We start from the raw sequence: 54,886 nt of genomic DNA on the forward strand, positions 1-54,886 counted from the left end.
CGTCCTACTGCGGTCGATCCGCACTCCCGACACAGCCCCGCAAACCACGCAAAGTGACCTCATTGAAGCCGCTTGACTTCCATAGGAGCATCCGGTGACCCGGATCGACCCCTACGGCGGCATCCGCTGGCACTGGACCACCCCCAGGGCCCAGGACATCCTGCGTCGCCGCGCCCTGCCCGAGATCCTCCAGCTCTACCGCGAACTCCACGGCCTGCCGCAACAAGAACTCGCCGACCTCCTCGGCTACTCCACCAGCTACGTCTCCCGCATCGAAACCGGCTCGCGCACCATCACCGACCTCGGCGCCCTGCGCCACATCGCCGAACGCCTCGGCCTCCCGCCGCACAGTCTCGGCATCACCGACGACACCGACGCAGACCACCAACTCGTGATCCAGCTCGCCGAATCCGTGCTGCGCCTGGCCGAGATCGCCCGCCAGGCCGGCCAGGCCACCGCCGCCGTCGCCGAGCTGTGGCCGCTGGTCGCCCGCCTGGAGGCCCGCACCGCCGACGGCCACGCCGACCTCGACACCCTGCGCCTGCTCGCCCGGGCCCGGGTCGGCCTCGGCGTCGCCCTCGGCCACGTCCTGCCGGAAGAGCGCCTGGCCACCGCCGCCCGCTGGACCGGCAAGGGTCTGAGCGTCGCCCGGCGCCTGGGGGACCCCGGCCTGCACGCCAACGCCCTGCGCCACCACGGCAACGAGCTGCGCAAGGCAGGGCTGCACCTGCGCGCGCTGGACCGGCTCGGGCAGGCCCGTGACACCGCCCGCACCGCCACCGAACGCGCCGAGGCGGTCGTCCTGCTGGCCCGCGCGGCCGGAGTCGCCGGGAACGCCGCCGTCTTCGACGCCGCGATCACGGAGGGCCGTCGGCTCCTCGACGAAGCGGCGCCCACTGCCCTCTTCTCCGAGTTCACCCTTCACGAGGTCCGTCTTCGGGGTCTCATGAGTACGGGCCGTGTTGCGGAGGCCGTCCGGCAGCTCGACCACGCGCCTGGTGCCGGTCTGGCGGCGACCTCCCAGTGGCGGATCATCGCGGCGATCACCGCCGGCGAGGTGCTGCTGAGGAAGGGGGATCCGACCGGAGCGGCGCAGCAACTCGGCATGGCGGTCGACGGGGCGACCCTCCACCATCTGCCGCACCAACTCCAGCGCGTCGTGCGGGCCGGTCGGCACCTGTCCGAGGTCCGGGAGCGCGCGGGCGACGCCCTGGCACGGCTGCGGGCCGAAATAGCGGCCTGATCTCCGGCCTGAGGGTGAGGCGGTGATGAACACGGCGGATTCACATTCCCTGAGATCTGGACTGAACCATCTGGGACGGTGGGCCGGGCGCCGCTCAGCGTGCGAAGCGGCGCCCGGCGCGGTGACCGGAGGTCACTCGGGGAGCAGCGCGAGCAGTCGGCTCTGCAGGCGTTCCACGTCGCGGCTGCTGCCCAGGTTCCGGTACTGGTCCTGGCTGGCGGCGTACCAGCTGGCGGCGAGCGCAGGCAGGCTTCCTCGTTCGGCAGCCTCTCCGAGGAACTCGATGCCGTAGGCCGCCCAGTGGCGGTGACCGAGGCGCACGAATTCCTGCACGGCGATGTTGATGGTGCCAGCCGCGACGTCGTGCTCGCCGGCCAGGGATTGGGCCTCGCCCAGGTAGACCTTCGCTCGGGCCACGTTCAGGGGGTCGGGCGGGGTGAGAGATTCGAGGTCGGCGATGGCCTGCTGGAGCAGGGGGATGCCGAGGTCGGTGTTGCCCTGGCGGGTAGCGGCGGAGCCGAGGAGGATCTCGGCGAGGCCGGCGCCGCGCCGGTCGTCGAGGTCGGCGTACAGCTCGATCGCGCGTGCGAGTTCGGGTTCGGCGGTGGCGTACTGTTCGGCCTCATACAGGGTGGCGCCGATGCCGGCCGTGCACTGGGCGATGCGGGTGGGGTCCTGATCTTTGGTGGCGAGGGTGCGGCCCTCCTCGTAGAGCCGGAGAGCGTCCTCGTGTTCTCCGGTGCGTTTGTGCGAGATCGCCAGGGTGGTGGTCATCTCGTACGTGGCCATGGGATGGCCCCAAATCCGGGCGGAGTCGAGGCCCAACTTGTGGCAGGTGAGGCTCAGGTCGGTACGCCGTAGGCGGTGGAACAGGGGCCACATGTCGTGGACCAGGACCGTGGCGGCCTGGTGCTCGCCCAGGGTGCGGGCGGTGGCGAGGGCGGGTAGGACCGCGGGGGCGATGGCCTCCAGCCAGTCCAGGGCGGTGCGGTCGTCGGTGATGTGCACCGGCTCGGCGGGATGGTGGCGCTGCTGGCGCGGCAGGACGCGGTGGTGCGGCGTGAGGCGCTGGACGATGTCCTGGGCGGTGGCGATCAGGTGGTCGAGGTAGCGCTGCACCACGAGCCGCTGGTTGTCGGCCTGGTCGCGGATCATCTCCCGGACGTTGGGGCGGATGCGGTAGACGTCGCCGCGCACGGGCTGGCGGCCGGTGTGGTCGATCAGATGTCGGGCCGAGAGTTCGTGCAGCAGTTGCAGGGTGCGGGCGGTAGGGGTGGCGGTGGCGGCGGCCATGGTGAGGTGGTCGAGATCGGGGGCGGGAATCAGCGCGGCGAGCCTGAGAAGGCGCGCTTCGGGTTCGGGCAGCGACGCGAGGGCGACGGCGGTGGTCATGGGGAGACTCTCCAAGTCTGCTGCAGCGAGCGCGGGGTGCGAGGCGAGTGAGCGTGCGGGGGTGAGGACGACCGCGCCGGCGGCCAGCCCCAGGGCCAACGGGCTGCCCTGGCAGGTGCGAGCGAGGGCCTCGGCGGCGGCCGGTTCGGCGCGCACCCGGTCCTCGCCGAGGATTCGGCTGAGCAACTGGACAGCGTGGGCGGGCGCGAGCGGGCCCAGATGGTGGTGGTGAGCACCGAGAGCGGCGAGCACGGGAAACGGTGAGCGGCTGGTGACGACGACCAGGCACTCACTGGTGGCGGGGATCAGGGGTACCACCTGGTCGGCGGTGGCGGCGTCTTCCAGCACCACCAGCAGCCGTCGAGTGGCGGCACTGGAGCGCCAAAGAGCTTGCAAGTCTGCTTCTTTCCAGGGGAGTTGCTCTGCAGTGCCGTCTCCGATCCCGCGCAGCAGGGAACGGGCGGTCTCGGTAGCGGGCGCCGGGCCGCCGACGCCTCCCGCGCCCAGCTGTACGAGTAGTTGTCCGTCCGGATACCGCTTGGCATGGCGGCGGCCCCAGTGTGAGACCAGGGCGCTCTTGCCGATCCCGCCCGACCCGGTGATCACGATCACCGGAGCGGTGCCCTCCGGCAGGGAGGCGAGCAGCCCGTCCAGCGCGGCGAAGTCGTGTTTGCGGTCGGTGAAAACCCTGGTGACCGCCGCGAGTTGTCGCGGAACTTGTCGCGGCGGCGCGGCGGTATGGAAGTGGATATCACGGACCTGACCGGCCTGGACGGCTTGGTGAACGTGGGCACCGTCGATGCTGTTGGAGACGGTCGGCATGGGTCGGTCGTCAGAACGAGGCAACGGCGCCGGCCCGGGGACTTGGAAGGGTAGGAGCGGACGGCATGCCGAGGGCGACGGCGGCGTTGACCAACGCCAGGTGACTCAGCCCCTGCGGCGTGTTGCCGAGCTGGCGGCCGGCAGCGGGGTCGTACTCCTCCGCGAGGATGCCGACGTCGTTGCGCAGGGCGAGCAGCGCATCCATGCGGTCCCGGGCCTCGCCGGTGCGACCGATCAGGGCGAGCGCGGAGACCAGCCAGAACGAGCACGCGAAGAACGCGCCCTCTTCGCCGGCGAGGCCGTCCACGTTGGCGTCGGCGTTCTGCTGGGTGCGGTAGCGCAGCACGAGGCCGTCGTAGGTGGCGAGTTCGCGTTGGACGGCCTCGATGGTGCCGACCACCCGCTTGTCATCGGGCGGCAGGAAGCCGGTCTGCGGCAGGAGCAACAGGGAGGTATCCAGCTCGCGGCCGCCATAGGACTGGGTGAAGGTGTTGTGCTCCTCGTCGTAGCCCTGGGCGAGGACGGTGCTGTGGAAGTGCGCTGCGACCGCGCGCAGGCGGGCCAGGGTGGCCCGGTCGTGGTCGGGGCGGCGCTCAAGGAGCCGGACGGTCCGGTCGATCGTGACCCAGGCCATGATCTTGGAATGGGTGAAGTGGCGTTCGGGCCCGCGGATCTCCCAGATTCCCCGGTCCGGTTTGTGTGCGGTGGTGATGACGAGTTCGGCGAGCCCGAATAGCAGCGCGTCGGCGGCGGGGTCGGGTTGGAGACCGGCGTCCTCGGCGGCCAGGAGGGCGTCCGCGACGTACCCGAAGACGTCGAGCTGGAGCTGGTCGGCCGCGCCGTTGCCGATCCGTACCGGGCGGGAGCCCTCGTAGCCGGGCAGGTGGTCCAGAACGGTCTCGGTGAGACCGCCGCTGCCGTCGAGCCGGTACATGATCCGGGCGGTGGTGGGGCCGCCGATCGTGTCGACCAGCCATGTCCGCCAGGCACGCGCCTGCTCCACGAAGCGGCCGGCACGCAGCAGCTCTCGGATGGTGAGCGCGGAGTCGCGCAGCCACGCGTAGCGGTAGTCCCAGTTACGTTCGCCGCCGATCCGTTCGGGCAGCGAGGTGGTGGGGGCGGCGATGACTGCGCCGGTCGGTCGGTGGATGAGGGAACCGAGAACGGCCGCCGAGCCAAGGACGGCGTCTCGGTAGGACCCGGTGTAGGTGACACGGGCGCTCCAGTCGGCCCACTCCCGCAGCGTGTCGGCGAGGGCCTGGCCGGTGTCGGGTACGGGCGGGACCGGATCGCCGACCTTCTGCCAGGTCAAGGCGTACGCGGCCTGCTGTCCCTCGGCCAGGACGACCTCGGAAGCGGCGGCTCCACGCCGTCGGGACCGGTGGGCGGGGCCGTCCAGCCACAGGACCGCGCCCTGGTGCTCGGCGGCGAAGCGTCGGACGCCGTCGGGGCCGGTGAGCTCGCGCAGGGCGGAGTGGGTGCGGCCGTAGTCGGGGGCGATGAGGACGCGGGAGGTGACGCTCACCCGACCGCGCAGACACCTGGCGATCCGGATCACCTGGGCGGGTCGTTCGGCGCCGGATGCGGGCATGAACTCGGTGACCTGCAAGGTCCCCTCGGGCAGCTCCCAGACCTCGTCCAGGACCAGGCCGCCGCTGCGGTAGGCGCGGTGGGTGACGGGGAGGGGCTGGACGGAGGTGGGGGAGAGCGACCAGTAGCCGTGGCGCCGGTCGCCGAGGAGACCGGCGAACACCGCCGGCGAGTCGAACTCCGGCAGGCACAGCCACGGGATCGCGCCGTGGGGGTCGATGAGGGCCGCCGAGCGGCCGTTGCCGATCGGGGCGTAGTCCTCGATCGGGAGGGGAACGGGCATGAGAAGTCCTGGTGTTGGTGGCGAGGTAGGTGGTTGAGGTGGCGAGCAGGTGCGTGCGACAGGTTGCTTCAGTAGCCGTGGGTCGGGCTCACGCCACCGGGCGCATCGGGTCCAAGTACTGGGTGGAGTCCGACGGGGGCAGGGCGACGATCCCGGTGAGCACGGCGACGGCCGCGGCGTGGGTGCGGCTGCCGCGCCGTGAGAGCGCACGGACGACTCGTCCCTCGACCGCGCGGGCCGTGCGCAGGCTCAGCCCCATGCCGTTCGCTCCGGCTTCGCTCAGGGTCCCGGTACAGATCAGGGCGGCCACGGCTCGGCCCGCCTGATCCAGCTCGGGCGCGTGCTCGGGCAACTCGGCGAGCAACTGCTCGGTGCCGATCGCCTCCGCCGTGATCAGGCGGGCGATCAGGTGTGCGTCGTCCACGGCGCCGGCACGTCGGCGCAAGTCGGTCAGGCGGGTCTGGACGAGGTACTCCCCGGCATGGACCCGCCGGCCGATCTCGGCGACGCTCAGCCCTTGGGCGGCCAGTTCGGTGATCTGGCGTTCCAGCGCGTTCAACTCCGGCCGTGGGGTACGCCGAGGACCGGTGCCCGGCACGATGCTCGTGGTCGTCAGGATCCGGTGGAACCCGGCGTCTCCCGCCACGGGTGCCTGGTCGGCGGTGCACACGATCACTAGCTCGTCAGCCGGTGTCCCGAGCAGGTGGGCCGCCTTCAGATAGGCGGCGGGGCCGTCGTACGCTCCTTGGCGAACGGCGCACGACCAAGCCGCTCCCAGGCCGACCGCCTCGACGGCACGATCGGAGTCGACCGCCGTCGCGGGGAGCACCAGGGCGCAGGGGACACCATGGGCCAGCGCCTGGTGCACCAGCCGGACGACGGTCGGCATCGCCCCACGAGGCGCGGACCCGGCCAGAACCGCCGCGAGCGACGGCACCTCCGGGAGGCCGGCCAGCGTGCCGAGGTGCACGACCAGACCGCGCGCGGACCGCAGCATCGCGATGGCACGGTCCAACGGATCGCAGTCTGCGGCGGCTACGGATTCGGATGCATCGGCCCTTTCCTTCATCTGGTGTTGTTGGGTGCGGCCCTGGCCCGATTCGGCCGCCATGGGTGTGGTGAGCTCGGCCAGGGTGTCCCCGGCCGGAGCAATCAGTTGGTGTTCCAGCGCCCGGCGGACGGCGACAACGCGCTTGCGCGTGTTGAAGACGTCGAGTACGGCGTCCTCGTAGAGCTCTGCCGCGCGTTCTCGGACCTCCAGCGCGCGGGCGATGTCAGCGCGGGTCCCGCCCGCGGCCCAGATTCGCAGGATCAACGTCTGCTCGTCCGTGACGGCCGGGGGAGAGCCCACCGGGACGGAGCGGGCGAGCAGACCGGATTGCCACGCCCGAGCGAAGGCCTGGACCCGGTTCGCCGTTCCCAGCCGGTCGTAGACCTGGCGCAGGTGGCTCTTGACGGTGTCGACACTCAGATGCATCGCCGCGCCGATCGCCGCGTTCGTCATTCCGAGGCCGACCCTGTCCAACACAGCGACGAGTTGCGCGGTCAGCGCCGTGGGCGGAACCTTCATCTGCATCAGTTGATCGCTCCGACCGTGGGATTCAGCAGCGTGCCGGGACCTCCGGGAAGCCGGATCCGGCGCGGCATCAGCGCGCTTCCAGTGGCTGCCGGAGCTCGCTGAGCTTCACGTCCGGCCAGCCGGTGCCGAGAGCCCGCAGCGACACCAGGTCGGCCAGTACGGCCGCCGCGCTCGCCTGCTCCCGCGAGCGAACCCCGAGCGTCCGCAGGATTGTCTGGATGTAGGTCTTCACCGTGTTCACGGTCAGCCCCAGCTGCTGGGCGATGGCGGCCGCGTCCTCGCCGCTCACCAGGCCGGTGAGGACCTCGATGTGCCGCGCCGACAGCGATTTGCCGGTGGGGTTCACCACGTGCACGTCCGTCACCAGGCCCCAGCCCGCGCCCAAGGCGGAGGCGTGGAAGCGCGACTTGACGCCGACCTTCGTCAGCAGAGCGAGGACTGCCGCGCCGACCTTGGCCTCCTCGATTCCGGTGGCGCGGCTGATCGCGCCGTACAGGGCACCGCAGGCCACCTGTTGCAGGAGAAGGACGTCGGCGTCGGACAGATACGACTTGGCGGGAATGGGCGGCGCGGGCATGGCAGACCTCCAACAGGAACTGGGTGGGGACGGGGGGTGGGGGCTATTGAACGGGCTTCGGCTGGTCGAGAGCGGCCAGCAACGAGGGGCCGATCTGCCGAGCGGCCTGGGAGCCGATGGTCAGGACCAGGTCGCCCTGCTGCACGAGGGAGGCAACCAGGCGCGCGGGGCCTTGTTCGTGCAGGTTGGGCTCGAAGCGGATCAGCGTGCCGCTGGAACTGGCGTTGAGGATGGATTCGCTGCCGTCGGCGTTGTTCTGACCGCGGGGAAAGGTCGAGTGGACGGGAAGCAGCACGGTCTGGTCGGCGGCTCCCAGAGCCTCGGCGATCAGGCCGGCGAAGGCGTTCGACCGAAGGTGCCCGGACGGCTCGTACACCGCCACGACCGCGCCCTCGGTGAGCATCCGGGCGCCCTGGAGGTCGGCGGCGATCTCCCTCGGGTGCACGGCCCGGGACTCGACGACGGCGATGCCGCTGTTCGAGCCGAGCTGGGTCAGCGAGTGTTCGACGCCCGCGAACGCGCTCAGCCCGTCGACCAGGTCCTGGTCGGGAACGCCGAGTGCCCAGCCTGCTGCCCATGCGGCCGCCACGGCCATGGCGTCGTTCGTTCCGGTGACCGGTACGGTGAACGTGTGCCGCTCGCCGTCGGCCTGGACGGTGATGCGGTGGTGGTCCCCGGTCCAGAACTTCCCGAGGACCTGCACGTCCATGTCGGTGCTGCGGCCCACGGTCACCACCCTCGGCCCGGGGCGTCGGTGCAGCCGGTCCGCAAGCTCCTGGCAGCCGGGCTGGGCGGCCCACACCACCACGGTGTCGCTCCGCCTGGCGAGGCCCTCCACCTGGTCCAGGGCTTCCTCCTGGTTCCAGAAGGCCGGCGGCGCCGCATCCACGGCGGTGACCAGCGTCACCGTCGGGCTCAGCCCGTCGCCGAGGGTTCGGAAGCGCCAGCCGGGCGGTGAGGTCTCGTGGCTGGAGCTGTCCGGGCAGAGGTCCACCACCAGGACCTCTCCGCCGCCGTCGTAGCCGATGGAATCCCCCCTCGGGGCCTCGGCGAGGATCCACCCGGGGTCGCGGCTGACGAGCGCGCAGGTGAGCGCGGCGGCCGCCATGGTGGTCGAGTGGCTACCGGCGACGGCGATCGAGATCGGTGCCGTACCCGCCAGCAGCTCGACGGCCCGTGCGTAGCCCATCATGGGCAGACCGTGGCCGGCGATGTGGCTGGTGATGTCGTGGGTCACGGTGTTGTCGCCGCCCCAGATCAGCGAGGCCGTACCGGGGGCGGTCGTGCGGAGAACGGTCCCGTCGCGCACAAGCTGCTCGACCAGCTCGGGACGAAGGTAGGCCTGCACGGGGGAGACCGTGACCCGGGCGTGGCGCCGGGCGAGGTAGCAGGCGAGTCCGGCCATGCCGGGGCTGAGCGGGTCGGGGATGTGTACGGTGCCGAGGACATCGGGCAGTGGCAACGGGCGCCGGGGGCGGGCGAGGCTCTTGACGGAGATCGGGTTCACGCTGCAGCCCCCACGGCGACGGTGCTGTCCGCCAGTTCGACGAGGCGGGCAGCGGCGTCGCCCAGCTGGGCGTTCTTCCCGCACACCACGGCGAGCATCGAGCCGTCGTTGGCGCCGACGAGAATCAGCGTGCAGCCGGACCGGTCCTCGATCACGCTGTGACCCCAGGGGCCGGTCTCGGCGGTGCGACGGCAGATGATCTCGGCGCTGCGGTTGCTCACGGCGTGAAGCGCCGCCATGACGGCAGCCCAGTGGTCGGCTTCGTCTTCGTCGACCCCGGGTGAACTGCCGAGAAGCAGCCCCTCGGGGCTGACGTGGATGGCGGCGATGGTGCCGGCGGTGCCGGTGACCAAGTCCTTCAGGAACTGCGGATGGCGCAACACGTGAGCCTCCTTGGCCAGAGCGAATGTGGGGGGTGGGGTCGAAGCGCGAAGATCGGCTGGGACCCGATGGGATCGCCGAGGTGGCGTCTCCCACACGTTCAGAGTGGCCAAGGGGATGGTGCGAGGGGGAGGGGGTGGATGGGGACAACCAGCTTGTCTCCATCGACGGGGCGACCGTCGTGTTGGCGGAGCCTGTGCTGCCCGAGCCGCTGGATGTTTACGTCACTGAGCCGCTCATGTCCGGCCTGAGCACGTCACTGTCGGGCTGGGGCGCCCCGAGATCACCGTCCAGGTCGGCACTCGGCTGCGTTGCAACACCGAGTGCTTCGTCAGCGTCGTGCAGCTGCGGTAGCTGGAGGCCGGATAGTTCAACGTGAGCTGCTGCGTCCGCGCACCGCTCGTCTCACAGGTGGCAGAGGGACCGGACCGGTAGGGGCGGTCGTCGGGTCGGTCCACGGTACGGGGCGCGTTTCTCCGGCCCACCCGCCGAGTTTCAGCTGCATCTGGTACGAGCCCTGGTAACCGATGGAGTGGAGCACTGCCAGGGTCACGTAGTGTAGTGAGAGTCTCCAGACATCAACCGAGAGACCGTCGCGTGCATAGAGGTCATCTGCGAGTATTTCGGGGTGAACGAGGCGGTTTCGGATCCGTGTGACTGCCGTGGGGCCATCGATCCGATGGTCTGCAGCGTACTTGGCCAGCACGGGGAGTTCGGTTGCGTCAACTGAAGTTGGTACGCCGGCGGACTTCAGCAGATAGCGCAGCTTGTCCTCAGCAGCACATTTCTTGAAGTCACCGCGCGGCATTAGGTTGCCCAGCACTAGCGTCGTCCATGCAAGGCTCTCCAGCGCTGGTGCGGCGGTGAGGATTCGCTGTTCGACAAAGCCGGTTGCGACGGCCTCGGTTGCCATCAGCATTTGGAAACGGGTCGTTCCCCTGCGTGAGGTGTCGGCGAAGGCGCGCACCGCGCACGAGATGAGCTCGGCGCAGTCATCGGAGCTGCCGTCGTAGAGCCATCCCGACCCGATTGTCTGCGCCCGGTCGACGAGGGGTGAGAACCATTGCTCCCAGACGACTTCCCCGTTGGGGTCGTACCCCGTGGGAAGCACAGGCACCACCTTGCGGCCGAAGCCGAAGGAAAAGCTGACCCGGAGGCATTCCAAGAGTTCTCGCCCCTCAGCCACTGAAAAATCTTCGCCGCCTGTGCGCTTGAGTTCCATGACATGGGTCAGGACGGACGAGATCTGTTCGGTGGCCGTTCTGAGAACGGCTGAGAGGTCCGGGCGCTGGTCGATGGTCACTGTCCATCCGTCGACCTCAATGGACCACCGCCCCCGTCGACGGTGAACTCCGTTGGCCGTCTTCTCTCCCAAGATTGCATTACCGGCGGACAGGGGGAGGTTCAACCACTGGGTCACCAGTCTTTGGAGGGGCGTTTTCTGATCTCCGTTATTGGTGCCGTTGATCCATCCAGCATTGTTACGCCGGGTGTTGGCTGTGAACTCCATGGGGGGTGTCCGGTCGACCGTCGTTATGACGGCGCCGTCATTCCCCAGTTCCCAGAAGTCGTCCGGGTGCGGCTCTACCGACCACTCCAGACTCGGCTTGGCTCCGAAGGTGAGTTCGATCTTCCCTTGCCGTGCCCCTTGCCGGAACCCGGTGAGCGTGCCCTCGTACAGGGTTACCGCTTCTCCGGGAGCGTTCCAGCCGCGAGGTGGAATCAATGGGGTGTTGAACGTGATCTGGTTCGTAGGTTCCATCAAGGGGACAGCCTCCGCCCGGTGAGTGAGCCGCCGCCAGGGCAGCCGGACAGGCTATCAGGTCATGCCGTGGGAGCCGGAGTCTTTTTCACAGGCCGGAGTCTCTCTACAGAACGGTCCAGCCCCATGGCCGTGCGCCCTCCCGGCCTTGGATACAGGCGAGGCGGTAGTGGGCCTGGTCGCGATGCCGTGCGGGGTCGGCAGCGGCGAGCTGGAGAGCGAAGCAGGTGACGCGCAGCTCGCGGATGTTGCGCAGGACCGGATAGCTCGGCCACTCCGTGACATCGTCGCCGTAGGCGGTACAGATCGCCTCGTACTGCTTCGCCGTCACGCTGCCGAAGCTCGTGAAGCCGGCCGCCATCGTCGCGAGGTCGTACTCGCGCCGGCCTAGGGAGGAGCGCTCGAAGTCGAGCAGGTAGGTGGTGGTCGGGGTGACCGCGGTGTTGCCGCCCCAGGCGTCCCCGTGGACCACACAGAGCGGCCGTCCCGCGGGCAGCTCGGCCCACGCGGCCTGCAGGTCGGTGAGGTACGCCCGCAGCCAGCGTCGTTGGTGCTCGTCGAGGGTGACTGCTTCGTCGATCCGTTCGGCGAGCCGGACGAGTGGATCGAGGCGGCCGAGATCGATGTGCTCGGGCACCGGGAGCTCGTGCAGCCTGCGGAGTAGGGGCGCCATGTCGGCGCCGGTGCCCGGGCGGTGGGGTGGCAGCTCGTGCCAGAAGGTGACGGGCCGGTCGCCGACGAGGACGGGGGCGGAGAGCGCTTCCAGCGGACGGACGACCGGAAGGCCGCACTCGTGGAGCCACCGGGCTATCGCGATCTCCTGCACCGCCGCGGGCCGCTGGCCGGTCCGGGCGACGCGGGCCACCACACCGTCAGGCAGACGCCACAGCGCGTTCTCACCCAGTCTGATCAGCTCGGCGCCGTCGGCGGACAAGCCGGCGTCGGCACACGCACTGAGCAGGACGGCGTGGGAGTCGCTCGCAGTGGTCACTCACCTACCGTAGCGGCGATCTGGCGGCGCAAGCTCTGGAGCCTGGTGTGCTGTTCGTACCGAAGCGCGAGCTTCGCCAGATCCTGGAGGTCCCGCGCGGCGCGGTGCGAACGGAGCTGGGCGACCTCGGCCACCGCCCGCTCGGCCTCCGGGAGCGCGGCGTCGGGGTACCCCATGATCAGCAGCAGGCCTGCGAGCTTGGTGCGGCTGAACGTCCTGGACCGGGCGAACGGTTGGGAGTGCCCGTCGACGGCGGTCCTGAGCCGGTCGAGCGCATTGTCGACCGCGTGCCCCGCGAGTGCGAGGTCGTAGACCGCATGGCCGGTGTCGCCGTGGTGCTGGGCGTCGTCGTAGTAGGTCATCCAGCGTGACTCATCGGCGGTCCGGACCTGGGCGTACGCTTCGTCGGACCGTCCGATGGCTGTGAGAGCCGCCTGGTGGTTGCCCAACCTGGCGTGCCCTCGCGCCGCGGCGTTGTGCAGCATGGCGCGCTCGGCCGCCGAGAGCCGGTCGGAGCGAACGAGGCCCAACTCGGCGAGGGTGACGCCGTCGTCGTAGTGTTCGCACCAAGTGGCGAGCCGGGAGCGCAGGTTGTACGAGACCGCACGTGCGGACCAGTCGCCCGCCTCCTCCGCGAGGTCGGTCGCCCACCGAAGTCGCCGGCCGGCCTCGGCGAACTCACCCGAGTCGAGCAGAACGGCACCGGCGGCAGAGGCCAGACGGCTCGCCGCGGTCAGCAACTCCGAGCGCAAGGCGCTGTTGCACGGGGCAGAGGTGAGAGCCTCGGCCCACCGGAGTTGCGCGACGGCCGTCTCCCGCACGAGTCCGCCTCCGCCGTGCAGGTTGTCCCAGCTACGCAGGACCGCGGCTGCGGATCGTACGTGGGCCACGTCCCCCGGGCGCACCGTCGCCCCTGATTCCGGGCCGATGGGCGTTGGGGCGATGAGGGGGACGGAGACGTTCGAAGGCATGGCTGACGGGGCCTGCGGAGTGGTGACGGCAGGGTCGTTCCCGCCACGGGCGTCCATCCGCATGGACACCAGCACGAGGCTGCGGGTGAGCGCTCCGCCAGTGTCCAGAGCGATGTCGAGTGCCTCGGTGTGATGCCGCAGGCACCTGCGTTCACCGCGTTCCATCTTGCCGATCAGATCGCCGCTGAGGTGTGCCCGTTCGCCGAGTTCGTCCTGCCCGAGGCCCCTCAGCGTGCGCCACTGCCGGATCTCGTTGCCCAGCCACTCCTCGGGCGAACGCTCCGGGTGCAGCGTGCTGGGTCGTGCCGCCATATCAGCCCCCTCGACCCGGGATGGGGACAACCGCGTTGTCCCCATCCCGGGGAAGATCTCTTACCTGGACTGGGAACCAGCGGTTCCATACGTCTGCCGCAATGGATCCGGCGCCTTCGTCAACGACGGACAGCTTGGTGCTCGGCTTTGTCGAGGTCCGGCTCGAACTCGCCGTCCTGGCATCCTCGAACGAAGGCGATCCACTCCGCCGAGGTGAAGAAGAGCACCTTCCCCGTGGCCGAGTGCCGAAGCGCGGTGGCGCCGCCCGGAAGGTACGCGACCTCCAGGCGGTCCGCGGGATCGCTGCCCGGGGCCGCCATCCACCGGGCCGCGCGGAGGTCGAGCGTGTAGAGGTCTGCCTTGGCGACCGGCGCGTACGTCGTCACGCTTCTTCCAGGGTGCCGGCCGCGAGGGCGTGGACGAACGAGCGCACCTGATCGGCATCGGATCGGAGCGCCGGGATCTCCGGGTTCTTCGAGTCACGGATGGCGATGGCCGGAAACCCCGGCACGGCCGCGATCTCGACGCAGTTGCCGTTGTTCGCGGTGTAACTGCTCTTGTGCCACCGCACGTCGTCGAGCGGGACGGCGTAGAGGCGGTTCGTTTCGATCATGATGCGGTCAGTCTTCTCTCGGTCTGTTCGATGAGCGCCAGCGACTCCTGAGGGCCGAGGGCAGCACGCAGGAGGTAGGAGTGGAGACGGGCAAGGCGCCGAAGTCCAAGCGCGTCGTCGACCACGATCGTCCCCGTGACGGCCTCGGCGAAGGCGGTGTCCGGAGCATCCTGGCCGTTGCCCTGAAACAGCGTGAAGGCGCCGGTCAACGCGCCTTCGGCTCCTCGGTCGAACGGGACAACTCGAAGGTCCACGGTCTCCAGGCGGCAGACGTCCTGGAGATGACGGAGTTGCGCCGCCTGGACCGCCGGCCCTCCCACTTCGAACTCCAAGGCCGCCTGGGTGATGACAGCCGTCAGGCGAAGGGGGACTTCGTCGCGCAGGCGACGTTGCCTCATGTTCTTGACCTCGACCAGGCTGTCGACCTGGTCCGGGCCGAGCGCCGCGAAGCCGACCTCGGTGACGGCCCGGGCGTAGGCCTCGGTCTGTAGCAGGGCAGGTATGTACGCGATCTGGTACTCGGCCGCGGATGCGGCCTCGTGCTCGTAGGAGATGAACTCCGTGTACCTGCTGCTGAGGACGTCCGCGTAGGCGTCCCACCACATGGCCGTGCGCGTCCGCCCTCGGCGGAAGAGCGCCTCCAGGTGGTCCCGGTCCGGCTCGGAGACATCGAAAAGGTCCATGAGGGCCTCGAAGTCGGCTGGGGTGGCGCTGCGCTTGCCGGTCTCGACCCGCGTGATCTTGGAGGTGCTGCACCCGATCCGACTGCCGACCTCTTCGGCCGTCCAGCCGGCGGCTTCGCGTCGGCGCCGCAGGTCGGCACCGAACTTGCTGCGTGCAGCGAGGGGTTGCTGTGGGACGGCTGGAGCCATCGATCCCTCCATGAAGCCGTGATCCAAGTGGCCCTGTCGATTCGTCAGCTTAGCGGCTGCGTGTGCACGGCACATGTGTGGCAAGAGAATTGGCATTTTGCCAGTCACGTGCTTGACGGCGCGAGGGGAAGGCGGGAACCTGATGGTGGTGACGCACCGCACTGGTTCAGATGCGGATTGCCACCTTTCATGCGCTTGCGCCCTGCGGCCTCGTGACGTCTTGCCGAGGTCTGCATCAGGGGGTTTCACCTTCTCCGCATTTCAGAGCGGCCAGCCGGTGGAACGACCCGCTCTCAGCCTTTGTGTGTCCCGCCGCGTTCGTCCCGGTGGGGCGCACCGAAGTTTTGTTTTTGCGGGGGCAGGTGCAGGCCATGGCCGCTGCGGCGACGCCGAGTTACCCAATCGGAAGGGGAGAAGTGTGGACCAGGAGACGCGGACGGATTCGTCCTGCGGGGGCGGCGTGGCGGAGGAGATGGTGATGGAGCAGATCGTGAAGGCTGCCGGCCGTACGGGCCGCGCGCCGCTGCTGATCCTCGGCGCCTTCGAACGTGTGGGCTCCAACTGGGTCAGCGACCAGCTTCGAGCCTCGATGCAGCAGCACAACGAGCCCTTCCGGCAGCAACTCGGAGCGGCGCACCCGCTGTCGGCCCTGAACCCGCGGCCGGAGTCCGAGCTGACCGCCCTCAACCGGCACCACCTGGCCTGCGCACTCCACGACCTCCACGGGTCGAAGCGGCACGCGGTCAAGGAGACCAACCTGTTCTTCGCGAACAGGTCGGTCACCGGCCTGCTGCCGGACTCCCCGGTCCTGGTCCTCACCCGTGCACCGCTCGGCATCGCGTCCTCGTTCGAGCGTGGTGGCCTGTGGCAGCGCTGGGCCTACGCGGAGCGCTACCTCGGACTGGCTCGCACCGCCAGGACGCCGCGATGGCGGGACTGGTCGCCGCTGCTGCCCCTGGACGATCCGCAGCCGCCGGTGGCGCTCGCCCGGATGATCGCCGTCAACGCCCTGCTGCTCGCCGAGGCACTGCGAGCGGACCTCGCCGGATGCGGACGTCCTCTGGCTCACCTGCCGTACGAACGGCACGTCACCGCGCCTGCGGAAGTCCGATCAGGGCTCGCCGGATTTCTGGGCGTCCCCCTGACCGTGCCCGCCGGTGCGCTGATCCCGGGCGGCGGCGGGGACTTCGACACCAGTCGGCCGAAGAGCGAGCTGGTCGCCGAACTTCCGGCGAGCAATGCCGCGTTGGTCCGCCATCACGTCGCTACCACTCTGGCCCGTGCCACCGCGATCGTGGACGCGGCGACCGTGAAGACCGCGAGCCACTGGCTGGCCGGGGACGACGAGTACGAACTGCGTGAGCCCCGCGAGCGCACTCGGCGGCGTGCGGCGGTGCCGGCGCAGGCGGATCCCCGGCCACTGAGCGTGGGCTACCGCCGCAGCGGGCTGAGTCAGGTGATGTGGCGCAATCTGCTGATCTCGAACCTGGAGATGGCCGATCTGCTGAACGCTCTGCTGGAGGCCGGCCTGGAGAACACGCGGCACGGCACGCACCTGCTGATCAACCCGATGCCACACGAGCGTGGCGGCCGCCTTCACGTGGACCAGGGTCGAAGGTGGAGGCCCAGCCCCGGGTTCGAGCGCCACCCCGCCTACTGGGTCACCTGGCTGGGCGCCGCCGCACTCGCGGCCTGGCACGGTGCGCGACTGCCCACCCGTGAGGAGGCCCTCGCCGCGGTCGCCATGACGGGTCCCGGGCACAACACCGGCTACGCGTTCGGAGACACCACTTCAGTGGTCGAGCCCGGCAAGGGCGCCGGGCAGATCCACCACCTGACGGGAAACGTCCAGATCTGGTGCGCCGACGGACCGGACACCGGTGACGAAGCTCCGCTCCGCCGGTACCTGTTCGGTTCCGCCTGGAACACCCCGGGCGACAGCGGGACGGTCGAGGAACACCGGTCGCGCTTCCTGCTCGGGTCCTCGCGCGGCGTCGGGGTGCGTCTGGTGCGCGGCCCCGATGCCTGCGCCGCCGACGCCCTCGGTGCGTGGGAAATCGCGCAGCGGATCGTCGGCTGGATCGGTGGACTCGACGAGCCGGACCGGACACCGGGTGAGCTGGACCGCCTCCTGGTGGACGTGCTCACCCGGCCTGCCGGCACGAGGTCATAGCCCGATGTTCGACTTCGGCCCCATGTAGGAGCCGGCACCTGGCCAGCCTGCCCTGGCCAGTTCCACGAACCGCTCGGAGAAGCCGTGACCGGGGAGGTCGTCGACCTTCACCCACTCCACACCCCGGATCGGCCGGGTGTCGGCACCGGCCGCGACGTCGCCGATCCGGCCGCCGGTCACCTCGACCTCGAACGAGATGTGCACGACGCCGGCCGCGGTGACATCGCAGACGTACAACAGGCGACCGACCTCGACGTCGAGTCCGGTCTCCTCGCGCATCTCCCGTCGCAGGGCCTGGGTCAGCGTCTCGCCGTCCTCGGCCTTCCCGCCGGGCAGGGACCACGTCCGTGGCCCCTCGGTGTCCTGGTTCAGCAGCAGCATCTGGCCGTCCCGCACCGCGATGCCCGTCACACGTGTATGCATCCGCGCACCGTACCGCGTCCCAACACCGCTAGGAGAACGGTCCGTTGAAGAATCACCCCATCCCCGTGGTCATCGCCGCCGGTGGGCTGGGCACCCGCGTGGCCGGCTGGTCACGGATGCTGCCCAAGGAGTTTCGCCCGGTCGGGGGACAGCCCGGCCTGCTCCACGTGCTCGAAGAGGCGGTGGCCGGCGGTGCCGAGCGTGCGGTCGTCGTGCACCACCCGTACTACGCGGGCTTCTACGCCTGGCCCTGCCACGTACTGTCGCCCGACGCCCACCGGCGCTACCAGGAGGCGGCCGGAACGCGACCGGTCGGGCCTCCGCCGGCCGCCGGACTGGACGTCGACTTCGTGGCGCAGCGGGGACGATACGCCGACCTCACGTCCGTACTCAACGGGTCCGTCCACCTGCGCACCGGCAACCTGGCGTTCGCCTTCGCCGACAACGTCGACCTCACCCACTCCGCGCTCGCCACCCTGCTGGACCGGACGGACCCCGCGCATCCGGCCGTGCTCACGGCACCGTTCGACGCGACGGAGGCCGCTCGGCACGGCGTCGTCGTGTGCACCGGTGCCGGGCCGGTGCGGACCATGGTCGGCCTGGTCGAGAAGCCCGGTCCGGTCGAGGCGGCCCGCCTGCTGGACGAGTACGGGCCGGACGACCTGCGGCTCCTCCAAGGCAGGGGGCGTACCACCCCCGGCCTCGTGCACCACTTCGCGGCCACCGTCCGCCACGCCGGCCGCGCGGAGCCGAAACTGTCCCTCGCCGTCGCAGGCTACGCCCGGAACCACGTGGTGCAGGTCGTCACCGCCGAGTTGATGGTGGACCTCGGTGCCCCCGAGCCGTCCGCGGAAGCCGGCGTCGCGTGACGTGCCACTGCCTCGGAGCGGCACCCCACGGGGCTGCGGTCAGACGCCGTGGAAGGCGACGATGAACCGCAGCTGCCTGTTCCGCAGCGGGGCCAGGGCCATGATGCGGACGGGGACCTCACCGGCGCCGCCGTGCGGGATTCGCATGTGCCTGATGTCGCCGTCAGGGTGCTCGTAGAAGTCGTGCCGGTCCCACAGTTCCTGGGCCTCGGGGCAGCCCTTCAGGATATCCGCGACCAGCTTCTTCAACTGCTCGTTGTCGGGGTACTGGGCGGCGGCGGTTCGGATCTGGGCCAAGAAGGGGACGGCCCAGCTCTCCTTCCAGTTGACCAGCTGCTCGCGGGCTCCGGGGTAGAGGAACGCCCACCGCATGATGTTGCGCTCGTAGACCCAGGGGTACATCTCGCGAGACGGATTGTTGTGCGCCACGACGTTCCAGGCGACGTCCGATATGTACGCGGGGTGGGGGAGCATCTTGTCGAGAAGGCGCTGCATGTCTGCATCCATGGCCGCCATGGCGTCGGGCTCCGTGTCTCGTGGGGCAGGGGCGCGCCCGGTGGCGTGGTGGTACAGCGCGAGGCGTTCCGCGTCATTGAGCCGGAACGTGAATGCCAGGCGTTCGAGAATTGCATCGGAGAATTGGGCGGATTCTCCGGCTTCCAGCTTCGAGTACCACTTGACGCTGATTCCAGCCAGCCGGGCGACCTCCGTTTTGGAGAGTTCCCGCGTGCGGCGGGTAGGGCTTGTGACCAGGCCGGGGATGGAGTTGGGATCCGTCCGCTGACGCCAGCACTGGACCATGCTGGCGAGCGTCTGATCGCGAGCCGCAAGGCGCTCGAAGTCGGTGCTCATGGCAACTGATTCTAGGCATCGCCGACAGGCGGGTCGGCGCCAACAGGAGTGTGGGGAAAGCCACATCAGCTCAAATCTTGGCATTGTTGTTTGATTTTCAACAGGCCCCCGTCCTGGAGTGATGAATCATCATTTGACCATGCGTTTGGGATGGATGAATGACGAGTCGTCAATAGCCGCGGGTCGTCTCCCGAGTGGCGAAATTAGGGGATGTTGCGGAAAATATCCGTTAAATTACGCTGGGTGATCTACGCGCGTAGTCTGGAACTCCGAGTTCGCGAACTCTCACTTCCGGAACTGGCACTTCTGGAAGTGAGAGTTCCAGCCGAGGGCTGGCATCGTGAGGGCCGCCGGGCTGCGGACGGACCGCTCGGTGACCCGCACTACGAAGGAGAGTTCCCATGTCCCGCTCGGCCCTGGTTGTCGGAGGTAGTCGAGGTATCGGCCTCGCAGTGGCGCAGAGGCTTGCCGCAGACGGCGCCACCGTGGCGGTCGCCTCCCGTAGTGGGCTGGCCCCCGAGGGGCTCCTCGGCGTCGAGTGCGACGTGACGTCCGCCGAGTCCGTCGACGCCGCGTTCACCGCAGTCGAGGCCGCCCAGGGGCCGGTCGAGATCCTCGTCGTCAACGCCGGCATCACCCGGGACACGCTGCTGCTGCGCATGTCCGAGGACGACTTCGACGCCACCCTCCAGGCCAACCTGGTCGGCGCCTATCGGGCCGCCAAGCGCGCCGCCCGGGGAATGCTGCGCGCGAAGCGCGGCCGGCTGATCTTCATCTCCTCCGCCGTCGCCATGACCGGCGAGAGCGGACAGGCCAACTATGCCGCCTCCAAGGCCGGCCTTGTGGGCTTCGCCCGTTCCCTGGCCCGCGAACTCGGCCCGCGCGGCATCACCAGCAACGTCGTCGCGCCCGGCCTGACCGAAACGGACATGACCGCCGCCCTCTCCGAGGCCCAGCGCGAGGCCCTGCTCCAGCGGGTGCCGCTCGGCCGCATGGCCCAGCCGGAGGAGATCGCCGCCGCGGTGTCCTTTCTGGCCAGCGACTCCGCCGCCTATCTGACCGGGGCGATCATCCCCGTGGACGGCGGCGCCGGCATGGGGCACTGATCCGCTCGCCGGCCTGGGCGTACGAGGGGACGCCCAGGCCCGGTGCACCACCCCACTGCTCGCACGCCCGGCGCGCCCACGGCTCCAGCTGCGACCACCTTGTACTGGACTCGCCATGGGACCCGCGGCCCAGGTGAGGCCATCAGCCCCACCTGTCCACGCCGACCGAAGATCGGACTCGGTTGGCGGGTCCCGGCACCGCACACCTGCGAGACTCCCTTGTCTTCTCCTGCAATACCAGCGCCCTCGACGTCCTGCCGGCCAGCAGCCCCGGCAGCCAGCACCCACGCCCGTGTCCTCACCGTCCTGCGGGCGGTGACCCAGGGTAGCGGCGTCCAGGGCGTGCTCGACCTCACCAGGTCCACCGGCATCCCCGACTCCACGGTCCACCGCATCCTGCAGGCCGGCGTGGAGACTCGTACGGTCGACCAGGTCAGCCGAGGACGCTACCGGCCGGGCCCCGCCATGATCGAGATGGCATTGCAGGCCATGACCTCCGCCCCCGCGGCAGCCGATGTCCAACAGATGCTCGATGACCTCCAGCGAAACACCGGCGGCGTCGCCCTGCTGTTCACGGTCACCGGCTTCGGCGGCCTTCGCCGCCTGTGCACTGACTACACGCTCGGCGACCGCGACCCCGAGACCCTCAAGGCCCTGGCCTGCCAGCTCGGCTCCATCCCGCGCTCACTGCGCATCGGCGCATCCGGGCGCGTCATCCTGGCCCACCTGCCGCCCCACATGCAGGAAGCCGTGCTCGCCGAAGGGCTGCCGCAGTCCCCGGCCCCAGGCGCGATCCGCGAGAAGGCCGCCCTGCTCGCCTCCCTCGCCGACATCCGCCGACGCGGCTACGCCATCGGCCGCCAGGAAGCCCTGCTCGGATGGGACGGCATCGCGGCGCCCGTCTTGTGGGGGTCGACGGTGATGGGATCGCTCGCCCTGGCGATGCCGGTGAAGGAGGTGCCGGGCGACCTGCGAGGAGTAATCCAGCGAACATGCGATGCAGCGCGCGCCATGAGCCTGATTGCTGGTGGGCAAATGACCGCATAGCGCGGGCGCCGCGTTTTTACAACGCCTGAATTAGCGGCAGGCAGGAGAAACTGTCGGCCGCCAAATTCCTTTTCTGGGGTGCGTGAGCTGTCGGAGGGGATGCGGGTATTCGTTGATAAAGTCCGGAGGCGTCAGAGCGGCTGGGTCATTGTGGTCAATGGGGCATCTCGCGTTCGCCGATCAAGATCATTTCCCGCCAGGCGGGAAATGGGGACTGCTACTCGCGTAGATGGCTTGAAATTATTGACCGGAATCAGTTGGCGATCATAAGGTCTCTTTGATGTCGGGGGTGGCCTGGAATTCTCGCTCCAGTCCTCCGTTCGGGGTTGCCGCAGGCGCCAGCGGTCGGCACCTGGACGAGCCGAGATCCTGAAGCTTGACCCGAGGGTCTGGCGCTCCCGGCGCGGCGAGGGGCGCGGGGCGGTGCACGCACGAGTCTTCCCCCATGGGGAGTTAAAGACTGGATGTGTGGCGCCGAAGGCCCTAAGGTTCTCACCCCGCCGCGGAGGCGACAGGTGGGCAGAGAGGGGGAGTCGATGCAGTAGGACACGTCCGGAAAAGAGAGCCGGCGCCCTGGAGCTACCAACTCCTGGACGCCGGGCCAGCGCCCCGAAGGTCGCTGATTCACTACCGCGCGAGCGGCGGGACTTCTTTGCACGAGAGGCCGCCGCGCGCGTTTCCTACGAAACACGGAGTATCGCATGCCTGCCCTGCCCAGGGGAACCCAGTACGTGGAGCCCAGCCCGAGCCAGCAGCGGCTCGGGGCCAAGCTCGCGGACATGATCCCCGGTGCGGTCGCCGTCCGCGTCAGCCTCGCCCACCCCAGCCGCCAGTGGCCCCACCCCTACACCGTGGCGGTCGACGGGCGCGGCGAGCAGCTCATGCTGAGCGGCAACACCACCAAGGTCGCCGCCCGCTGGGTGCTGCGGTCCTGGCCGGAGGTGGACTGGACGCGCCCGCACAGCCTCGACCTTGCCACCGGGCAGCTCGCCGTCACTTCGGGCCGGGGCCGCTGACATGGCGCGCATCCGACCCGTCAAGCCGGAGACCTGGGTCTCCGAAACGCTCGCCGAGGTGTCCATACCGGCGATGCTCACCTTCATCGGCATGACCAACCACTCCGACGACAACGGTCGGCACCGCGACAACGCGGCGGTCGTCTACGGCCTCATCTGGCCGATGCGCGACGAGATCAACCGCACGGTGGTCGAGGACCACCTCCGGCAACTCGCCGCAGTGGGCGCGATCTGCCGCTACACCGGCTGCGACGGCCGCCGGTACTTCCACTACCCGACGTGGCGCAAGCACCAGAAGATCGACAAGCCGTCACTCAGCCGCCTTCCCGCCTGCCCGCACTGCGAGCCGGAGCGGTGCGGCGTCTGCAAGGGCCCCTGCATCCAGCAGGCCGCCCTCGCCGCCACCCCGGGGTCCCGACTCGACGACGCCGCGAGCGCTCCCCGAGGGTTCGGCGAAACCTCGGCGAACACTCCGGCAGCCCTCCAGCAGCCGCACGAACCCTTCCCGGCACCCGCCGCGCAGACGGTTCCGGGTACCGCGGAAGCGGCCGCCCCGGTGGTCGACGCCGAGCGCAAGCTGATTCCGGACCCCAGGAAAACCGCAGGTCAGACGGCATTCGGCGAAGCCTCCCCGAAGGTTCAGCGAACCCTCCCGGAGTCCTCGACGCCTGGATCTAGGATCTTGGATCCTGGATCTTCTTTCCCTACGGGGCGCGAGACGCCCGACGCGGACACCGTCTCGGCCGGCCAGCTGATCGGCGAGTACGTCGCCACCTGCGCCAAGCGTCCGCCGGGCGACGTGCTCGGCCACCTCGGCAAGGTCGTCAAGAAGCTCTTGGACGAGGGCATCGCCGCCGAGCACGTCCGCGCCGGACTGCGGCGCTTCGCCGAGATCCAGGGCCACCCCTCCCGGCTGCCGAGCCTGGTCAACGACGCCATGAACGCACGAAGCGCCGGTTTGGCGCGGCCGGGATTCCGGCCTAACGTGCCCGCTCACCAGGCGTGGACCAATCCGGTCGACGCCGTCGCCGCCTACGCCGAGGAGCTGTGATGCGCACCCGCCGCGACCCCCAGACCCTCGCCGACGCGCCCTCGGTGCTCGACCGGATGGCCCGCATCCTCGCGTCCCGGGGCATCGAGCAGGACACGGTTGACGCCCTCCCGGACGAGCCGGAGCCGTACTCGGCGGAGGAGGCCCTGTCCGCCGGGCTGCCGCCGCGCTACCGCGAAGCGGTCGCCACGAACCCGCAGGTCCTGGCTTGGGTGCGGCAGGTCACCGCCGAGGCCACCGCTCCGAGCCGGGGCGCCCGACGCCAGGTCGCCACCGGCCCCAGCCTGCTGATGGCCGGGGTCGTCGGCGCCGGGAAGACCCACGAGGCGTACGGCGCCGTCCGCTGCCTGGTCGAGGCCGGCATCGGTGTGCGCTGGCGAGCCACCACCGCCGCGGACCTCTACGCCGAACTCCGCCCCGGCTCGGACACCGACGCCGAGCAGGTCCTCGCCGCCTACAGCCGGGTGCCGCTGCTGATCCTCGACGACCTCGGCGCCGCCAAGTCGAGCGAGTTCGTCGAAGAGCAGACCTACCGGCTGATCAACCGCCGCTACAACCACATACTCCCGACCTTGATCACCAGCAACCTGCCGATCAAGGACCTCCGCACCTGCCTCGGTGACCGCGTCACCTCCCGGCTCGCCCAGATGACCACTCGGGTCAGCTTCGAGCCGGTCGACCGCAGACGCCTCCAGCGCGCCGCCTGAGCCGCCGCCGCGCCCGGCCGCCCCACGGCGAGCCGCCCACCCTTCACCGACCCAGCGCCCTCTCCGCCGACGCCGACCTCGCGCGCGGAGAGCGATCGGAGCGACCCCGCATGACCACCACGACCCGTCCTGTCCGCCACCGCGCGCTCGGCGACCAGACCTGGCAGGACCAGGCCGTCTGCACCCCGACCGAGTACAACCCCGTCGACCCCGAGGTGTTCTTCCCCGGTCCGGAGGACTCGGCCGCGATCACCACCGCCAAGGCGCTGTGCGCCCAGTGCCCGGTCGCCCGCGCCTGCCTGGACGCCGCGCTGGAGACGGGCGACACCCACGGCGTCCGGGGCGGCCTCACCGAGGAGGAGCGCGAACCTCTGCACACCAGGCTCAACGAACGCCTCGACTACAGCCGGGTCAAGGCCGTGCTGGCAGGGCGCGACATCCACATCACCCGCGCCGAGCGCCGCGCCGTCGTCCTCGCCGGATACCGCCAGGACGTGCCGGTCGAGCGCCTCGCCTGGCTCCTCAAGATCAGCCCGGAGCACGCCCTCAAGCTCTACCGCGAAACCCGCCGCGTGATCCGCCACCGCCAGATCGCCGGGCAGGCCACCCGCGCCGGCTCGGCCGACCACGACACCACCAGCGCCGAGGAACTGCACCGCGACGACTTCGGGACGGCCGCATGAGCACCACCACCGCGACCACCCCGAACACCGCGCCCGTCACCGGCTGGGACCGGGCCGTCGTCATCGCCCTCGGCACCGCCGGGTGCGCGCTCTCGTACGACGCTCTCCAGCAGATGGCTGTCGCCATCCACGTCCGAGGCTTCCTTACCTACCTCTTCCCGCTCGTGATCGACGGGTTCATCTCCTACGGGGTCCGCGCGCTGCTGGTGCTGCGCGATGCCCCGCTGCGGGCCCGCGCCTACGTCTGGCTGCTCTTCGGCGCGGCCACCGGGGCGAGCCTGTGGGCCAACGCCCTGCACGCCGTGCGGATGAACGAGCAGAACGCCACCACCGGCCTGCGCCTCGGCGACTCGGTGGTCGCCGTGCTCTCCACGATCGCCCCGCTCGCCCTGGCCGGCGCCGTCCACCTCTACATCCTCATCGCCCGCGGACCGGTCAGCCCCGCCGACCGCGATGGCCGGGGTGACCGAGGGCCCGACGCTGACCGAGGTCAGGTCACCCCTGACCTCGGTCAGGTCAACGCCGAGGCCGGTCTGACCGACCGGCTGGCAGCGCTGACCGGCGGTCAGGACAGCGGAGGTCACCCCGGTGCGCCGAGGCCGGTCGGCCACCCGGTCACCGCACCCGGCGGTCAGCCGGTACTGACCCCGGTCAGCGCGGTCAACCTGACCAAGCCCTCTGACCTGGGCGGTCACCCGGTCACCGGCCGACAGGCCACTGACCGACCGGCGGACAACAGGCCGGTCACCACCGCGACGGCCAGCCACGCCGAGGCCACCGACCCGCCGGTCAGGACCCCGGTCACTGACCCGCCGGTCACTGACCGGGACAGTGACCGCCGTCCTGACCTGGACACCGAGGACCTGCTGGCCATCGCCCGGCAGGCCGCGCCGGAGAACGGCAGGCTGACCCGCAAGGTGGTCGCCGAAGCGATCCGAGGTCAGAAGATCCCCCTGTCCAGCGCCACGCTGACCGAACTGATGGCCCAGCTCCGGCCGCAACCCGGTCAGCCGGTCACCGCCGACCAAAACTGACCGACCCGAACGCCGGGGTGACCGACCAGCTCACCCCGGCCGGTCACCCGCCCGTACCACCAGCATCCGGGAGTACCCACCATGCGCACCACCCCCGCCACCTGGGCCGAGGCGGACTCCTGGCTCGCCGTCCTCACCCAGCGCGGCCACCTCCACCGCGTCGAGACCGGCCCGGACAGTGCCCGCAGCGTCCAGCGCGGCCGGCACTCCCGCCCCTGGACCCTCCACCACCCCGTCCTCGCCGTCGACTACATCGAAGACCTCCTCCTCGACCTCCGCCAGCGTGACACCGAGGCCAGCCGATGACCGCGCCCGGCCACGACGGCACCGCGCAGGCACCGGAGAATGGCCCCAACGCTGCCCCTGGCGGAGCAAGTTGTGGGGTAAGCGATGCTTACCCCGCCCGCGCCCCGGAGGGGGCACGGGCACCCCGGTCGTCGGCGGACCCAGGGGGGCCCACCGGCGACCGGGGAGTCGACCCGGGGGTGTCGACTACCGGGACAGAAACCGCGCCCGCTCCCCAGCACGCCGCCTCCCGACGCCGCCGCCCCCGCCACGCCACCCAGCGCCGCACCTGCGTCAGCCTGCGGTTCAGCGAGCCGGAGTGGGCCGCCGTCCGGAAGGCCGCCGACCGCGCCGACCTCGCCCCCGGCGGCTTCTGTGCCGCTGCCACCCTGGCCGCCGCCACCAGCACCGACCCGAGCGCCGCCATCGCCGACTACCGCCGCGGCATCCAGGAACTCATGGAGTCCAACCGCCAACTCGCGGCCATCGGCAACAACATCAACCAGGTCGCCCACTTCCTCAACGCCGGCGGCCAACCGGCCACCGACCTCCGCGTGCTGCTGCAGCGCGTCGAAGCCTCCATCGGAGCAGTCGACGACGCGGTCGCCTGGATGGTCCGCCGGTGATCCCCAAGATCCGCACCGGCACCGGCGGCACCTACGGCCTCATCCGCTACCTCTGCGGACCGGGCCGACGCGACGAACACACCGACCAGCACCTCGTGGCGAGCTGGAACGGCTTCGCCCCCGACCCCGGCCGAAACCCCCACCACACCATCGCCCAGCTCGCCGCCCAACTCGATCAACCCGTCAAGGCCATCGGCGACCGCGCCCCCGCCGACACCATCTGGCACTGCTCGGTGCGCACCGACCCCGGCGACCGCCACCTCGACGACAACGACTGGGCGAACATCGCCCGCCGCATCCTCCACGCCACCGGCATCGCCCCCGAAGGCGACACCACCGCCTGCCGCTGGGTCGCCGTCCGCCACGCCGACGACCACATCCACATCGCCGCCACCCTCGTCCGCCAGGACGGCCGCCTCGCCAACCTCTCCTTCGACCGCCGCAAGGCCCAAGCCGAAGCCCGCCTCATCGAGAAGGAGTACGGCCTGCGCCAGCTCAACCCCGGCGACGGCACCGCCGCCAAGAACCCCACCAGCGCCGAACGCTTCAAAGCCGAACGCTCCGGCCGCACCGAGACACCCCGCGAGACCCTGCGTGAAGCCGTCCGCCAGGCCGTCGCCGGAGCCGACAGCGAGGAGGAGTTCTTCACCCGCCTGCGCGAGGCCGGCCTCCGGGTGAAGCTCCGCCACCTGCCGTCCGGCGACCTCGCCGGCTACAACGTTGCCCTGCCCGGCGACCGCAACGGCGCAGGCGAGCCGATCTGGTTCCCCGGGTCCAAACTCGCCCCCGACCTCTCCCTCCTCAAGATCCGTCACCGCCTCGACGCCGCACCCGCCACCGGCGCCCCCGCGCCGGACGACCGCCCGGCCCGCCCTGGCCGCTCCGCTCCCGCGCGCCGCCGCCGAGACGCTGCCCACGCCGCCGAGCGCGCCGTCGCCGCCCTCGACCAGGACGACGACGAAGCCGCCGCCCACCTCGTCGGAGCCGGTGAACTCCTCGACGCCCTCGCCCAGACCTCCCCGGCCGCCACCCGCGCCGAACTCCGGGAAGCCGCCCGCGCCTTCGAACGCGCCACCCGCAGCCACGTTCGCGCCGAGCACTCCGACCTCCGCGCCCTGCGCTCGGCCGCCCGCGGAATCGTCCACGCCGGCAGCGCGCTCGGCCGGGGCGAGGACGGCGGCGCCACCGCCATGGTCCTGTCCACCTTCGTCCTCGTCACCCTGGCCGCCGCCCGCTGGCACTCCGCCCGAGGCCACGCCCAGCAGGCCGCCGCCTCCCGCAAGGCCGCCGACCACCTCCGCTCCGCCTACCAGCAGGCCGCCGCAACCCCCATGCGCACCATGCGCGAAATCGGCCGCACCCTCCCGGACGGCGAACGCCGCCGCCAGGACATCACCATCCGCGCCGTCCTCGGCGACACGGCCACCCCGAAGGGCCCGGCCCGCGAGCACGACGCCCTGGCCGCCGTCCTCGCGGAAGCAGAGGAGGCCGGCCACGACCCCAAGGCCCTCCTGGAGAAGGCCGTCGACCGGCGGGAGCTGGAAACCGCCCGCAACACCACCGACGTCCTCGTCTGGCGCATCCGCCGCCTCGCCGACCTGCCCGCCAACCCCGAACAGCCCAACATCCGCAAGGCCCCTGGTACCCAGGCCCCGACCAAGCCAGCGCGGCCTCGCGTCACGCAGCCGGCACCGGCCCAGCCCGTGACCGACCCGCGCCGCCCGGCACCATGCCGCTGAACCGGCAGCCCGCCGGGCGGCCCTCCCGGAACCCCTCGACACCTGCTCCCATCAGGTGTTACGCAAGTACCCGAGCACCACGAACGGAGAGCCCGTGACGAGAACCACCGATACCACCACCGCCCCGGCCCCGATCACCATCCCGGTCCCGGTCGGCCCCGACCCGCTCCGGCAACTGGAGTACGAGACCCAGACCCCCAGCGGCCCGGAGGCCGTTCGCGGTCTCCTGCACCCGGCCGAACTCGCGCTGTGTGGCATGCCGGTGACCTGCTCCGCGTGCCGGGCACGCCGCGACTGGCTGCTGCTGAACCACCGCCGCAACGTGTGGGTGCGGTGCCGCTGCGGGAACGAGTGGCTGGAGCCGGAGATCACCCGCAAGGACTTCGATGCGATGATCGCCAACCCGACCTGGACCTATCACGCCGATACCGATGCCGCACGGGTGGCTCTTGGCTTCGACGGCACCTTCGCTGGCATCTACCTGGATTAATGCGTGGCACTACATCGGATGCAACATCCTGAACGTCCTGCGCACGACGCGGGGCCGGGCAGCCCTTCGGCCCCGCGCACTGCCCGGGTTCTACTGCTGCGTGTTGAGCAGGTCCAGCAGCAACTGGGCCTCGCGTTGCAGGTGTTCGAGCGGCTGGGTCAGTGCGGCCCCATGGTGGTTGACCGCCTCGGTGAGCGCTGCGATCTGGCCACCGACCGGGCTGGTGCCCCCCGAAGCCGTCCTTAGTACCTTCGCCGCCTGGCCTGAGGTTACCGGTTTGCCGGTGGTGATGAAGGCCCGCAGCTCTTGGGCGGCGGCGTGGACCCACCTCAGACCGTCGGTGGCAGTTGCCGGTGCCAACTTAGGGGGAGGAGGTGGCCGGAGCCGGCTGTGGTCGTAGACGTGCAGCTCCAGACCAGCCTTCTTGCAGAGCCGTTCCGCTGTTGCCCGGGTCGCGTTCGGCACCATGTCGACTGCTGCGAGCAGGTGCACATCCGCGCCGAGCTTGCGACTCAGGGCGACGTCGCGCTCGAGTTGCGCGTCCGTGAACTGCGACGCCGAGGTTTTGACCTCGCCTGCGAGGACCTGTTCGTCCCAGATCCCGAAGATGTCCACCTCCTCCGGGTCCTTCTGGCCTTCGAATACGAGATCGGTGCCGGGCAGGAAGTACGAGTGCTTACGGTCCCGGTGCAAGGCGGCGATGACCAGTAGATGTGGAAGGACCCCGTTGTCGCTGGCCCTGTCGGTGAAACTGTTGAGCCGGTAGTGGACTGCGACCGACGCCGCGGTGCTCCAGTAGTTGGAGACAGCGCCGCAGCCGGGGCACGTCGGGGTACTGCTGGTCTGGTTCAGCGGAACGAAGCTCTGGATGGTGCATTCGAGGCAGTCGTTCCTCAGCCCGCGCTCCGCCCATCCGAGGGTGCACAGCCGTTCGGCGGCTGCGACCGGGTCGGTGCCGCGCACGGATCCGAGCCTGTCGGGCGGCCAGAAGCGCCGTTCGGCTCGGCCACCCCACAGGACGGCAAGCTCCTCCAAGTCGGAGGGGGACCCGCCGTCGGATTCCAGCTGTTCCAGCGCCTTGGTGAGTTGCTTGGTGCGCGGGGTCGTCAACTCCACAGCGGCTTCGTAGACGCCGGGCTCCAGTAGGGCGTTGATGTCGGCCCGGTCTGCGAGGGCTTGGCCGAGCCGGCCAGGCAGAGACAGCTGATGGCTCTTGGTGACATCGTTGAGGATCCGTTCGGTGGCCTGCTGGAGGGTCGGCACCGTGACGGGGAAGACGAGTTGGTGGCGGACCCCGGGGGCTGCGAGTTGAATCGCTCGGCCACGCCAGGAGGCGTGCGGGTCCACCAGTTGCGCGACGCAGTCGCGGGCGGGGAGTCCGTCCAACGGTTTCCCCCAGAACCGCAGGAGAGCGGAGCCGCTCCCGCTGGAGAACTGCACGGGTGCCGGCACTCGGAGCGTCATGGCCCGGCCGGTGAACACCTGGGCGTCGAAGGTGGTCACGAGCCCGTAGTCGCGGTCGGCCCTCACCCAGTCGGAGGGATCCTTGACGCGGTAGCTGTACGGGGCCGTCCTGGTGGGCGGTGCGGGGATCTTTGCGCCGATCTCGACGGGTGTGGTGCTGGGCTGCAGGCGTAGCAGGGTGGCGATCTCGTTGAGGCGCGCAAGGGGCACGTTGCGGCTGGTGAGGATCACGTCGGGGGTGAAGCAGTCCGGGCGTGACAGGAAGCCTTCGAACTGGTCGGGGAAGTTGAGCCAGTTCTCGATCGCCCGGTCTTCACCGGGCAGCAGCAGCATCGGCATGACCAGGGTATCGGGCGGGCACAGGGCGCGGGTGTTCCAGAATGCCAAGCAGTCCGTCAGATCATCGGGCCCGGTCACCCAGACCACGGTCGGTGCGTAGCCGGTCATCGCACTCCGGTACTCGCCGAACTGGTCCATGGTGCTCTGGAGCCATGTGGCGCCCCACAGTTGGAGCCGTCCGAAATCGTCGTCGCCGTACCCCGGGCGGGCATAGCCGACGGCGTTAGCGGGTCGGCAGCCTGCCGAGGTGACTTGCCACAGCGGTGCCCCCGGCATGGCGACCACTGGAGCCTGCCGTGCCTCGATCCGCGCGATCTCGGCTGGATCGACGGTGTAGCTGCTGGCCGGGTGCTGGCTGATGTTCGAAAGTGGAACGCATGGCAGGCCAAGGCCGTCGGCGATCCGTTCGGCCGCCTTGGTGCTGGCGCTGACGTTCACCACCGCCTCCACCTTGGCCGCATTGACAACCGCCAGGTGATCCGGTGTGGGGCCGTTGGTGTCGCTGATCTCGACGATGGGCTCGGTCAGGCCGCCCCAACGACTGCTTGCTTCCGCCACCGCTTGCCTGAAGCCTTCCGTGTCCCCTGTGGCGATGAGGTACGCGACACGTGAGGGCAGGAGGGTGGCCTCCATGACGGACTGACCGAGATACTCCCCAGATTCCACGAGAGCAGCATCTCACCCGCCAGCCGGCTGGCCCCGGCGAGGCCCCTCAAGTACCTTCCAGAGGTGCAGGACATGGAGTCTCCAAGATTGCGGAGTGGACGGTGCGGTAGGCGGCCAGCGCTCCGCCGTCGAGGGCGAATAGCCATGCCGTGCGCACCGCGTGCGTGCCGGTCACCGCAGCGCCGATCGCGGTGGCGGCGCCGATCGCAGCAGTGGAGCACCAGGCGATCAGCGCGACAGACGGCGGACCAGGAGGCGGGGCATCGGCAGGTAGTCCACTTCGTACTCGTCGGTGGCGGGTGCCGGTCGGTCAGCCGGAGGCGGGCTCGGGCGGCTTGCCGTGTAGGTCGCTGCGGTGGCCCTGGCCGAGGGGCTTCCAGCCCTGGAAGGTGGAGGGCTTCCAGCGGGGGCGGTCCGGGATGCTGGTGTCGTCGGGGGCGGGAATGGTGCCGCGGTTTCGGCGGTTGCGGGCGGCGCCGACGCTGATGCCCAGGTGTTTGGCGACCTCGGTGTAGCCCCAGAGCTGCTGGTCGTCGGCCATGCGCGTGTCCTCATCCTCGGTGTTCCGGTGATGAGCGTACGTGCTGCCGGTCGGGCCAGTGAACGCCGAGGCCGCCCCGGCTGGTCGGCGCGGGGCGGCCTTGTGTTCAGGAGTCGGCGAGGCGGTTGGCGAGTTCGAGGGCGGCGGTGGCGACGGCGAGGGCGGAGCACAGGCCGGTGACCTCGTGCAGGGTGGGGCGCACCAGGCGGGGCCAGTCGTCCGGGGCGGCGGGCCAGGTGGCGAGGTGGACGTCGGCGGTGGCGAGGCCGAGGCGGGCGGTGACGTCCCAGCCTGCCTCGGGGGCCTTCTCCCACCGCAGCAGGATGCGGCCGAAGGGGGGTCTGGGGGCGGTGTCCGGGAGCCAGAGGACCTCGATCGGCTGGCCGGGGTCGGCGGGGACGCGGCGGACGAGCGCTCCGCTCGCCCACGGTGGCACGGGGTGCAGCGCGAGGCGGTCGAGCGGTTGCGGGCGGGTGGGGCGGTGGGTGGTGGGGATTCGGCTCTCCTTCGAGCGGGTGGTTCAGGCCCAGGCGAGTTCGTCGCTGACGGCGGTGGGCAGGTAGCCCTCCTGGCCGTCCTCGGCCAGGTAGACGAGGCCGTCGTGGACGACGAGGTTCGAGGCGAGCAGGTGGGAGAACGGGAAGTCCGGGTTCACGGCGATGCGGACCCGCAGGCTCGGGTCGACGTCCTGGAGCTGGGCGAGCAGGTGGGTGACGGTCAGGTACTGGGGCACGGTGATCTCCTGGGTGTCCGGTGCAGAGGAAGGACGAGGACGGGTTCGTCGGCGGGCCACGGGTCGCAGCACTCCCAGGGGAAGCCCCGGGCGAGGACCACGGTCCCGTGCGGGCCCTCGACCTCGGGCAGACCGCAGACGCCGCACCCGCACGCCGGGTCGTACGGTCCGGGGGCGGCGGGGTAGGGGCCGCGGACGAAGTAGTCCGTGAGGCGCAGACGCCCCGGGGCGGCGGGTTCGAAGGCAGAGACGATCAGGTCGCCGGGGCGGACCTCGTCCGCGCGGGCGACCCGCAGGGCCGGGCTGGCGAGGACGCGGTGTGCGGCGCGGTGTTCCGTGGCGGCGGTGACGATGAGCGGGTGCAGGGCGACGTGGTGGGTGTTCGCGGCGGTGTCCCTTCGTTGGCCTGCGGTTTCGGCGGACCCGTACTTTGACATGTTGCGTCCCGAAGTTGCTAGTCCTTTTCCGGAATCGGTGGTCTGCCGTGGTCGAACCGGACGGGAATGGATCGCAGCCTCGGAGTGCTGAACCGAGGTTGCGGTGCGGGGCCGCACAGGGCCGGAGGGGGCGAAGGCAGTGGTGACGGGCAGAGGCCGGGATATGGCGGCGCTGGAGCACAAGATCCGCAGCGCGGGTCGGGCGTGGACGATGGGCGACGTCGCGATCATCGGCGAGGGCCAGTGGGCCGTCGCCACGGACCGGACCGGGCGCGAGCAGACCGTTGAGGTCGAGGAACGGCTGGCGGACGGCCGGCGGGTGGAGCTGACCCTGGAGGAACTGGCCCGCGTGGTGGGCGCCACCGACCTCGGCGCCCACCACGACAGGGCCGCGGACTGACCGGCGGCTACCGCCGGTTCGCCACCAGCGGGGCCGGAGCGGCGGCCGGCGGGGCGGGCTGGTCGGCAGGCGGACCGAGGGGGCGAGTCGCCTGCGAGGTGCGGGCGGTGGCGGCCCGCACTCGCTCGGCGTCCGGGCCGCCTGCCGCCGTGAGCGCGTGCTCGCGGGCGTCGACCACGTGGCGGATCATCTGGACGGCCGTGTTGCTCTCGGCGTAGGCCGTCCGCAGGGCGCTCGCCGAGGCGGTGATCCGGTCGAGGTCGTAGAAGGCGGGGACATGGCCGGGCCGGGTGAGCGCATGGAGCCGATCCTGGTGCACGGCGATGGAGTTGGACACGACGACCAGGTGGGCCCGGTGATGCATGGCCGAGCGCAGCATCGGGTCCACGGCGGCCAAGCGGGACGTGGACCTCTCCAGGTCGGCGATCGGCCGCCCCCAGGCTTGCTCGATCATCGCGTCCGCGCAGTCGAGGGCGGTGGCATCGGACACAGTGTTCTCCGGTTGGTGACGTGGCGTCAGCGGGCAGGGCGGGCCGCGGAAGCCGTTCTGGTCTTGCCGCTCATGAAGGTCACCGGCCGCGTGAGGGGTGGGAGGCCGCCGTGACAGCGGCGGGGACGCGCGGCGGCTGCATCGGAGGGTGGCTGAACAGGGTGGAGGGGGCGGCGCTGCGGCGCAGTGCCGCCGCGGTCCGCGCGGACTGCGCGGGGGAGGTGAGGGTGCGCTCGGCGGCCGGCACCGCAGGGGCCACGGGGGAGATGTGCCGGTTGTCCCACTGCTGGAGAGCGGTGTAGACGGGGCCGAGGGCCGCTCCGGCGTCGGTGAGGACGTACGGGGCTCCGTGCCGGTCGCCGGTGAGGGTGACGAGGCCGTCCGCCTGCATGCGGTTCAGCCGGGTCGCGGCGAACTGCTCGGAGGCGCCGAGGCGTTCGGCCAGGTCGGGCAGGCGCATGCTCCCGTGCTCCGAGAACAGGCGGACCGTCTCGGTGGTGCCGGCGAGCTGCAGGCGCTGCAGGGCGTCCTCGACCCGGTCGTACCGGCCCTGCGGGGTGCGGTCGACGTGGTCGGAGGACCACTGGGCGAGCGTGCGGTAGACCGGGCCGAGCGTGCGGGCGGAGGAGGAGAGCCGGTAGGGCGCCGCACGGTCGAACGCGCCGTCGCGGGTCACCAGGCCGGCCTCGGACATCGACGCCAGCCGCTTGCTGACGTACGACGGGGACAACGCCGTGAGGTGCTGGGCGACGTCGGCAACCCGCATTTCCGGGCCGTACTTGGCGATCGTGTGGACGACGTGGGTGGTCCACTTCGGCGCGATCCGGTGCAGGACAGTCTCGATGCGCTGCGAGTCGGCGGCGCTCATGGGGGTGATCTGGGCGGACATGGCCGGGAGTTCCTTGCTCAACGGGTACGGGCGGAGACGGAGGGCAGGGCCGCTCCTGGCGAGGGCACGGCCTGGGCGGCGCCGGCCGAGGCGGGGGTGATGCCGCGGTAGAGGGCGGCGATCTGGCGAAGCCGCTCCGCGCGGGCGGCGGAGTTGGCCGCTACGCCTTCGGGGGTGAGGGAGAGCATGTGCCCCATCAGGGAGGCGGAGGTGTTGGTGTTGACGGCGACAAGGCCGGCGCTGACCAGCCGCTCGACCGCCTCGGCCTCGATCGGGGCATCGCGCCCGGAGCCCCAGATCACGTACCTGTCGCCGTGCACGCTCTCGCGCAGCCACAGGTCCCCGTCCTCCATCGCGTTCAACGCCGCCCGGGCGGAGCCCTGTTCGTCGTCCCAGGAGGCGGTGGCGGGTTGTGTCTGCTGGTCGGCTGGGGCCGTGGCGCCGTCGGTGTGCGCGGAGTCGTGCCGGAGTTGAGGTCCGGTGGCCGGCCGGTCTCGGCGCCTCGCTCGTAGGCGCTGAGCACCTTGTCGAGCTGCTCGTAGGCCGCGCCCCTGCGGGCGGTGAGCAGCTCGACCTGGAGTCCCGCGGACTGGATGATGCCGTTGACGCCGCGCATGCTCGCGTGGTCGCCGCGGGCGACCGGCTGCAGGCGCTCGATCACCGTCTGCGCGCGCTCGGTGAGGTCCTGGTGGAGCCGGTCGACGTCCCGGGCGCACGAGGCGACCACGGAGGCGAGGTGGGCCATCGGGCTCGGGTACGGGTGCTGGCCGGACAGCTCCCCGGCATCGCCGGCACCGAGGCGCTCGTAGACGAGGTGGGCGCCGGGGTGGGTGAGCGGGTCGTGCGGGTTCACCGGGCCGCCTCAAGGCGGGCGAGGAGGGAGCGGACCAGGGTTGGCAGGCTGTCGGGGCCCTCGCCGTCGAGGCGCACCGCGCTGACCGACTCGTCCAGGAGGCGGTGGGCGTCCTCGGTCAGCGCGCCGGTGATCTCCGCGCAGGCTTCCGTGAACTCCGAGCAGGCGAGCAGGGCCCGGCCCAGGAGCCGAAGGTAGAGGCCGGGCGGCAGGGCCGCCTCGGCGGCGAGCACCGTGATGGCCTGCCGGTCCTGCGGGGCGTAGTCCGACAGGTCGACGCCGGATTCGTCGTCGTCGTCGGCCTGGCCGGCTTCGGTGACCAGGAGGTCGACGGCCTGGGTGAGGTCGGCGAGCGACTCGGTGAGCCAGCCCAGGGCAGAGACGTAGGAGGCGAGGGTGAACAGGGAGGCGGGGGTGGTCGGCAGCCGGGCTTCCAGCAGGTGCTCCAGGCGGTCGGCCAGCGCGGTGATCGCCTTGGGCCCGGCGGTGAGCGGACCGAGGACGGGGTGGAGGTGGGAGCGCGAGGGCGGGGCGGCGTGCTGGGCCGTGGCGATGCCGGAGACTGCCTCGGCGGCTTCGACGAGCCAGAGGGCGAGGTCGGCATGGGTGGGGTTGGGGGTGGGGGTGGTCATCATCGGGCCCTTCGGGCGGCGGCGCTGGTGGCGAAGCCGGGGGAAGCGGTGGTGTAGGCGGGGCTGGCGCCGGCCTGTGCGGGGCGTACGGACTGGGCACGGGCGGCCCGGACGCGGGCTTCCTCGGCCGGGCCGGGGCCGGTCGGCAGGTTGAGCCCGGTGCGGCCCAGGCGGTTCTGGGCGGAGCGGTAGACCTGGTAGTCGAGCCGGGGGCCGGCGGCGATGAGGTGGACTTCGCGCCGGTGCTGGGACTCGGGCGGGGAGTCGCGGAACTGGACGACCAGGCGGTGCGAGGCCCAGTTCTCGGCGACGCCGAGGTAGATCTTGTGGCAGCCCTCCAGCCGGCCTTCGAGGCGCTTGGCGACGCGCTCGCCGTGCACGAGGTCCTGCAGGTGCAGCAGGGCCTGGTCGCGGATGGCGTCGGGGAGTTGGCGCAGGTCGGCGATGGCGTCGGGGTGGGCGGAGAAGCCGAACTTCGCGCGGGTCACAGCGACCGCCCCCGGTCGGGCTGCGCGAGGGCGGCTGCCGCGGGTGCGGCGGCCACGATCTCTGCGACGCCGGGCACGGTCGGGGCGGCGCTGCGGGCGAGCGCGGCGCGGGTGCGTAGCGCGTCGGCGTCGGTGCGGTACTCGGGCGGCTCGGGCAGCGGGGTGTTCCGCTCGGCCAGCCACGCCTCGGCGCCGGCACGGTCGGGGAAGGCACCCTCGCGGATGGTGTAGGTGTTCTGCTCCGCGTCGGAGTGCTCGATGAAGAGCCGGACGGGCAGTTCGGTGGCGGTCCTGTCCGTGACCATGGTCCACGCCTCGCCCGGGCTCTCGCGGGCGGCTGCGAGGGTGATCAGGTCGTAGCTGTCGCCCGCGCGGTGGATCTGGTCCTCGATCCGGTAGGTGAGTTCGTCGGCGCCGATGAGGTCGCCGTCCACGGTCATCGCCTCGGGCGGGCAGCCGTGCTCGGCGAGCCACTTCTGTGCGAACGCCACACCTGCGTGCGCGGAGGCGTCCAGTGCGAAGGTGCCCTGGACCTGGTCGCGTCGGACGTCGAACGTGAAGAGGTCCGGCATGTTCAGCGCCTTGCCCTGCGGGGTGCCGTTGTCGAAGGCGAGCAGGTAGCTGCGGTTGCCGACGCCGTGCCGGGCCAGGAGGTCGAGGTCGCTCTGCGCGGCGATGTCCCGCAGGAGGCCGGAGCGGTCGTCGGCGGGCGACAGGCCGCCGAGGTCGAAGTCGGCGCTCATGCGGCGAGTCCCAGCTGGTCGGGGGTGGACAGGACACGGTGGGCGGGCCGGGACGGGCTGGTGGCGCACGCCGCGAACGGGCCGTCAGGGGCGCGGAGCTGGGCGATGGCGTGGTCGAGGTGGTCGCGGTGCCAGGTCGAAGGACCGCTCTGGCCGGCCTCGGCGGCGGTCAGCTGCTGCCACGCGAGCCACAGTGCGTGCAGGCGGGCGACGGCCTCGGGGTGTTCGTACCACTTCGCGCACCAGGGGCGGGTGGAGCCGATCTCCCGGCCGTAGACGGGCAGCAGGAGGTGGGTGACCCAGGCCGAGAGCTCGGCCAGCTCGGCGGCGTACTGCGCGCCGCCCATGGCGAGGATGAACAGCGGTGGGGCGGCGCCGGGTTCGTCCCCGGCGCCGGGGTCCGGCCCGGTTGGGCCGGACCCCGATTCGTCGTCGGCCTCGGAGCCGAGGCGGTCGAGGATCACGCCGTGCTGGCGGACCTCGGCCATGGTGCGGTGAAGGGCGCTGACGAGGTCGTCCAGGTCCTCGTCGGCGATGCGGATCGGCTCGGGCTCGGAGGAGCCCGGAGCCGGGACGGACTCGGACATGGCACATCCAGGGGATTCGGACGGACGGGAAGGGCGAGGACGGAAGGCGTTCTTCTGGTCATGGCGAGGCTCCGGTGAAGCGCGGTGGTGAGGGACAGAATCCCGCGGGAACGGCGGTTTGGGCGGGCCGCCGACTCGTGCTAGGCGCAGGCCAGTTGGGCGCCCTGGTGCTGGACGAGGCGCAGGCCGAGGGCGACGGCGTCGGCGAGGGTGTCGGTGAGCGGGTGGCCGGCGGCGGCGAGCTTGGCGGGGTGGTGCAGGCCGCCGGTGTGCAGCACGGCGTGCGTGCCGTTGGCGTGGGCGGCGTCCGCGTCGTCGACGGCGTCGCCCACCAGCAGCACCCGGTATGCCTGTTCGGTGAGGTCGAGGGCTTCGAGGTGGGTGGCGAGCGGGGCGGCCTTGGTGCCGCCGGAGGGGCCGGTGCGGCCCTCGACGCGGGTGAAGAAGTGGCCGATGCCGGCCTGCTCGACTTCGCGCACGAGGGCGTCGTGCGGGCACAGCGACAGCAGCGACTGCGTGTGGCCGGCCTCGCGCAGCGCGGCCATCAGCTCGGCGGCGCCCTCGCGCACCCGCACCGGCTGGCCGCGCAGGTGGGCGAGGAAGGCGTTGTCGCTGGAGATCCACTCCTGCTCGGTGATGGTGCGGCCGAGCAGGCGGGCGTAGAAGTCGGGGATCGGCACGGTGTGCTTGGCCCGGTAGGTCTCCCGGTCGACCGGCTCGCCTCCGAGGGCGGGCAGGGTCGCGTTCAGCGCGGAGACGTGGTCGTCGAGGTCGTCCTTGATCGTTCCGTTCCAGTCCCACACAACGTGCAGGCGGGTGGCGGGAGTCGCGGCGGCGAAGAGGGCGGTGTTCACGGCGGTGTCCTTCGGGTTGAGCGGGGCTGTCAGGAGGAGAGGCGGTCGTTGAAGCGGCGCAGCAGCAACAGCGCGAAGGCGGCCCCGGCGAGCGGGACGGCGGCGACCAGCAGCGGGCCGGCCGGGTCGGCGAGGGAGGCGAGGGCGGTTCCGGCGGCCTGACCGATGCCGATGCAGGCGATCAGCCAGGCGAACGCCTCGGTCGATTCGCCCTCGGGGGCGAGGCGGTCGACGGTGAGGAACGCGGCCGTCAGCAGCGGCGCGAGGAAGGTGCCGGGCAGCACGGCACCGAGGACGGCGACGGCGGGCGCGGGGTCGGGCAGCAGCGGCAGCCACCCGGCGGCGAAGCCGATCGAGGCGGCGACCAGGTGCTTGGCGGGGGCGCCGGGCCAGGCGTGTCGGCCGTAGGCGAGGCCGCCGAGCATGCTGCCGATGGACAGCGCGGCCGGCATCACCCCGGCCAGCCACCCGGCGTGGTGGCGCTCGGCGGCGGACAGCGCAAGGACGTTGACGGAGCCGAGCGCGACACCGGTGCCGATCAGCGCGGCGAACAGCACCCGAAGTCCCGGCACCCGCAGCGGTCCCGTCCAGTGCACCGCCTCGGTGAACTCCGCCGGCGCCCAGGCGCGGGAGGGCGGGGCCGTGACGACCAGCCCGGTGCCGAGCAGTCCGAGCGCCGCGGTCGCTACCAGAGCGGTGGTCGCCCCGGCGCCGGCGGCGAAGCCGGTGGCCAGCAGGGGCCCGGCGACGAACACCAGGCCCTGGCTGGAGGAGTCCAGGGCGAGGGCGGCGCGCTGGCGCGCGGCGTCCGGCAGCAGCACCGGCCACAGCGCCCGGAGCCCGGCCTCCAGCGGCGGCGTCGCCAGCCCTGCCACCAGCACGGTGAGCGCGGCGAGCGCCGGGTGGCGCGCCGGGCCGGTGCACGGCAGCAGCAGGAACGCCGTGCTCGCCGTGGCCGTGGCGGCGACGAGGACCCGGATCTGGCCGTGGCGGTCGACCAGGCGCCCCAGCAGCGGCTGCCCGAGCGCGCAGGCGAGGCCGAACAGGGCGCCGAGGGCTCCGGCCAGGGCGAGCGGGCCGTGCTCGGCGCGCACCAGCAGCAGGATCGCGATCGGAGCCATGCCGGTGGGAACGCGGCCGATCAGGGTGCCGCCCAGCAGGCGGGCGACGTACGGCGTACCCAGGACAGCGCGGTATCCGCTGTCCTGGGCAGGGCCGCAGGCGGTGGTGGTGCTCAAGGAGGAGGTCCTTCGGTCGTACGGCCGGCGGCGCGCGGGCGCGCCGGACCGGGGCATGCGCAGGCATGACAGCCCCTCGGGTCGGTGCGGCTGCGGGGAGAAGAGTCCGCGGATTCCGGGATTTGGTACGGCCGGGAAAAGGCGGTAGAAGCCCCTCAGTCGGTACGGCAGCGCGGACAGCGAGCGAAGGCGGGGGTCAGCAACTCCAGGGCCTTGGCCGCCTGCTGGGGGACGACACCGTTGCCGAGGGCGGTGAGCTGGGCCGGGCGGCCCAGTCCCGGGGTGGCGGTGACCCAGCCCGGCTCAAGCCCTTGCATCCACTCGACGAACTCCGCGCGCAGCCGCCCGCCTTCGTCGGTGGGCGGCGGCGCCGGGCGGGTGAGCGTCTCCCATCGGGCGACGGCTGCGGCGTACGGTCCCCACCGTCCGGGGTCGAGCCGTCCTGCGGTGCGGCCTCCCCCCACAGGGGAAGTGCCACCGCTTCCGTCACGGGCGCGGCCGGCCGCCTGCGGGAGCGCGAGGCCGGGTTCCGGGGTGACGAAGGCCGGAGCGAGGCGGCTGCCGAGGGCAGGCTCAGGTCCCCGCCGCCGTACCGCTGGTTCGGCGAGCCCTTGGTCCCGTCCGACGCCTTCGGAGTCGGCAACAGCCACTCCACCTCGTCCGCCAGATTCGGGCCGTGACCGCCGCGCTTCCTCTTCGCCGGATGCTGTGAGCCGCCGTTCGTCGCGATGTTGCTCGTGGGGGTCTTGAGCAGCGCCGCTGTCGGCGGGCCAGGCGGTGAGGAAGACCCTGGCCCGGTGGTGGGGTGCTCCGACGTCGGAGGCGCGAAGCACGAGCCACCGCGCGTCGTACCGGAGCTGGGCCAGGGTGCCGAGTACGGCGCCAAGTGCCCGCAGATCAGACTGATCTGGGTCGTCTCCCAGACACCACGGGCAGCGTTCCACGTCGCCAGTGGAGGCGGCGACGGCGGGAGAGGTGAGGAGTCCTCGTACATTCTCGACCACCAGGAGGTGCGGGCGCAGGGCCTCGACCGCACGCGCCACGTGCTGCCAAAGGCCCGATCGGGTTCCGGCGTTGAGCCCGGCGCGACGGCCGGCGACCGAGACGTCTTTGACAGGGGAAGCCCGCCGTGAGGACGCACACCCGCGGAACATCGGCCCAGTTGACCTCGGTGATGTTGCCCAGGTTCGGCACGCCGGGCCAGTGACGGGCCAGGATCTTCGAGGCGCCCGGGTCGACCTCGGCGTGCCACGCGACGGAGCCTCCGAGCGCGGCCAGCACCCCGAGGTCGAGCCCCCCGTATCCGCTGCACAGGCTCCCGATCAGCGGCCCGGGGTCGGCGGCCGTGGGGGTCGGCGTCATCGCCGGTTCCGGGTGGTGTGAGCCGAAGGTACGGGCGGGACCGGTACGGAGCCGTTCAGATCTGGTGGAACGGACGGGGCGGCGTTGACCGATCGGCTGGCAGCGGCTTGCTGGCGAAGACCTGCGGACGGCGGCGCGATGTGCCGCGCAGTCTGGGCCAGGGTCTGAGCGCCGTGGCGTAGTTCTTCGCGAGCGGTTTCGACGGCGCGCTCGATCGTCCGGACCGCCTCCGTACGGGCCTTCCGAACCGCGGGGTGCTGGTGCTGTTCGACAGCGTGGCTGAGGAAGGCGAGCTGCCGGGCGACCGTTCCGAAGGCTGCGGAGGCTTCGCTGAGGCTGGTGACTGCTTCGGCGTACGCCCGGGCGTGCAGGGCGGGCGCCTCGCTGACGGGGGTGTTCACAAGGGGCTCCGGTGGGGGTGGGTGGCGCTGGTGCGTTCGTGGACGGGGAGTGAGGCAGGTGCTGCGGCCAGCACACGATCCGGCGCCGGACTCGCGCGCGTACGGGGACGGACGGGGCTTCGCGCGAGCGCGGCCTGGACGCGGGAAGCCTGGTCGGCGGTAGCCAGGGGTGGCGCGGGAGGGGAAGTGGCGGTGCGCCAGCGGGCCCGCACCTCCTCCAGCGGGCCGAGGGCGTGCAACGCGTGGCCGATCAGCTGCCCGGGAGCGAGGCGCCGGTCGTCGGCGTGGGCGGCGATCTGCTGCGCGGCGCCGGCGGCAGCGCGGGTGAGGGAGGAACGCAGGAGCTGCTCGCCCAGCCACTCTGCTGACCCAGCCGCCCCGTCGCGCAGCACCGGCCCCAGCTGCTCCTCGGTGAGCATGCCTTCGGCGAGCAGGCCGCGCCGCTGGACCTCCCACAGCGTGGTGACCGGGTCGATCGGCTCGCCCCGGTGGTGGAGCGCCCCGAGGCAGCGATAGAGGTGGCCGTGGCCGGGAACGGCGAAGTCCTGGGGGCGCAGCCAGTCGAAGACCTCGCCGATCGCGCCGTTCTGGTGGACGAGCAGGGACAGCAGGAACTGCTCGTCCTCCGCCTGGGCCGCCGCGGGCGGCTCTCCGGCGGCAGGGAGGGCCGCCCTCGAGGCGGTGGCCCGGGGGCTGGTTCCCCAGCGCCCGGCGAGGTGGTCCAGGACACCCGCGAGTACGTCGGCCTGGGCGGCGGTGCCGTGAACCTCGTTCTGCTCGGCGTCCTCCCGGGTGACGGCGAGCAAGCGGTTGGCGTGCTCGGCGACGGTGCGGTGGATCGACCCCTCCAGCACCATCCGCCCGTACAGGGGCGCGTGGGCGGGGCGCGGGCAGGCGGCGACCAGGGTGTGCAGGTAGGAGGCGGTGAGCCCGCGCACCTGCTGGCCGGCCTCGGCGAGGGTGTCGGTCAGCCACGCCACCGGCACCGCGCCCTGCGCGCCGAGGGCCGGGTGGTCCTCGGCGCGGAGCTTGCGCAGCGCGGCGAACAGCGCCTGGTGGCCGGGCCGGTAGAAGTCGCGCGGCTCCAGCCAGTCGAGGCCGCCGAGCTGGCGGGGGTCGAGCAAGACCGCTCCGAGGACGGCCTGCTCGCCGGTGAGCAGAGGGTCCATCACCGGCTCCGGCGACGGTCGGCGCGGAGCTGGGCGACCGCGAGGTCGGCGGCGGCCTTCGCGGCGGCGAAGCGGTCCAGCTCACCGCTGAACGTCGGGTCGGTGGCCAGGATCGAGCCTTCGCCGGTGATCAGCCACCACTGGCCGCCCCGGCGGACGACCGGCGCCCCGGTCAGCGGAGCCGGACGGTGCTGGTCGGCAGGCGAGTTGGTGTCGGGCATGGGGACCTTCCGGGGAGTCGATCGGGTCAGCGGCTGCGGCGGGCGGCGGCCGGGCCTGCCGCCGCGCCGGCACCGGGCGGGGCCTGCGGCGGCGCGCTCCGGCCTGCGGTGAGGGAGGGGGAGGAGGCGGTAGCGGTCCGGACCCGGGCCTGGCCCGGGGCCTCGCGCGCCGCTTCGGCGGTGTCGGCGAAGCGGCGCCAGGCGTACTCGCTGCGGTCCTGGGACCACGCTTCGGCCTTGGCCGTGAGCGCCGGGGCGAGGGCGGCGACCTCGTCGGCGGTCGCGGAGCCGAAGGCGAGCAGCTGGCCCTGCGCGGACCACAGGTCCAGGTACCAGTCCTCGCCGCCCATCGGGTACGCCTTCACGTGGGCGCCGGAATCGGCGTCCTGGAAGGCCCACAGGCGCCCCAGGTCGCTCCAGCCGGGACCGGCGAACGGCGGCGAGGCCACCGGGACCTCGGGCCTGGGGCCGGCGCGGTCGGCGACGGCGAACACGGCGCTGGGCGGCTCGCCGTCGAGCACGTCCTTGACCAGGCCCAGCACCTCGGCGCCGTCCAGGCCCGGCCGTCCCTCCAGCACGCCGACGACGTTGTTGACGGACCGCAGGGTGGCGCGGGCGCCGTCTGGGTCGATGAGGTTCTCGGCTGGGCCTGCGTCGCTCAGCTGGTGGGCCACCCGCACCCCGGCCGAGCGCAGGTCCTCCAGCTGCTGCAGGCCGGGGCGGTCCGGCAACTTCTCGACGCGGTAGAGGAGTTCGTGGAAGGGCCGCATTTGCTGGCGCACCGCGTCCTGCGCGAAGCGGTCGGCGTTGCCCTTGAAGGAGGCGACGGCCGCCGTACGGACCTGCTCGTCGTGCTTGCGCAGCGAGGTCAGCAGCGACATGTAGCGGTCGCGGGTGTCGATCTGCTCGCGCAGCACCGACTCGTACGCGGCGTTGAGCAGTTCGAGGTCGGAGAGCGCGGCGGACGGGTCGCCGGAGCGCTCGGCCTGCTCGCGCAGCGCGGCCACGCGGCCGGCGGCGGGGACGTTCCACACGCTCATGCCGCCAGCTCGAAGGAGTCGTGGCCGACGCTGACCGGCTGGCCGGCTCGGCAGGCCCAGGGCGAGCAGCCGTCCGCGTCACCGGCCTCCAGCTCGGCGTCCGCGAGTGCGTCGAAGACGTCGGTCTGCCGGCCCGCCCACTCGTGTGCGGTGACCCGGTCGATCGGCGCCTCGTCCAGGGGACGGCGGCTGCGGTGCAGGTATGCCTGGCCCAGCAGCGGGGTGCCCTCTGCGGTCGCCCGCGCGTTGCCGTTGCGGATGGCGCGGTCGAACTCGACGACGTCCTGCCACTCCTTGGGCGAGCCGTTGCGCAGGGCCCGCCACTGGGCGTTGCCGTGGAACGGGCATCCCAGGCAGCTCGACTTCGGCGTGGACTCGAAACCGCGCGAGCGCAGCAGCCGCAGGCAGTCCGCGCGGGAGAATCCCTCCTCGATCAGAGGGAAACGATTCTTCATGTAGGCGACGTCAGCATCCTTCGCCCGGTGGAACTCGTCCGTGGAGATGCCGATCCACTGCTCCACGAACACCCCGGCCGGTACCCGCTGCGGGTGCGGGTGGCCGAGCAGGGAGCGGACCTGCTCCTTGATCGGCTTGATCTTGTACTGGCCCGTGCACTGGCGGCGTGCAAGCCCCTCGGTGCCTTGGGGGTTGAGGATGTGCAGTGGCATCGATGCGAAGCGCTTGCCCGGGTCGAGGGCGTCGTCGCGGATGTTGCCCGAGGAGACCCGCAGGATCGGGATGCCGGCGGGCTCGGCGACCTCCCGCTCGATCCGGTCGAGGTGCGCGTAGACCGAAGCGGGTTCCCAGCCGGTGTCGGCGAAGATCGCGGTGTCGAGGCCGGGCAGGTGTCCTTCGGCGGCCAGGAGCAGCAGTGCGCTGCTCTGTACTCCGGCGCCGAGGGAGAGAACTCGCAGGGTGGGTGCGGTCGTTGTGGTCATGGGGGTGTCCTTGGTGTGGGCGGGTGGACGTGGCGCACCCGGGCGAAACGGAGGGGGAGGGCGGCGACGGCCGAAGAGGGTCGGACTCCTGGTTGGTGCCGCCGGGTGGGGCGGGTCAGGCCGAGTGGGTGAAGCCACCGGGGGCGGCGGTGCTCTTGGCGAGGGCGCGTTCGGTGATGGCCTTGGTGGTGCGGGAGGAGGCCGGGCCGATCTCCTTGGCGGAGCGCTCCTTGTACCAGGGCTTGAGGTCGAGCATCGCGACCTTCATGCCGGTGGCGAAGAGCAGGATCTTGCCCTTGGGGAGCGCGCGGATCTCGTCCGGGGGCAGGATGCGCTCGGTGCGCATCGACACGGATGTCGACTTGCCGCTGCCGGAGTCGGACACGGAGACGGTCTGCACGTCGTGCTCGCCGATCTGTCGGGAGAGCCGGTCTGCGAAGTCGGCGTCGTCGATGCCGCTGCCGATGACCTTGACGGTGGCCGCGGACCACAGGGCGTCCATGCCGGCCTCTCCCCAGCAGCGCTGTCCCTGGCGGTAGGACTGCAGGATGGTGATCGGGATGACGCCCCGGCTGCCGAGGTGGGAGTAGAGGTCCGGGAGGTCCGAGATTTTGCAGACGTTGGCGGCCTCGTCGAGGACGCACAGGGCGGGCGGGTCGAGTCGGCCGCCGGATCGTTCGGCGACGATGACGGCTGCGCGCATCACGGCGTCGGCCGCAGCCGCGATGATCGCCGAAGCCGAGCCGCCGCCGTCCTTGGAGAGCAGGAAGAGCGTGTCTCGGCTGGAGGCGAAGGCGAACGGCTTGAACTCCGGAAGGCCCTCGGTGGGGGTGACCCAGGCGGCGATCTCCGGGTCGAGCAGGCAGCTGGCGTACTGGCGTGCTGTCTCGTAGATGCCGTCCCTCGTCTCCGTGGCGCCGGTGACGGTGCCCTGGAGCTGGGCGCCGACCGCGTGGTGGCCGGCGTCGGTGAGCAGGTCGACCGGGGTGCGGTCGGAGGGCGAGGCGAGCCAGGCCAGCACGTCGGTGATCGGACGGCGGTGGCTGGCGGCGGCCAGGAAGAGCGACCCGAGGGTGTTGCTCGCCGCGGTCGACCAGAAGTCGGAACCGTTGGACTCGTCGACGGAGGCGGTGACGAAGTGCCCGGCGAGGCGCTTGGCGCCGGCGAGGTCGCGGGCGTCCGCGAGGATGTCCCACCACATCTCGCGCGGGTGGTGGGCGATCTGCTGCGGGTCGAGCGTCCAGACCGTGCCGACCTTCGCGCGGGCGTCGGCGCAGGCGGTGAAGGCGTCGTTGGCGGCCTTGTTGCTGGTCAGCAAGACCGGTCCGGGGGCTGCCAAGATTGCGGGGATCGCGATGCCGCTGGTTTTGCCGGAGCGGGGCGCCATGATGGCGACCATCACGTCCTCCCAGGAGGCGCGGACCTCGGCCTTGCCCGGGGAGAGCGTGCCGATCAGGATGCCCCGGTCGTTCGGTTCGACCTCTTTTACACTCCCGGCCCTTCAGGCTCGGGCGAAGGTTGCGGGCCTTCTTGGTGATCTCCGCGTCCAGGAGCGGCGCTATGTCCGCCTTGCGGGCCAGGCCGCTCCTGGCTCCGGAGCGGTGGCGCAGCCACAGCACCAGGACGGTGACGGTGGTGGCGAGGGTGAGGGCGCCCGGGACGATGCGGGCGCCGACCAGGACGGCGGCCGGGCCGAGGTGGGGCCACAGCCGGTCGGGGTGAAGGAGGGCTTCGGTGGTGTGGAACGGCGCCCAATCGCCGGAGCCGAAGAAGCAGTTGGTGAGGTTGCCGGTCAGCCAGGCGAGGGAGCCGAAGGCGAGAGCTGTGCCGACGACGGCGAACAGAAGGTAGAGGAGCGCGTCCGAGCCGGAGGTGGTGGACGGCGCGCCGGTGCGCGGGGCAGGCAAGAAGGAGTCCAGGAGGGTGCGAACGGGCGGTGGGCGGGGCGCGCTCGGCTCTCGTACGGATCACGGTGATCTCCTCGGGCAGGCGGGGACTGGCGGAACGTTTCAGTGGGTGCGGGCGGCAGTCCGGACCGGCGCCGCCGCGGGCGTGTCGGCCTGTGCATGGGTGGCCTTGGCAGTGACAGAGGACCCGGTGCGGAGGGTGGCGGCGTGCCGTTGTGTCTCGGACTGGACGATGCAGTTCCGGCCGACGTACCCGACGACCAGGTGAGGGGCGATTCCGACCCTGTACCCGGCGTCGTCCAGGAGGGTGGCCGCCGTGGAGGCCGCAGCGGCCTGGTCGGCGCCGGGAGTCTCCGGGGGCAGGCTGTAGCAGCATGAGCCGTGCGCGTCGGAGGCGGTGAACCCTCACTGGCCCAGGACATCGTGGACCTGGTCCGGGGCGTCGATCCGGCAGAAGGCCCGGACCACGTCGTCCGAGCGGCGGACGATCTCCACGTCGGTGCCAAAGACGTCGGCCAGGGTGCGCATGGTCGTGTTTTCCTTCTGGGGGCAGGCGGTTTCAGCGGGCTCGGCCGGCAAGCCCCGTCGATGCGGCTGGTAGGGACGGCACCCGGGCGGGGGCGGCTACGGCGAGCGGGCCGATGGACGGGAGTGCCGGGGCAGCGGCGCTGCGGGCGAGCGCTGCCCGGGTGCGCAGGGAATCGGCAGCCTGCACGAGGTGGCCCGGCTCAGGCCGTGCGGGCGCGGCGCCGAGGGTTCGCAGGTCGCTGATGGTGTCGGCGAGTTCGGCCTCGGCGGTGCCGATCAGTTCGGCGCCGGAGGAGAAGCGGTCGGACAGCTCGTACTCGTCGGGGGCGAGGTCGGTGACCTGCTCCGCCGCCGCTTCCAGCGCTTCCCGCAGCCGGGCGAGGACACCGTCGTCGGGGTCGAGGAGCCGGTCCAGCGACTTGGCGGCGTCGGCGGCGCTGGAGGCGCCGCGGATCTGGTCGGCCAGCTCCAGGACCTGCTGGCCCGCGACCTTGAGGCCCTGCGGATCGGTGGGGGTGGTGAGGCGGCCGGTGTCGAGTTTGGGGTCGAGGTCGACGTTGTAGCGGGCCGCGCGCAGCATCTCGGCGGCGTGCGTGGCGACGGCGACCCGGTCGGCGTGGGCCGTGGTGGTGGGCAGCCGGTGCCGCCGGCCGTACCAGTCCGCCTTCTCCTGGAAGCCGGCGTGTTTGAGCAGGGCGGCGGACAGGTCGTCGCTGGAGCCCTTGGCAGAGACGCTGCCGCTCGGCTCGATGCTGATGCTGATCGCGGGGGTGGGCATCCGGTAGTCCTTGGCGGTGGTGACGGAGGGGACGGTCCGGGTGAGGTGGCCGAGTTCGGCGGCGATGCGGTTGCACTCGGCCTGTACGTGGAAGGCGTCGCGGTAGGTGCCGTGGATGCGGCCGTCCTCGCGCACGACGGTGGCGACGATGTGCACCGAGTGGTCGAGGGTGCGGATCGCGGCCCACCGGCAGCCGTCCGGGTCGCCGGCGGGGGCGAGCCCGGTCGCGGTGACCAGGCGCCGGGCGACGCTGGCCCACTGCGCATCGCTCAGGTCCGGGTGCCGGGGGTCGGAGCGCACCGAGCACATCCACACCGGCCGCTCCGGCGCCCGGGCGCCGATCCGCTGGGCGGGGGCGTCCAGCACGCCGCCGCCGAGGACCTCCTGAGGGTCGCCGAACAGGGGCAGTTGCTTGTCGGCGCCCCGGTAGTCGGCGCCGATCAGCCTCGGGCGCAGCCGGTGGCGGGGGTCGTCCGGGCCGTAGAGCGCGGGGATCAGCGCGGCCGTGGTGGCGGCGCGCTGCAGGTGGGCGATCACGGCGTCCCCTTCTCGGACGGGAGGCGGGGCCCGGTGGCCGGGCCAGTGGGAGCGGATGCGCGAGCGTCAGCGCTGCGCGGTGAGTCCGCGGTCACGGGCGAAGTCTTCGCAGGCGAAGCGGGCCCAGCGCTGGTCGTTGTGAAGCCGGGCCCAGCGGCCGTCCTGGCGGACGACGGTGGCGACGAGGTCGAGCCGGTCCGCGGTGTTGCGCAGGGCCACCCACCGGCAGGCGTGGGGGTCGTCGTCCGGTTCGATGCCGGTGGCGTCGAGCACCTTCCACGTCAGCTCGAACCACTGGTCGTCGCTGAGCACGTCCTTGCTGCGGATTGAGCAGTGCCAGGTCAGGCGCCGGGACGGGGTGTGGCCGGTGCGGGGCTTGCGCAGCGCCAGCGGCTCGTCCAGCAGCGCCGCCAGGTCCGGCAGGACGATGTCCTCCTCGGCGGGCGGACCGGGCGACCACGACGCCAGCAGGTAGGACTCGAAACCGGGATCGTCGTCGTTCAGCACGGTGAGCAGGTCGGTCGTGCTCTCGGTGCGCCGGACGGTGCAGGACAGCGGGGAGGAGGACATGGCGGGACTTTCGAATCGCTGTGAAGGGGGCGGGAGTTGGTGAAGACGCTCTGCGCCGGGGCCGGGCGCGGGCCGGTCAGACGAAGGGGTTCTCGGTCGGCCGGTCGGTGTCCACGGCCGCCTCCAGCAGCTCGGGCAGGTCGCCGGGGTCGCAGGCGCGCTGGTCGATCCACCAGCCGGCGCGGGTGATCGTGCGGGCCTGGTCCTCGATCAGCTCCCACTCGGGTTCCGCCATGCCGGCGTCGAGGACGAGCGCGGTGTAGGCGGCGGCGAGGACCTGGTGGCGGCACCGGACGCCCCAGGCGATGCCCCTCTCGGTGCCCTCCAGCGGCGGCATCCGGTACTGCTTGGACCAGTCGTCCGACTCGGCCTGCTCGGTGGCCCGCTTGGCCTCCAGCCACGCCGTCTTCTCGGCCTCGTCACCGAACTTCGCCGCGCGCCAGCAGTCGGTGCACTCCTGCTTGGCCAGCCACTCGGCGAAGCCGGCCCGGCGGTCGGCCGGTCGGTCGCCGAGGTCGCGTTCGGCCTCGTGCCCGCACGAGTGGGTGATCTGCCAGACCTTCTTCACGGCCATGTGCTCTGCTCCTTGAGGGGTGGGGTGAGGGTGGTCAGTGGACGCGGGCGAAGGCGACGCGTGGGTCGACCGCCGCCGGTGGGGGGCTCACCGCGATGGCGGTCGGCACGGTGGCGGGTGCCTTGAGCGCGGCCTCGTCGACTCGGAACTTGTGCGTGGTGAACGCCTGCCGGACCGTTGTGCGGTGAGCGGCGACGTCCTCGGCGAGCTGGGGCTGCAAGGCGACCTGGAAGTTGCCGCGCCGCAGTCCCATGACGGTGTGGGCCACCACGTCGAGCGACTCCGCCCGGGTGCCGGCCGGGGGGAGGTAGACGTCCAGTTCCCGGTGATGGCGCCAGCCATCGGTGTCCAGGAAGATGCCCGGGTTGAAGGGCAGGTCGTCGTTGACGGCGGCGACGATGCCCAGGCTCAGGTGCTCGGCGATGGCGACGTCGGGGCCCGGACTCGGGGCGGGGGTGCGCGGCCCGGAGACCTCCAGCGCGGCGTCGGCCTGCCTCGCTTGGGCCGGGTGCTTGCCGTTGGCGGGCTCGGAGGCGAGGGCCATGTCGGTGTCGACGCGGTAGCCGGCGCCGGTGAGGAGCTTGGCGGCCCAGGCGGCGCGCTCGGGGGCTTCGCGGTGCTGGTCGGTGAGGGTGAAGAGCTTCGGGTTGCCGGGCAGGCGCTGGAAGTCGAGGCGTTCCAGCATCCACTCGGCGGCTGGGGACTGGGTGGGCAGGGAGGCGACGATGCCGTGGCTCGGGTGGTGCCCGATGGCGACGTCGGGAAGCTGGGTGGGATCGGCAGCAGGCACGGGGGGCTCCGCTTCGCTGGTACGGACAAGGGCTGCCGGGGCCGTGGGGACGCCTTCCGGCGGAGCTGATGATGCGGAGAGCCAGGAGTTTGGCCCGGCCGGAATCTGCTGGTAGAGCGCATGGCCACCGGGCCGGGCACTGCACGTCCGGAAGCGTCGGCGCCGTGGGGCTAGGGTGCTCTGTCCGCGGAAGCGGCTGACGCGGCTGAGGGTGGTTGCGACCCGCTCCTCGCGGTCCGGTGCGAGGAGCGAGGCGTCTGTGGTGGACCCGTGGGTTCAGGATTCTCGAACGGCCGGCTGGTCAGGCGGCCATGCGGAAGTCGGTGTCGTACAGAGCCCGTTCGCTGCTGTGGAGGAGGTGCTGGACGATGAAGGAGAGCGAGGCGACCTTCCACAGGCCCCGGCCGCGGGTGAGGGCGGCGATGGCCTGGGCCTCGACACCGGTGAGGCCGAGCAGGGTCATGGCGGCGGGGATCTGGTCCGGTTCCTGGCGGTAGATGATCCGGGTGGAGCAGTCGGCGAGGAGACCCTCGGCGAGGACGCGCCCTCGCGATCCGGCGTCGCCTGCGGAGAGCAGGTCGGAAAGCCGGTGCAGGATCAGCAGGTTGGCGATGCCCAGCCCGCGGCTTAGCTTCCACTGCTGCTGCATGCGCTCCAGCAGGCCGACGTGGCGCATGATCCGCCATGCCTCGTCGTAGATCACCCACCGCCTGCCGCCGGCGGGGTCGGCGAGGGCGGCCTCCATCCACGCCGAGGCGCAGGTCATGGCGAGGACGAGGGCGGTGTCGTCGCCGCTGCTTCCGAGGCGGGACAGGTCGATGGAGAGCATCGGCGCGTTCGCGTCGAACGTCACGGTGGACGGCGCGTCGAACATGCCGCTCAAGTCCCCGTGGACCAGGCGGCGCAGGGCGTGGGCGAGGTCGTCGGTGGCGTGGCCGAGGCTGCCGGCCTGGCCGCCGAGAGCGGCATCGAGGCACTCGGGGCGGCCGAGGACGTGGGCGATATCGCCCAGCAGTGGCACCGTGCCGTTCGCGTCGGCGTCGGCGACGACCAGGTCGAGCGCGACGTCGAGGCCGGTGTGCTCCATCGGCAGCAGGTCGCGCTTGAGGACGGTGGCCGCGAGGCTGGCGAGCAGCAGGAGCCGGCGCTTGCGGACCTCGCCGCTCCAGTCTTCCTCGCTCACCCCGTCCGGGCGCTTCGGGGCGTCGAGCGGGTTCAGCCTGCCGGGGAGGCCGGGGCCCAGGGCGATGGTCTGGCCACCGAGGGCCTGGGCGAGCCCCGTCCACTCGCCCTTCGGGTCTGAGGGGACGTAGATCTTGTAGCCGTGGGCGATGGAGCGGGTGGCGATGGACTTGGCGAGGGCGCTCTTGCCCATGCCGATGACGCCGCACAGGATCGCGTTCGGGTTCGTGAACCCCTCTATTCGGCCGGAGTTGTAGAGCGTGAAGGGGTCGAAGCAGAAGGAGCCCTCGGCATGGAGGTCACGGCCGATGAAGGCGCCCTCGGCGCCGAGGCCGGCCTCCGCGAGGAAGGGGTAGGCCCCGCCGGCGACGGCGGTGGTCAGGCGGTGCTTGGGCAGTCGGAGCTTCCCACCGCGAGCGGAGGCGGGACCCGGCCGACCGGAGACCGGGTAGAGGGGCTGGAGGTCCGCGGCGGGGCCGCTGTTCCGGGGGCGTTCGTCGGCGGGCTGTGCGTGGCGGGCCTTGGTGCGGGCCTGGGCGAACTCGGCCCGGGCGGCACGCTGTTGGGCGCGGGTGATCTTGCGCGGGACGAACAGGGGGCTGGCGGTGGCACGGTTCCTGGGCATGATCACGGATTCCGGGGGTGCAGGGTCAGCGGCGGACGAGGCCGGTGAACGGGGCGTGCAGGTCGGCGGGGGTGGTGCGGCGGCGCACCAGCTGGGCGGTCTCCTGGTGGCGGCGGCAGATGCTCAGCTCCGGCGCGCCCTCGGGCAGGCGGGCGCGGCAGGCGTCGGGACCGGGGACCTCGCCGCTGCCGGGCCGGGGCGAGGCGTGGTAGGCGGCGTGGAGGTGCTCGGCGGCCTGCCACAGGCGGGTGCGGGCGGCCTTGAGGTGGTCGCCCTCGGCTGGCAGCAGCGGCGCGGTGCGCTGGGCGTGGGCGTCGAGGAGGCCGTGCAGCGCGACCAAGTGCTCGTGGAGCGAGTCCAGTTCGGCGCGGGAGGCGACCAGCGGGCCGGTCGGGATGTTGAGCGCGCGGTGGAAGTCGATCGCGGCGGTTGCGTACGGGACGAAGTCCTGCGCGGAGGCGGGGGTGGCCGGCATCAGGGGTGCTCTTTCGGAAGACGGGAGGGCCGGCATCAGGCGGCGAGGGCGAACGGCAGCGCGGAGGCGGTGAACGCCTCGGCCTGCTGCCAGGTGAGCGGGCGCAGGTCGAGCTGGGCGCCGACAGCGGCGGTCTCCACCACGGCGCAGGCGGAGCGCAGTTCGTCCTCGGTATCCGCGGAGACGGTCAGCAGTCCGGTGAGCGCGACATCGGCGTGCCCGGCGATCAGCTGCCGTTCGCGGTCCTGGATGTCCTGGTACTCCACGGAGTCGGCCTCGCTGGAGACCTGGCCCTTGCGGGCGCGCTCGGCGGAATCCGCGATCACGCTGGCCTTCTTGCGGCGCACGTCGCGCAGCGCGGAGTCGAGGTCCTGCGGCTCGTAGGAGAGGGAGACGGTGCGGCGCACGCCGGAGGCGAACATGACCTGGTGCAGGAACCCGGGGTTGACCTGCGTCCTGGGCCAGTTCTCCACCCAGTACGTGGTGTGGTGGGCGGAGTCGGTCGAGATGTGGTCGGCCTTCTCCACCACGACCACCGGTCCGGCGGCGGCCGGGTCGGCGGATGGGCGCCCGTCCTCGGACCAGCGGTCCAGCGCGGCACGGGACTTCGGGTCGTAGGCGGTGCGGGCGACGGCGGCGATCTCGCCCGCGGACAGCCAGCCGGCCGGGGTGAGACCGGCGGTGCGCGCGGACTGCTCGAACGCGGAGGTGAGCTGGGCCAGGACCGCGAAGCCGCCGGTCAGGCCGCCTCCGGCCTGGTTGATCAGCCGGCGCGCGCTCTTGAAGTCCAGGGCGATGGCGACGTACGCCTCGTGCGGGGCGGCGGCCGGACCTGCGCCGCGGATCAGCTCCCCGTACAGCTCACCGGCCAGCGGAGCGTCGGGGCGGCCGTGCTCCTCCCAGTACCGGCGAAGCGCGTCACCGGTGTCCGGCACGGTGCGCTCGATCACCTGGATGCGGGCGACCTGGCCGGTGCGGGCAAGCGCCGCGAGCGCGCGCCCCCAGCCGGTGACGTTGGCATCCTGGGTGCCGGGGTCGAGCAGCGCGTACGCGCGGGAGGAGACCTTGACGATCGCGGTGAGGGTGCCGGCGTGCGGGTCGTGGACGGCGCCGTAGCGGCCATCGGGCGCGGTGACCACGCGCAGACTGGCTGCGCTGCCGGGCAGGTGGAGCAGGCCCTCGCGCACCGGGCGGGAGGAGGGCCGGGTGAGCCAGACCAGCTGTCCGCGCAGGCGCCGCAGGCCGTAGCGGGCGGCGACGGGCGCCCAGTCGGCGAGGGTGCGGCCCCGGTAGCGGATGAACACCAGGGCGGCGACACCCGCCCACAGGGGTACGAGCTGCAGGGCGCCGGTGACGCCCCAGGTGACGAGCACAGCGAGCAGCAGCAGGCCGGTGGCGGAGCAGGTGATCAGCTGCGCGGCGCTCAGGCCGAGCAGCAC

The 54,886-nt window shown here is 71.7% G+C and carries 57 protein-coding genes and 3 pseudogenes (1 of these 60 cut by a window edge); 15 read left to right on the plus strand and 45 right to left on the minus strand.

The window, feature by feature from the left end:
* Positions 1-94 precede the first annotated feature (94 nt).
* Positions 95-1,243, plus strand: coding sequence for a helix-turn-helix domain-containing protein (locus ACIQ87_RS08305; RefSeq protein ID WP_402403381.1), 1,149 nt, complete (start codon positions 95-97; stop codon positions 1,241-1,243).
* Positions 1,244-1,375: 132 nt separating this feature from the next.
* Here ACIQ87_RS08305 and ACIQ87_RS08310 read toward each other — a convergent pair whose 3' ends face one another.
* From ACIQ87_RS08310 to ACIQ87_RS08365, 12 genes are all read right to left on the minus strand, one after another.
* Positions 1,376-3,457, minus strand: coding sequence for an NB-ARC domain-containing protein (locus tag ACIQ87_RS08310; protein WP_402403384.1), 2,082 nt, complete (start codon positions 3,455-3,457; stop codon positions 1,376-1,378).
* Positions 3,458-3,467: 10 nt separating this feature from the next.
* Complete coding sequence (locus tag ACIQ87_RS08315) at positions 3,468-5,330, minus strand: glycoside hydrolase family 15 protein (RefSeq protein WP_402403387.1); 1,863 nt, start codon at positions 5,328-5,330, stop codon at positions 3,468-3,470.
* An 88-nt stretch (positions 5,331-5,418) separates the two neighbouring features.
* The gene (locus tag ACIQ87_RS08320; protein WP_402403389.1) at positions 5,419-6,906 is read right to left on the minus strand and encodes a LuxR C-terminal-related transcriptional regulator; all 1,488 of its coding nucleotides are present in this window, start codon (positions 6,904-6,906) and stop codon (positions 5,419-5,421) included.
* A 70-nt stretch (positions 6,907-6,976) separates the two neighbouring features.
* Positions 6,977-7,486: a response regulator transcription factor gene (locus ACIQ87_RS08325; RefSeq protein WP_402403392.1), complete on the minus strand. Its 510-nt coding sequence runs from the start codon at positions 7,484-7,486 to the stop codon at positions 6,977-6,979.
* Positions 7,487-7,529: 43 nt separating this feature from the next.
* The gene (locus tag ACIQ87_RS08330; RefSeq protein ID WP_402403395.1) at positions 7,530-8,993 is read right to left on the minus strand and encodes a hypothetical protein; all 1,464 of its coding nucleotides are present in this window, start codon (positions 8,991-8,993) and stop codon (positions 7,530-7,532) included.
* The gene (locus ACIQ87_RS08335; protein WP_402403397.1) at positions 8,990-9,376 is read right to left on the minus strand and encodes a roadblock/LC7 domain-containing protein; all 387 of its coding nucleotides are present in this window, start codon (positions 9,374-9,376) and stop codon (positions 8,990-8,992) included. Before ACIQ87_RS08335 ends, ACIQ87_RS08330 begins: the two co-directional genes overlap by 4 nt.
* A 368-nt stretch (positions 9,377-9,744) precedes the next feature.
* The gene (locus ACIQ87_RS08340; protein ID WP_402403399.1) at positions 9,745-11,136 is read right to left on the minus strand and encodes a hypothetical protein; all 1,392 of its coding nucleotides are present in this window, start codon (positions 11,134-11,136) and stop codon (positions 9,745-9,747) included.
* Between the two features lie 106 nt (positions 11,137-11,242).
* Entirely contained in the window at positions 11,243-12,127 is an 885-nt protein-coding gene (locus tag ACIQ87_RS08345) for a phosphotransferase enzyme family protein (protein ID WP_402403402.1), read from the minus strand.
* Positions 12,124-13,410, minus strand: coding sequence for a helix-turn-helix domain-containing protein (locus tag ACIQ87_RS08350; RefSeq protein WP_402403404.1), 1,287 nt, complete (start codon positions 13,408-13,410; stop codon positions 12,124-12,126). The genes ACIQ87_RS08345 and ACIQ87_RS08350 overlap by 4 nt, the downstream gene beginning before the upstream one ends.
* 119 nt (positions 13,411-13,529) lie before the next feature.
* Positions 13,530-13,796, minus strand: coding sequence for a DUF397 domain-containing protein (locus ACIQ87_RS08355; protein ID WP_402403407.1), 267 nt, complete (start codon positions 13,794-13,796; stop codon positions 13,530-13,532).
* Positions 13,793-14,023: a DUF397 domain-containing protein gene (locus tag ACIQ87_RS08360; protein WP_402403410.1), complete on the minus strand. Its 231-nt coding sequence runs from the start codon at positions 14,021-14,023 to the stop codon at positions 13,793-13,795. Before ACIQ87_RS08360 ends, ACIQ87_RS08355 begins: the two co-directional genes overlap by 4 nt.
* On the minus strand, positions 14,020-14,895 hold the full coding sequence (locus ACIQ87_RS08365) for a helix-turn-helix domain-containing protein (RefSeq protein ID WP_402403413.1): 876 nt from the start codon (positions 14,893-14,895) through the stop codon (positions 14,020-14,022). Before ACIQ87_RS08365 ends, ACIQ87_RS08360 begins: the two co-directional genes overlap by 4 nt.
* A 478-nt stretch (positions 14,896-15,373) precedes the next feature.
* On the opposite strand from ACIQ87_RS08365, the gene ACIQ87_RS08370 reads away from it, so the two are divergent.
* Positions 15,374-17,068 (plus strand): SUMF1/EgtB/PvdO family nonheme iron enzyme, encoded by a 1,695-nt coding sequence (locus ACIQ87_RS08370; protein WP_402403415.1) that lies wholly within the window; start codon positions 15,374-15,376, stop codon positions 17,066-17,068.
* Here the strand turns inward: ACIQ87_RS08370 and ACIQ87_RS08375 are convergent.
* Entirely contained in the window at positions 17,063-17,491 is a 429-nt protein-coding gene (locus ACIQ87_RS08375; protein ID WP_402403418.1) for an NUDIX domain-containing protein, read from the minus strand. The genes ACIQ87_RS08370 and ACIQ87_RS08375 overlap by 6 nt on opposite strands.
* A gap of 44 nt (positions 17,492-17,535) precedes the next feature.
* Between ACIQ87_RS08375 and ACIQ87_RS08380 the strand changes: the two genes are divergently transcribed.
* Complete coding sequence (locus ACIQ87_RS08380) at positions 17,536-18,360, plus strand: hypothetical protein (RefSeq protein WP_402403420.1); 825 nt, start codon at positions 17,536-17,538, stop codon at positions 18,358-18,360.
* A gap of 39 nt (positions 18,361-18,399) precedes the next feature.
* On the opposite strand, the gene ACIQ87_RS08385 is transcribed toward ACIQ87_RS08380, so the two are convergent.
* A complete protein-coding gene (locus ACIQ87_RS08385) occupies positions 18,400-19,212 on the minus strand; it encodes a helix-turn-helix transcriptional regulator (RefSeq protein WP_402403422.1) in 813 nt (270 codons plus the stop codon).
* 401 nt (positions 19,213-19,613) lie between these two features.
* Here ACIQ87_RS08385 and fabG point away from each other — a divergent pair, with 401 nt between their 5' ends.
* From fabG to ACIQ87_RS08440, 11 genes are all read left to right on the plus strand, one after another.
* On the plus strand, positions 19,614-20,318 hold the full coding sequence (fabG, locus tag ACIQ87_RS08390) for a 3-oxoacyl-ACP reductase FabG (RefSeq protein WP_402403426.1): 705 nt from the start codon (positions 19,614-19,616) through the stop codon (positions 20,316-20,318).
* Positions 20,319-20,360: 42 nt separating this feature from the next.
* Entirely contained in the window at positions 20,361-21,365 is a 1,005-nt protein-coding gene (locus ACIQ87_RS08395) for an IclR family transcriptional regulator (RefSeq protein WP_402403428.1), read from the plus strand.
* Positions 21,366-22,066: 701 nt separating this feature from the next.
* On the plus strand, positions 22,067-22,381 hold the full coding sequence (locus tag ACIQ87_RS08400) for a transcriptional regulator (RefSeq protein WP_402403430.1): 315 nt from the start codon (positions 22,067-22,069) through the stop codon (positions 22,379-22,381).
* Between the two features lies 1 nt (position 22,382).
* Positions 22,383-23,432, plus strand: coding sequence for a hypothetical protein (locus ACIQ87_RS08405; protein WP_402403433.1), 1,050 nt, complete (start codon positions 22,383-22,385; stop codon positions 23,430-23,432).
* Positions 23,432-24,139: an ATP-binding protein gene (locus ACIQ87_RS08410; RefSeq protein WP_402403436.1), complete on the plus strand. Its 708-nt coding sequence runs from the start codon at positions 23,432-23,434 to the stop codon at positions 24,137-24,139. Before ACIQ87_RS08405 ends, ACIQ87_RS08410 begins: the two co-directional genes overlap by 1 nt.
* Positions 24,140-24,249: 110 nt before the next feature.
* Entirely contained in the window at positions 24,250-24,822 is a 573-nt protein-coding gene (locus tag ACIQ87_RS08415; protein ID WP_402403439.1) for a WhiB family transcriptional regulator, read from the plus strand.
* Positions 24,819-25,856 (plus strand): DUF2637 domain-containing protein, encoded by a 1,038-nt coding sequence (locus ACIQ87_RS08420; RefSeq protein WP_402403442.1) that lies wholly within the window; start codon positions 24,819-24,821, stop codon positions 25,854-25,856. Before ACIQ87_RS08415 ends, ACIQ87_RS08420 begins: the two co-directional genes overlap by 4 nt.
* Positions 25,857-25,937: 81 nt before the next feature.
* Positions 25,938-26,162, plus strand: a complete 225-nt coding sequence (locus ACIQ87_RS08425; RefSeq protein WP_402403444.1) for a hypothetical protein — start codon at positions 25,938-25,940, stop codon at positions 26,160-26,162.
* A gap of 179 nt (positions 26,163-26,341) precedes the next feature.
* Positions 26,342-26,767, plus strand: coding sequence for a MobC family plasmid mobilization relaxosome protein (locus ACIQ87_RS08430; protein ID WP_402403447.1), 426 nt, complete (start codon positions 26,342-26,344; stop codon positions 26,765-26,767).
* Positions 26,764-28,506 carry a relaxase/mobilization nuclease domain-containing protein gene (locus tag ACIQ87_RS08435; RefSeq protein ID WP_402403450.1) on the plus strand — a complete coding sequence of 581 codons (1,743 nt, stop codon included), beginning with the start codon at positions 26,764-26,766 and terminating at the stop codon, positions 28,504-28,506. Before ACIQ87_RS08430 ends, ACIQ87_RS08435 begins: the two co-directional genes overlap by 4 nt.
* A gap of 94 nt (positions 28,507-28,600) precedes the next feature.
* A complete protein-coding gene (locus tag ACIQ87_RS08440; protein WP_402403453.1) occupies positions 28,601-28,996 on the plus strand; it encodes a hypothetical protein in 396 nt (131 codons plus the stop codon).
* A 90-nt stretch (positions 28,997-29,086) separates the two neighbouring features.
* On the opposite strand, the gene ACIQ87_RS08445 is transcribed toward ACIQ87_RS08440, so the two are convergent.
* From ACIQ87_RS08445 to ACIQ87_RS08465, 5 genes are all read right to left on the minus strand, one after another.
* Entirely contained in the window at positions 29,087-31,465 is a 2,379-nt protein-coding gene (locus ACIQ87_RS08445; RefSeq protein WP_402403455.1) for a hypothetical protein, read from the minus strand.
* Positions 31,466-31,775: 310 nt separating this feature from the next.
* Entirely contained in the window at positions 31,776-32,006 is a 231-nt protein-coding gene (locus ACIQ87_RS08450; RefSeq protein ID WP_402403458.1) for a MarR family transcriptional regulator, read from the minus strand.
* A 106-nt stretch (positions 32,007-32,112) separates the two neighbouring features.
* The gene (locus ACIQ87_RS08455) at positions 32,113-32,442 is read right to left on the minus strand and encodes an esterase (RefSeq protein WP_402403461.1); all 330 of its coding nucleotides are present in this window, start codon (positions 32,440-32,442) and stop codon (positions 32,113-32,115) included.
* A gap of 84 nt (positions 32,443-32,526) precedes the next feature.
* Positions 32,527-32,739: a hypothetical protein gene (locus ACIQ87_RS08460; protein WP_402403464.1), complete on the minus strand. Its 213-nt coding sequence runs from the start codon at positions 32,737-32,739 to the stop codon at positions 32,527-32,529.
* On the minus strand, positions 32,724-33,176 hold the full coding sequence (locus ACIQ87_RS08465; RefSeq protein ID WP_402403467.1) for a hypothetical protein: 453 nt from the start codon (positions 33,174-33,176) through the stop codon (positions 32,724-32,726). Before ACIQ87_RS08465 ends, ACIQ87_RS08460 begins: the two co-directional genes overlap by 16 nt.
* Before the next feature lie 163 nt (positions 33,177-33,339).
* Between ACIQ87_RS08465 and ACIQ87_RS08470 the strand changes: the two genes are divergently transcribed.
* Positions 33,340-33,576 carry a hypothetical protein gene (locus ACIQ87_RS08470; RefSeq protein ID WP_402403469.1) on the plus strand — a complete coding sequence of 79 codons (237 nt, stop codon included), beginning with the start codon at positions 33,340-33,342 and terminating at the stop codon, positions 33,574-33,576.
* Positions 33,577-33,583: 7 nt separating this feature from the next.
* On the opposite strand, the gene ACIQ87_RS08475 is transcribed toward ACIQ87_RS08470, so the two are convergent.
* The 26 genes and pseudogenes from ACIQ87_RS08475 to ACIQ87_RS08600 form a co-directional block, all read right to left on the minus strand.
* The gene (locus ACIQ87_RS08475) at positions 33,584-34,066 is read right to left on the minus strand and encodes a hypothetical protein (protein ID WP_402403471.1); all 483 of its coding nucleotides are present in this window, start codon (positions 34,064-34,066) and stop codon (positions 33,584-33,586) included.
* A gap of 79 nt (positions 34,067-34,145) precedes the next feature.
* The gene (locus tag ACIQ87_RS08480; RefSeq protein ID WP_402403472.1) at positions 34,146-34,955 is read right to left on the minus strand and encodes a winged helix-turn-helix transcriptional regulator; all 810 of its coding nucleotides are present in this window, start codon (positions 34,953-34,955) and stop codon (positions 34,146-34,148) included.
* 17 nt (positions 34,956-34,972) lie between these two features.
* Positions 34,973-35,308 carry a hypothetical protein gene (locus ACIQ87_RS08485; protein ID WP_402403475.1) on the minus strand — a complete coding sequence of 112 codons (336 nt, stop codon included), beginning with the start codon at positions 35,306-35,308 and terminating at the stop codon, positions 34,973-34,975.
* Positions 35,309-35,313: 5 nt separating this feature from the next.
* Complete coding sequence (locus ACIQ87_RS08490; protein WP_402403478.1) at positions 35,314-35,808, minus strand: hypothetical protein; 495 nt, start codon at positions 35,806-35,808, stop codon at positions 35,314-35,316.
* A complete protein-coding gene (locus ACIQ87_RS08495; protein ID WP_402403480.1) occupies positions 35,805-36,440 on the minus strand; it encodes a hypothetical protein in 636 nt (211 codons plus the stop codon). Before ACIQ87_RS08495 ends, ACIQ87_RS08490 begins: the two co-directional genes overlap by 4 nt.
* Complete coding sequence (locus ACIQ87_RS08500) at positions 36,440-36,928, minus strand: hypothetical protein (protein WP_402403483.1); 489 nt, start codon at positions 36,926-36,928, stop codon at positions 36,440-36,442. Before ACIQ87_RS08500 ends, ACIQ87_RS08495 begins: the two co-directional genes overlap by 1 nt.
* Positions 36,925-37,671 carry a glycosyl hydrolase gene (locus ACIQ87_RS08505; protein ID WP_402403486.1) on the minus strand — a complete coding sequence of 249 codons (747 nt, stop codon included), beginning with the start codon at positions 37,669-37,671 and terminating at the stop codon, positions 36,925-36,927. Before ACIQ87_RS08505 ends, ACIQ87_RS08500 begins: the two co-directional genes overlap by 4 nt.
* Positions 37,668-38,258 carry a DUF4913 domain-containing protein gene (locus tag ACIQ87_RS08510; RefSeq protein WP_402403489.1) on the minus strand — a complete coding sequence of 197 codons (591 nt, stop codon included), beginning with the start codon at positions 38,256-38,258 and terminating at the stop codon, positions 37,668-37,670. The genes ACIQ87_RS08505 and ACIQ87_RS08510 overlap by 4 nt, the downstream gene beginning before the upstream one ends.
* Before the next feature lie 140 nt (positions 38,259-38,398).
* Positions 38,399-39,112 carry an HAD family hydrolase gene (locus ACIQ87_RS08515; protein WP_402403491.1) on the minus strand — a complete coding sequence of 238 codons (714 nt, stop codon included), beginning with the start codon at positions 39,110-39,112 and terminating at the stop codon, positions 38,399-38,401.
* Between the two features lie 29 nt (positions 39,113-39,141).
* A complete protein-coding gene (locus ACIQ87_RS08520) occupies positions 39,142-40,350 on the minus strand; it encodes an MFS transporter (protein WP_402403495.1) in 1,209 nt (402 codons plus the stop codon).
* A gap of 155 nt (positions 40,351-40,505) precedes the next feature.
* A complete protein-coding gene (locus tag ACIQ87_RS08525) occupies positions 40,506-40,667 on the minus strand; it encodes a hypothetical protein (protein ID WP_402403863.1) in 162 nt (53 codons plus the stop codon).
* A gap of 471 nt (positions 40,668-41,138) precedes the next feature.
* Positions 41,139-41,504: pseudogene (locus ACIQ87_RS08530) on the minus strand (DNA cytosine methyltransferase); the annotation flags it as partial.
* A gap of 16 nt (positions 41,505-41,520) precedes the next feature.
* Positions 41,521-41,712: pseudogene (locus tag ACIQ87_RS08535) on the minus strand (DNA methyltransferase); the annotation flags it as partial.
* 397 nt (positions 41,713-42,109) lie between these two features.
* Positions 42,110-43,282, minus strand: a complete 1,173-nt coding sequence (locus ACIQ87_RS08540) for a DnaB-like helicase N-terminal domain-containing protein (RefSeq protein WP_402403498.1) — start codon at positions 43,280-43,282, stop codon at positions 42,110-42,112.
* Positions 43,282-43,503 (minus strand): hypothetical protein, encoded by a 222-nt coding sequence (locus ACIQ87_RS08545; protein ID WP_402403501.1) that lies wholly within the window; start codon positions 43,501-43,503, stop codon positions 43,282-43,284. Before ACIQ87_RS08545 ends, ACIQ87_RS08540 begins: the two co-directional genes overlap by 1 nt.
* 26 nt (positions 43,504-43,529) lie before the next feature.
* Positions 43,530-44,543 carry a hypothetical protein gene (locus ACIQ87_RS08550; RefSeq protein WP_402403504.1) on the minus strand — a complete coding sequence of 338 codons (1,014 nt, stop codon included), beginning with the start codon at positions 44,541-44,543 and terminating at the stop codon, positions 43,530-43,532.
* Positions 44,540-45,415 carry a hypothetical protein gene (locus tag ACIQ87_RS08555; protein WP_402403853.1) on the minus strand — a complete coding sequence of 292 codons (876 nt, stop codon included), beginning with the start codon at positions 45,413-45,415 and terminating at the stop codon, positions 44,540-44,542. The genes ACIQ87_RS08550 and ACIQ87_RS08555 overlap by 4 nt, the downstream gene beginning before the upstream one ends.
* A 181-nt stretch (positions 45,416-45,596) precedes the next feature.
* A pseudogene (locus ACIQ87_RS08560) lies at positions 45,597-47,388 on the minus strand (type IV secretory system conjugative DNA transfer family protein).
* 405 nt (positions 47,389-47,793) lie between these two features.
* Positions 47,794-47,916, minus strand: coding sequence for a hypothetical protein (locus ACIQ87_RS08565; RefSeq protein WP_402403507.1), 123 nt, complete (start codon positions 47,914-47,916; stop codon positions 47,794-47,796).
* 31 nt (positions 47,917-47,947) lie between these two features.
* Complete coding sequence (locus tag ACIQ87_RS08570; RefSeq protein WP_402403510.1) at positions 47,948-49,231, minus strand: hypothetical protein; 1,284 nt, start codon at positions 49,229-49,231, stop codon at positions 47,948-47,950.
* Between the two features lie 66 nt (positions 49,232-49,297).
* Positions 49,298-49,801 carry a hypothetical protein gene (locus ACIQ87_RS08575; protein WP_402403513.1) on the minus strand — a complete coding sequence of 168 codons (504 nt, stop codon included), beginning with the start codon at positions 49,799-49,801 and terminating at the stop codon, positions 49,298-49,300.
* 76 nt (positions 49,802-49,877) lie between these two features.
* Entirely contained in the window at positions 49,878-50,375 is a 498-nt protein-coding gene (locus tag ACIQ87_RS08580) for a hypothetical protein (protein WP_402403516.1), read from the minus strand.
* Positions 50,376-50,409: 34 nt separating this feature from the next.
* Positions 50,410-51,165 (minus strand): hypothetical protein, encoded by a 756-nt coding sequence (locus tag ACIQ87_RS08585; RefSeq protein ID WP_402403519.1) that lies wholly within the window; start codon positions 51,163-51,165, stop codon positions 50,410-50,412.
* Positions 51,166-51,466: 301 nt separating this feature from the next.
* Positions 51,467-52,972 (minus strand): ATP-binding protein, encoded by a 1,506-nt coding sequence (locus ACIQ87_RS08590; RefSeq protein ID WP_402403522.1) that lies wholly within the window; start codon positions 52,970-52,972, stop codon positions 51,467-51,469.
* 25 nt (positions 52,973-52,997) lie between these two features.
* A complete protein-coding gene (locus ACIQ87_RS08595; protein ID WP_402403525.1) occupies positions 52,998-53,447 on the minus strand; it encodes a DUF6238 family protein in 450 nt (149 codons plus the stop codon).
* A 35-nt stretch (positions 53,448-53,482) separates the two neighbouring features.
* Positions 53,483-54,886 carry the 3' portion of an SCO6880 family protein gene (locus ACIQ87_RS08600; RefSeq protein WP_402403528.1) on the minus strand. It continues 66 nt past the right edge of the window, so only the last 1,404 of its 1,470 coding nucleotides appear in the window; its start codon lies beyond the right edge, outside the window; its stop codon occupies positions 53,483-53,485.

This window comes from Kitasatospora sp. NPDC096204, assembly GCF_044763205.1.
Classification (GTDB): Bacteria; Actinomycetota; Actinomycetes; order Streptomycetales; family Streptomycetaceae; genus Kitasatospora.

What these genes read in the sequence shown, in the direction of transcription:
- ACIQ87_RS08545 (WP_402403501.1), bottom strand. Translation starts at nt 43,503, where the DNA reads ATGCCCGACACCAACTCGCCTGCCGACCAGCACCGTCCGGCTCCGCTG.
- ACIQ87_RS08425 (WP_402403444.1), top strand. Translation starts at nt 25,938, where the DNA reads ATGCGCACCACCCCCGCCACCTGGGCCGAGGCGGACTCCTGGCTCGCC.
- ACIQ87_RS08465 (WP_402403467.1), bottom strand. Translation starts at nt 33,176, where the DNA reads ATGTCAAAGTACGGGTCCGCCGAAACCGCAGGCCAACGAAGGGACACC.
- ACIQ87_RS08540 (WP_402403498.1), bottom strand. Translation starts at nt 43,282, where the DNA reads ATGGACCCTCTGCTCACCGGCGAGCAGGCCGTCCTCGGAGCGGTCTTG.
- ACIQ87_RS08310 (WP_402403384.1), bottom strand. Translation starts at nt 3,457, where the DNA reads ATGCCGACCGTCTCCAACAGCATCGACGGTGCCCACGTTCACCAAGCC.
- ACIQ87_RS08370 (WP_402403415.1), top strand. Translation starts at nt 15,374, where the DNA reads ATGGAGCAGATCGTGAAGGCTGCCGGCCGTACGGGCCGCGCGCCGCTG.
- ACIQ87_RS08385 (WP_402403422.1), bottom strand. Translation starts at nt 19,212, where the DNA reads ATGAGCACCGACTTCGAGCGCCTTGCGGCTCGCGATCAGACGCTCGCC.
- ACIQ87_RS08510 (WP_402403489.1), bottom strand. Translation starts at nt 38,258, where the DNA reads ATGTCCGAGTCCGTCCCGGCTCCGGGCTCCTCCGAGCCCGAGCCGATC.
- fabG (WP_402403426.1), top strand. Translation starts at nt 19,614, where the DNA reads ATGTCCCGCTCGGCCCTGGTTGTCGGAGGTAGTCGAGGTATCGGCCTC.
- ACIQ87_RS08480 (WP_402403472.1), bottom strand. Translation starts at nt 34,955, where the DNA reads ATGTCCGCCCAGATCACCCCCATGAGCGCCGCCGACTCGCAGCGCATC.
- ACIQ87_RS08550 (WP_402403504.1), bottom strand. Translation starts at nt 44,543, where the DNA reads ATGAGCGTGTGGAACGTCCCCGCCGCCGGCCGCGTGGCCGCGCTGCGC.
- ACIQ87_RS08575 (WP_402403513.1), bottom strand. Translation starts at nt 49,801, where the DNA reads ATGTCCTCCTCCCCGCTGTCCTGCACCGTCCGGCGCACCGAGAGCACG.
- ACIQ87_RS08450 (WP_402403458.1), bottom strand. Translation starts at nt 32,006, where the DNA reads ATGGCCGACGACCAGCAGCTCTGGGGCTACACCGAGGTCGCCAAACAC.
- ACIQ87_RS08410 (WP_402403436.1), top strand. Translation starts at nt 23,432, where the DNA reads ATGCGCACCCGCCGCGACCCCCAGACCCTCGCCGACGCGCCCTCGGTG.
- ACIQ87_RS08320 (WP_402403389.1), bottom strand. Translation starts at nt 6,906, where the DNA reads ATGCAGATGAAGGTTCCGCCCACGGCGCTGACCGCGCAACTCGTCGCT.
- ACIQ87_RS08595 (WP_402403525.1), bottom strand. Translation starts at nt 53,447, where the DNA reads ATGCCGGCCACCCCCGCCTCCGCGCAGGACTTCGTCCCGTACGCAACC.
- ACIQ87_RS08340 (WP_402403399.1), bottom strand. Translation starts at nt 11,136, where the DNA reads ATGGAACCTACGAACCAGATCACGTTCAACACCCCATTGATTCCACCT.
- ACIQ87_RS08405 (WP_402403433.1), top strand. Translation starts at nt 22,383, where the DNA reads ATGGCGCGCATCCGACCCGTCAAGCCGGAGACCTGGGTCTCCGAAACG.
- ACIQ87_RS08590 (WP_402403522.1), bottom strand. Translation starts at nt 52,972, where the DNA reads ATGCCCAGGAACCGTGCCACCGCCAGCCCCCTGTTCGTCCCGCGCAAG.
- ACIQ87_RS08495 (WP_402403480.1), bottom strand. Translation starts at nt 36,440, where the DNA reads ATGACCACCCCCACCCCCAACCCCACCCATGCCGACCTCGCCCTCTGG.
- ACIQ87_RS08525 (WP_402403863.1), bottom strand. Translation starts at nt 40,667, where the DNA reads ATGCAAGGGCTTGAGCCGGGCTGGGTCACCGCCACCCCGGGACTGGGC.
- ACIQ87_RS08420 (WP_402403442.1), top strand. Translation starts at nt 24,819, where the DNA reads ATGAGCACCACCACCGCGACCACCCCGAACACCGCGCCCGTCACCGGC.
- ACIQ87_RS08365 (WP_402403413.1), bottom strand. Translation starts at nt 14,895, where the DNA reads ATGGCTCCAGCCGTCCCACAGCAACCCCTCGCTGCACGCAGCAAGTTC.
- ACIQ87_RS08505 (WP_402403486.1), bottom strand. Translation starts at nt 37,671, where the DNA reads ATGAGCGCCGACTTCGACCTCGGCGGCCTGTCGCCCGCCGACGACCGC.
- ACIQ87_RS08400 (WP_402403430.1), top strand. Translation starts at nt 22,067, where the DNA reads ATGCCTGCCCTGCCCAGGGGAACCCAGTACGTGGAGCCCAGCCCGAGC.
- ACIQ87_RS08360 (WP_402403410.1), bottom strand. Translation starts at nt 14,023, where the DNA reads ATGATCGAAACGAACCGCCTCTACGCCGTCCCGCTCGACGACGTGCGG.
- ACIQ87_RS08350 (WP_402403404.1), bottom strand. Translation starts at nt 13,410, where the DNA reads ATGGCGGCACGACCCAGCACGCTGCACCCGGAGCGTTCGCCCGAGGAG.
- ACIQ87_RS08315 (WP_402403387.1), bottom strand. Translation starts at nt 5,330, where the DNA reads ATGCCCGTTCCCCTCCCGATCGAGGACTACGCCCCGATCGGCAACGGC.
- ACIQ87_RS08470 (WP_402403469.1), top strand. Translation starts at nt 33,340, where the DNA reads ATGGCGGCGCTGGAGCACAAGATCCGCAGCGCGGGTCGGGCGTGGACG.
- ACIQ87_RS08485 (WP_402403475.1), bottom strand. Translation starts at nt 35,308, where the DNA reads ATGGAGGACGGGGACCTGTGGCTGCGCGAGAGCGTGCACGGCGACAGG.
- ACIQ87_RS08325 (WP_402403392.1), bottom strand. Translation starts at nt 7,486, where the DNA reads ATGCCCGCGCCGCCCATTCCCGCCAAGTCGTATCTGTCCGACGCCGAC.
- ACIQ87_RS08565 (WP_402403507.1), bottom strand. Translation starts at nt 47,916, where the DNA reads ATGCGCACCCTGGCCGACGTCTTTGGCACCGACGTGGAGATCGTCCGC.
- ACIQ87_RS08415 (WP_402403439.1), top strand. Translation starts at nt 24,250, where the DNA reads ATGACCACCACGACCCGTCCTGTCCGCCACCGCGCGCTCGGCGACCAG.
- ACIQ87_RS08375 (WP_402403418.1), bottom strand. Translation starts at nt 17,491, where the DNA reads ATGCATACACGTGTGACGGGCATCGCGGTGCGGGACGGCCAGATGCTG.
- ACIQ87_RS08580 (WP_402403516.1), bottom strand. Translation starts at nt 50,375, where the DNA reads ATGGCCGTGAAGAAGGTCTGGCAGATCACCCACTCGTGCGGGCACGAG.